Source organism: Bradyrhizobium sp. CCBAU 11434, assembly GCF_028128895.1.
Lineage (GTDB): Bacteria > Pseudomonadota > Alphaproteobacteria > Rhizobiales > Xanthobacteraceae > Bradyrhizobium > Bradyrhizobium zhengyangense.
On record NZ_LBJX01000090.1, the window covers coordinates 57,672 to 115,342 of the forward strand.

At 58.1% G+C, this 57,671-nt stretch carries 51 protein-coding genes and 1 pseudogene (1 of these 52 only partly in view); 23 read left to right on the forward strand and 29 right to left on the reverse strand.

Annotation, left to right across the window (positions count from 1 at the left end; genetic code table 11):
* The 5 genes from nifV to XI06_RS22010 all read left to right on the forward strand — a co-directional run.
* Positions 1-922 carry the 3' portion of a homocitrate synthase gene (gene nifV / locus XI06_RS21990; RefSeq protein WP_271606465.1) on the forward strand. It extends 269 nt beyond the left edge of the window, so the window shows 922 of its 1,191 coding nt (coding positions 270-1,191); its start codon lies off the left edge, out of view; the stop codon is at positions 920-922.
* A 343-nt stretch (positions 923-1,265) separates the two neighbouring features.
* Positions 1,266-1,607 (forward strand): nitrogenase stabilizing/protective protein NifW, encoded by a 342-nt coding sequence (gene nifW / locus XI06_RS21995; protein WP_092218295.1) that lies wholly within the window; start codon positions 1,266-1,268, stop codon positions 1,605-1,607.
* 983 nt (positions 1,608-2,590) lie between these two features.
* The gene (locus tag XI06_RS22000) at positions 2,591-3,700 is read left to right on the forward strand and encodes an electron transfer flavoprotein subunit alpha/FixB family protein (protein ID WP_271606466.1); all 1,110 of its coding nucleotides are present in this window, start codon (positions 2,591-2,593) and stop codon (positions 3,698-3,700) included.
* Between the two features lie 11 nt (positions 3,701-3,711).
* On the forward strand, positions 3,712-5,019 hold the full coding sequence (locus tag XI06_RS22005; RefSeq protein WP_271606522.1) for an FAD-dependent oxidoreductase: 1,308 nt from the start codon (positions 3,712-3,714) through the stop codon (positions 5,017-5,019).
* Between the two features lie 39 nt (positions 5,020-5,058).
* Positions 5,059-5,355: a ferredoxin family protein gene (locus XI06_RS22010; RefSeq protein ID WP_271606467.1), complete on the forward strand. Its 297-nt coding sequence runs from the start codon at positions 5,059-5,061 to the stop codon at positions 5,353-5,355.
* Positions 5,356-5,584: 229 nt separating this feature from the next.
* On the opposite strand, the gene XI06_RS22015 is transcribed toward XI06_RS22010, so the two are convergent.
* Together XI06_RS22015 and XI06_RS22020 are read right to left on the reverse strand one after the other, a co-directional pair.
* Positions 5,585-6,133: a carboxymuconolactone decarboxylase family protein gene (locus tag XI06_RS22015; protein ID WP_271606468.1), complete on the reverse strand. Its 549-nt coding sequence runs from the start codon at positions 6,131-6,133 to the stop codon at positions 5,585-5,587.
* A gap of 6 nt (positions 6,134-6,139) precedes the next feature.
* Positions 6,140-6,694, reverse strand: coding sequence for a peroxiredoxin (locus XI06_RS22020; protein WP_271606469.1), 555 nt, complete (start codon positions 6,692-6,694; stop codon positions 6,140-6,142).
* 1,110 nt (positions 6,695-7,804) lie between these two features.
* On the opposite strand from XI06_RS22020, the gene XI06_RS22025 reads away from it, so the two are divergent.
* Entirely contained in the window at positions 7,805-8,239 is a 435-nt protein-coding gene (locus XI06_RS22025) for a hypothetical protein (RefSeq protein ID WP_271606470.1), read from the forward strand.
* A gap of 78 nt (positions 8,240-8,317) precedes the next feature.
* Here XI06_RS22025 and XI06_RS22030 read toward each other — a convergent pair whose 3' ends face one another.
* The 10 genes from XI06_RS22030 to XI06_RS22075 all read right to left on the reverse strand — a co-directional run bounded on the left by XI06_RS22030 (position 8,318) and on the right by XI06_RS22075 (position 21,009).
* Complete coding sequence (locus XI06_RS22030; protein WP_333909357.1) at positions 8,318-8,995, reverse strand: DUF2478 domain-containing protein; 678 nt, start codon at positions 8,993-8,995, stop codon at positions 8,318-8,320.
* Positions 8,996-9,049: 54 nt separating this feature from the next.
* On the reverse strand, positions 9,050-10,174 hold the full coding sequence (modC, locus tag XI06_RS22035) for a molybdenum ABC transporter ATP-binding protein (RefSeq protein WP_271606471.1): 1,125 nt from the start codon (positions 10,172-10,174) through the stop codon (positions 9,050-9,052).
* A 34-nt stretch (positions 10,175-10,208) separates the two neighbouring features.
* A complete protein-coding gene (locus XI06_RS22040) occupies positions 10,209-10,823 on the reverse strand; it encodes a hypothetical protein (protein ID WP_271606472.1) in 615 nt (204 codons plus the stop codon).
* Between the two features lie 502 nt (positions 10,824-11,325).
* Positions 11,326-12,396 carry a cytochrome-c peroxidase gene (locus XI06_RS22045; RefSeq protein ID WP_271606473.1) on the reverse strand — a complete coding sequence of 357 codons (1,071 nt, stop codon included), beginning with the start codon at positions 12,394-12,396 and terminating at the stop codon, positions 11,326-11,328.
* A 1,791-nt stretch (positions 12,397-14,187) separates the two neighbouring features.
* Positions 14,188-14,487: a hypothetical protein gene (locus XI06_RS22050; protein WP_271606474.1), complete on the reverse strand. Its 300-nt coding sequence runs from the start codon at positions 14,485-14,487 to the stop codon at positions 14,188-14,190.
* Between the two features lie 246 nt (positions 14,488-14,733).
* Positions 14,734-15,453, reverse strand: coding sequence for a hypothetical protein (locus XI06_RS22055; protein ID WP_271606475.1), 720 nt, complete (start codon positions 15,451-15,453; stop codon positions 14,734-14,736).
* Between the two features lie 58 nt (positions 15,454-15,511).
* Positions 15,512-16,261, reverse strand: a complete 750-nt coding sequence (locus tag XI06_RS22060) for a hypothetical protein (protein WP_271606476.1) — start codon at positions 16,259-16,261, stop codon at positions 15,512-15,514.
* An 811-nt stretch (positions 16,262-17,072) separates the two neighbouring features.
* Positions 17,073-18,506: a M16 family metallopeptidase gene (locus XI06_RS22065; RefSeq protein ID WP_442869467.1), complete on the reverse strand. Its 1,434-nt coding sequence runs from the start codon at positions 18,504-18,506 to the stop codon at positions 17,073-17,075.
* Positions 18,506-19,858 (reverse strand): M16 family metallopeptidase, encoded by a 1,353-nt coding sequence (locus XI06_RS22070; protein ID WP_271606524.1) that lies wholly within the window; start codon positions 19,856-19,858, stop codon positions 18,506-18,508. The genes XI06_RS22065 and XI06_RS22070 overlap by 1 nt, the downstream gene beginning before the upstream one ends.
* 440 nt (positions 19,859-20,298) lie before the next feature.
* Positions 20,299-21,009 carry a hypothetical protein gene (locus XI06_RS22075; protein WP_271606477.1) on the reverse strand — a complete coding sequence of 237 codons (711 nt, stop codon included), beginning with the start codon at positions 21,007-21,009 and terminating at the stop codon, positions 20,299-20,301.
* 1,189 nt (positions 21,010-22,198) lie between these two features.
* Here XI06_RS22075 and XI06_RS22080 point away from each other — a divergent pair.
* The 5 genes and pseudogenes from XI06_RS22080 (at position 22,199) to tnpC (ending at position 25,481) form a co-directional block, all read left to right on the forward strand.
* Positions 22,199-22,384: a hypothetical protein gene (locus XI06_RS22080; RefSeq protein ID WP_271606525.1), complete on the forward strand. Its 186-nt coding sequence runs from the start codon at positions 22,199-22,201 to the stop codon at positions 22,382-22,384.
* Positions 22,381-22,776 carry a hypothetical protein gene (locus XI06_RS22085; RefSeq protein WP_271606478.1) on the forward strand — a complete coding sequence of 132 codons (396 nt, stop codon included), beginning with the start codon at positions 22,381-22,383 and terminating at the stop codon, positions 22,774-22,776. The genes XI06_RS22080 and XI06_RS22085 overlap by 4 nt, the downstream gene beginning before the upstream one ends.
* Before the next feature lie 300 nt (positions 22,777-23,076).
* Complete coding sequence (tnpA, locus tag XI06_RS22090; protein ID WP_271606526.1) at positions 23,077-23,529, forward strand: IS66-like element accessory protein TnpA; 453 nt, start codon at positions 23,077-23,079, stop codon at positions 23,527-23,529.
* Positions 23,526-23,882 (forward strand): IS66 family insertion sequence element accessory protein TnpB, encoded by a 357-nt coding sequence (tnpB, locus tag XI06_RS22095; RefSeq protein WP_271606479.1) that lies wholly within the window; start codon positions 23,526-23,528, stop codon positions 23,880-23,882. Before tnpA ends, tnpB begins: the two co-directional genes overlap by 4 nt.
* A gap of 122 nt (positions 23,883-24,004) precedes the next feature.
* A pseudogene (gene tnpC / locus XI06_RS22100) lies at positions 24,005-25,481 on the forward strand (IS66 family transposase).
* An 817-nt stretch (positions 25,482-26,298) separates the two neighbouring features.
* On the opposite strand, the gene XI06_RS22105 reads toward tnpC, so the two are convergent.
* The 9 genes from XI06_RS22105 to XI06_RS22145 form a co-directional block, all read right to left on the reverse strand.
* Positions 26,299-26,844, reverse strand: coding sequence for a tetratricopeptide repeat protein (locus XI06_RS22105; RefSeq protein ID WP_271606480.1), 546 nt, complete (start codon positions 26,842-26,844; stop codon positions 26,299-26,301).
* Between the two features lie 106 nt (positions 26,845-26,950).
* The gene (gene sctV, locus XI06_RS22110; RefSeq protein ID WP_271606481.1) at positions 26,951-29,068 is read right to left on the reverse strand and encodes a type III secretion system export apparatus subunit SctV; all 2,118 of its coding nucleotides are present in this window, start codon (positions 29,066-29,068) and stop codon (positions 26,951-26,953) included.
* Positions 29,069-29,076: 8 nt separating this feature from the next.
* On the reverse strand, positions 29,077-29,499 hold the full coding sequence (locus XI06_RS22115; protein ID WP_271606482.1) for a histidine kinase: 423 nt from the start codon (positions 29,497-29,499) through the stop codon (positions 29,077-29,079).
* Positions 29,500-29,501: 2 nt separating this feature from the next.
* Positions 29,502-30,041, reverse strand: coding sequence for a hypothetical protein (locus XI06_RS22120; protein ID WP_271606483.1), 540 nt, complete (start codon positions 30,039-30,041; stop codon positions 29,502-29,504).
* Positions 30,042-30,074: 33 nt separating this feature from the next.
* On the reverse strand, positions 30,075-30,965 hold the full coding sequence (locus XI06_RS22125) for a SctD/MshK family protein (RefSeq protein ID WP_271606484.1): 891 nt from the start codon (positions 30,963-30,965) through the stop codon (positions 30,075-30,077).
* Between the two features lie 115 nt (positions 30,966-31,080).
* On the reverse strand, positions 31,081-31,347 hold the full coding sequence (locus XI06_RS22130; protein WP_265440826.1) for a nodulation protein NopA: 267 nt from the start codon (positions 31,345-31,347) through the stop codon (positions 31,081-31,083).
* A gap of 37 nt (positions 31,348-31,384) precedes the next feature.
* Complete coding sequence (locus XI06_RS22135; RefSeq protein ID WP_271606485.1) at positions 31,385-31,681, reverse strand: hypothetical protein; 297 nt, start codon at positions 31,679-31,681, stop codon at positions 31,385-31,387.
* Positions 31,682-32,550: 869 nt separating this feature from the next.
* The gene (locus tag XI06_RS22140) at positions 32,551-34,350 is read right to left on the reverse strand and encodes an HrpF/NolX family T3SS translocon protein (RefSeq protein ID WP_442868380.1); all 1,800 of its coding nucleotides are present in this window, start codon (positions 34,348-34,350) and stop codon (positions 32,551-32,553) included.
* A gap of 1,502 nt (positions 34,351-35,852) precedes the next feature.
* Positions 35,853-36,554 (reverse strand): secretin N-terminal domain-containing protein, encoded by a 702-nt coding sequence (locus tag XI06_RS22145; protein WP_271606486.1) that lies wholly within the window; start codon positions 36,552-36,554, stop codon positions 35,853-35,855.
* Positions 36,555-36,756: 202 nt separating this feature from the next.
* Here XI06_RS22145 and XI06_RS22150 point away from each other — a divergent pair, with 202 nt between their 5' ends.
* From XI06_RS22150 to XI06_RS22200, 11 genes are all read left to right on the forward strand, one after another.
* On the forward strand, positions 36,757-37,278 hold the full coding sequence (locus tag XI06_RS22150) for a nodulation protein NolB (protein WP_271606487.1): 522 nt from the start codon (positions 36,757-36,759) through the stop codon (positions 37,276-37,278).
* An 8-nt stretch (positions 37,279-37,286) separates the two neighbouring features.
* A complete protein-coding gene (gene sctJ / locus XI06_RS22155) occupies positions 37,287-38,150 on the forward strand; it encodes a type III secretion system inner membrane ring lipoprotein SctJ (protein WP_442868381.1) in 864 nt (287 codons plus the stop codon).
* Positions 38,151-38,169: 19 nt separating this feature from the next.
* Positions 38,170-38,790 (forward strand): nodulation protein NolU, encoded by a 621-nt coding sequence (locus XI06_RS22160; protein ID WP_271606488.1) that lies wholly within the window; start codon positions 38,170-38,172, stop codon positions 38,788-38,790.
* Positions 38,787-39,410 (forward strand): type III secretion system stator protein SctL, encoded by a 624-nt coding sequence (gene sctL / locus XI06_RS22165; protein ID WP_271606489.1) that lies wholly within the window; start codon positions 38,787-38,789, stop codon positions 39,408-39,410. Before XI06_RS22160 ends, sctL begins: the two co-directional genes overlap by 4 nt.
* Positions 39,407-40,762 (forward strand): type III secretion system ATPase SctN, encoded by a 1,356-nt coding sequence (sctN, locus tag XI06_RS22170; RefSeq protein ID WP_271606490.1) that lies wholly within the window; start codon positions 39,407-39,409, stop codon positions 40,760-40,762. The genes sctL and sctN overlap by 4 nt, the downstream gene beginning before the upstream one ends.
* Positions 40,738-41,274: a hypothetical protein gene (locus XI06_RS22175; RefSeq protein WP_271606491.1), complete on the forward strand. Its 537-nt coding sequence runs from the start codon at positions 40,738-40,740 to the stop codon at positions 41,272-41,274. Before sctN ends, XI06_RS22175 begins: the two co-directional genes overlap by 25 nt.
* A gap of 57 nt (positions 41,275-41,331) precedes the next feature.
* Positions 41,332-42,387 (forward strand): type III secretion system cytoplasmic ring protein SctQ, encoded by a 1,056-nt coding sequence (gene sctQ / locus XI06_RS22180; protein WP_271606492.1) that lies wholly within the window; start codon positions 41,332-41,334, stop codon positions 42,385-42,387.
* Entirely contained in the window at positions 42,380-43,045 is a 666-nt protein-coding gene (sctR, locus tag XI06_RS22185; protein ID WP_027563377.1) for a type III secretion system export apparatus subunit SctR, read from the forward strand. The genes sctQ and sctR overlap by 8 nt, the downstream gene beginning before the upstream one ends.
* 1 nt (position 43,046) lies before the next feature.
* Positions 43,047-43,322 carry an EscS/YscS/HrcS family type III secretion system export apparatus protein gene (locus XI06_RS22190; RefSeq protein ID WP_027563378.1) on the forward strand — a complete coding sequence of 92 codons (276 nt, stop codon included), beginning with the start codon at positions 43,047-43,049 and terminating at the stop codon, positions 43,320-43,322.
* Positions 43,323-44,020: 698 nt separating this feature from the next.
* Positions 44,021-44,836 (forward strand): type III secretion system export apparatus subunit SctT, encoded by an 816-nt coding sequence (gene sctT / locus XI06_RS22195; protein ID WP_271606493.1) that lies wholly within the window; start codon positions 44,021-44,023, stop codon positions 44,834-44,836.
* Complete coding sequence (locus XI06_RS22200) at positions 44,833-45,870, forward strand: EscU/YscU/HrcU family type III secretion system export apparatus switch protein (protein WP_271606494.1); 1,038 nt, start codon at positions 44,833-44,835, stop codon at positions 45,868-45,870. Before sctT ends, XI06_RS22200 begins: the two co-directional genes overlap by 4 nt.
* Before the next feature lie 193 nt (positions 45,871-46,063).
* Here the strand turns inward: XI06_RS22200 and XI06_RS22205 are convergent, their stop codons facing one another.
* The 4 genes from XI06_RS22205 to XI06_RS22220 form a co-directional block, all read right to left on the reverse strand.
* Positions 46,064-46,696 carry a CpaD family pilus assembly lipoprotein gene (locus tag XI06_RS22205; protein ID WP_271606495.1) on the reverse strand — a complete coding sequence of 211 codons (633 nt, stop codon included), beginning with the start codon at positions 46,694-46,696 and terminating at the stop codon, positions 46,064-46,066.
* 10 nt (positions 46,697-46,706) lie between these two features.
* Positions 46,707-48,152: a type II and III secretion system protein family protein gene (locus XI06_RS22210; protein WP_271606529.1), complete on the reverse strand. Its 1,446-nt coding sequence runs from the start codon at positions 48,150-48,152 to the stop codon at positions 46,707-46,709.
* Positions 48,153-48,188: 36 nt separating this feature from the next.
* The gene (locus XI06_RS22215) at positions 48,189-48,878 is read right to left on the reverse strand and encodes a response regulator (protein WP_271606496.1); all 690 of its coding nucleotides are present in this window, start codon (positions 48,876-48,878) and stop codon (positions 48,189-48,191) included.
* A gap of 2,054 nt (positions 48,879-50,932) precedes the next feature.
* Positions 50,933-51,898, reverse strand: coding sequence for a hypothetical protein (locus tag XI06_RS22220; RefSeq protein ID WP_271606497.1), 966 nt, complete (start codon positions 51,896-51,898; stop codon positions 50,933-50,935).
* Positions 51,899-52,501: 603 nt separating this feature from the next.
* Here XI06_RS22220 and XI06_RS22225 point away from each other — a divergent pair.
* The gene (locus tag XI06_RS22225) at positions 52,502-52,942 is read left to right on the forward strand and encodes a VirK family protein (protein ID WP_271606498.1); all 441 of its coding nucleotides are present in this window, start codon (positions 52,502-52,504) and stop codon (positions 52,940-52,942) included.
* 622 nt (positions 52,943-53,564) lie between these two features.
* Here XI06_RS22225 and XI06_RS22230 read toward each other — a convergent pair.
* From XI06_RS22230 to XI06_RS22245, 4 genes are all read right to left on the reverse strand, one after another.
* Entirely contained in the window at positions 53,565-54,509 is a 945-nt protein-coding gene (locus XI06_RS22230; RefSeq protein WP_271606499.1) for a hypothetical protein, read from the reverse strand.
* 513 nt (positions 54,510-55,022) lie between these two features.
* Positions 55,023-55,295, reverse strand: coding sequence for a hypothetical protein (locus XI06_RS22235; protein WP_271606500.1), 273 nt, complete (start codon positions 55,293-55,295; stop codon positions 55,023-55,025).
* 113 nt (positions 55,296-55,408) lie between these two features.
* Positions 55,409-55,798, reverse strand: a complete 390-nt coding sequence (locus XI06_RS22240) for a hypothetical protein (RefSeq protein ID WP_271606501.1) — start codon at positions 55,796-55,798, stop codon at positions 55,409-55,411.
* Positions 55,799-56,095: 297 nt separating this feature from the next.
* The gene (locus XI06_RS22245) at positions 56,096-57,004 is read right to left on the reverse strand and encodes a hypothetical protein (protein WP_271606502.1); all 909 of its coding nucleotides are present in this window, start codon (positions 57,002-57,004) and stop codon (positions 56,096-56,098) included.
* Positions 57,005-57,671: the final 667 nt, after the last annotated feature.

Below are 57,671 nucleotides of genomic sequence, written 5' to 3' on the forward strand. Positions count from 1 at the left end.
CCGGATGCGGGAATCGGATGTCGACGCGGCAATCGAAGCAAGGGTGTCCATGATCAATATGTCGGTACCGACCTCCGACGTCCAGATCGCGGCCAAGCTAGGTGGTCACCGCGACCTGGCGCTGGAACGGGTGAAGCGATTGGTAGGCTATGCCTGTGCGCGCGGACTTGAGGTCGCCGTCGGTGGTGAGGACTCCTCTCGCGCCGACATCGATTTTCTCATCAGACTGATGGCAACTGCAAAAGCCGCCGGCGCGCGTCGCTTTCGTATTGCAGACACGCTCAGTGTGCTCGATCCCGACGCAACCTACGTGTTGGTCAGGAATTTGCGTGCGACCACCGATCTCGAACTCGAATTTCACGGTCACGATGATCTCGGACTCGCAACCGCCAACACGCTCTCCGCTATCAAGGCCGGCGTGAGCCACGCCTCAGTGACCGTCATCGGGCTGGGCGAGCGGGCCGGAAATGCCCCGCTCGAGGAAATCGCGGTCGCACTCAAGCAGCTCTACGGGCGCGAGACTGGCATCATACTCCCGGAGCTCGAGAACGTCGCCGCGGTGGTAGCAGCCGCGGCCGCACGCGCGATTCCTGTGAACAAGGCCATCGTCGGAGAGCATGTATTTACGCACGAATCCGGCATTCATGTCGATGGCCTTTTGAAGGATCAACGCACCTATCAATCGCTTGATCCCGTTTTGTTTGGCCGCTGCAACCGCTTTGTGATCGGCAAGCATTCCGGACTTGGGGCGATCACCGCGTTACTCGATGAACTGCAGCTCGTCGCCAGCGCCGATCAAGCCAGACAGATTCTGTCGCGAGTCCGCAAATATGCCATCGAGCACAAGCGCTCGGTCGAGCGCGAAACTGTGGCCGCGATCTGGCGCGACGTGTGCGGATGCCTGGCAACCCACCCCGCGTGAAAAGCCGTGTCTAGCAGCGTTTGCGTAAACAGACGCGCCGCAAGGATGGCGTCCGATATCGCTGATGGGCCCGAACGGCGTCCAGCTTTCGCACGTCAGATTCCCTGGCGCGATCTCATCTCCAGATCTTACTTCCCGTTCCGCCATATATGCTGTGATCTCCTACCCAATGGCGAGCCGCCCCGCACTGCCAATCGGCGTCTTCTCGCGCTGAGTTCCGGTCCGGCGACCTTCCTGACGAGCGTCAGCCTCGATCGTGGTTTGGCCATTGATCCCGCCAGCAGTCAACAGGCGCCACCCCATCTCATTCACCGTCCAGAGCTAATCTGAAGGAGAAGTTTTCATGATCAACTCATCCCCGGCAGCCGGTATCCTGGATCGGCTCAGCAAGGCCTCATCGGCGGAGGATTTTTTTTCGCTACTTGGCGTCGATTACGACCCTAAAATCGTGAATGTCGCGCGCCTTCACATCTTAAAGCGCATGGGACAATACTTTGCAAAAGAGCAATTTGCTGGTGCCGCAGAGCCGGAAATCAGAGCTCGGTGCAAGGCGATGCTGGAGAGGGCCTATGCCGATTTCGTGGCATCGTCACCGATCGACCAGCGAGTGTTCAAGGTTTTGAAGGAGGGGGCCGCAGACCCTAAGAAGGCGGCGGCCTTTGTCCCATTGAGCGAGCTGAAGTGATCTGGCGTTCCACTGCAAGGTGCGCCTGGCGGGGCACCGTGGCAACCCGATGTGGGGCCTTCGTCTTTATCCGGGTCAACTCTGCAGCTATCACCCGAGCGGCGGCTGTCGTATTCCCGACCCATGTCTGGACTGGTGTCCAGATATCAGCGGATTTCAAGTGTCTGCCAAACCATTACTTTCGGCTGACTTTCACTGTTTTTTGCAACTGGTACGACACTTGCTGCTGTCCTGCCGACCCGATCATCGATGCCGATGGATGGTAGTCGTCCGAGATGAGATTGAAGGAAGACCCATGATGCTGCTTTTAGTGCCTGCCGAGCTCTGCGCCATCATCTCGTGGCCTACGATCGCGCCAGGTCCGTTCGAAACGGTCTTTGACGCGATCAAGGTTCCATACGGACGGTGAGATGGTGGTCAATGGATCAGTCGCCCGTTCGCACTACACCTGGAGAGGGTATGCACAGCGTCGTCCGCATCAAATCGGCCCCGGATTTCCCTCAGATTTGTATTCATCTCATGGCGGATAGCAACATGCGTCAGGAAGAGGGCCAACGTCGGCCCATACGGGCTGTCCGCGCTGGAGGCTCGGCATGGATGGCGTGATAGGTACGTTGCGGGTATCGCGCTCGTCGTCGCAGTCAATGTGGAGCTGGTGGGCCGAAACTGAGGCGCAGGTATTGAGCAGCGAACGGAATCGCCAACTCAGGCATGGAAGCGAACGGTCAGAATCACCGCGGCGCCCTCGCCACCGCGGTGGCGCTCGTCAAACGCGGCGCGCAAGCGTTCAGTGTAGAAGACCTCGCCAAATCCGGCCGGACCGCTGCGTCTATCGCGATGACGCGTCTTGTTGTGAGGCCGGTCGGACCAAGCAGACGGGGCAGAGCAGCCGGCCACTTGCTGACCAAAAGTGATCTTCAGTTAAGGAAGCTAAAAAGCAACCTGTGGCGCGGGCGCGCCTATCTTTGAGGGGAATTTAGAGTATGAGCAATGTCACCAGAACGGTCATGCCGGCGCCGGCCGGGCGCGCAGCAGCCAAAAAAGAACTGCCGGAGCACTTCAAGGCGTACAAGCACGTCTGGGTTTTCGTCGAGCTGGAGCGTGGCCAGGTGCATCCGGTTTCATGGGAGCTCATGGGTGCGGGCCGCAGGCTGGCCGACAGGCTAAAGGTGAATCTTGCCGCTGTCGTTATCGGACCGGAAGGGCAGCACACACGTAACGCCGCGCTTGACGCCTTTTGCTATGGCGCCGATCTGGCCTACCTCGTGAGCGACAACGTTTTGTCGGATTACCGAAACGAATCCTATACCAAAGCGCTAACCGAACTCGTCAACACCTACAAGCCCGAGATCCTGCTGTTGGGGGCGACGACGCTCGGTCGCGATCTCGCAGGTTCCGTGGCGACGACTCTGTCGACGGGGCTCACTGCCGACTGCACCGCGCTCGACGTCGACGCCGATGGTTCGCTCGCGGCGACGCGTCCGACCTTTGGCGGCTCGCTGCTCTGCACGATCTATACCTTGAATTATCGTCCGCAGATGGCAACCGTCCGCCCGCGGGTCATGCCGATGCCTGAGCGCGTCGTACGCGATGCCGCACATATCATCGTCCATCCGCTCGGTCTTCTCGAAGATGATATTGCCACAAAGGTATTGTCGTTCCTACCCGACCGCGATGCAGAAACCTCCAATCTAGCCTATGCCGATGTCGTGGTTGCGGGCGGCCTGGGACTGGGATCGCCTGAGAACTTTCGGTTAGTGCGCGAGCTCGCAACTCTACTTGGCGCTGAATATGGCTGCTCGCGTCCTCTGGTACAAAAAGGGTGGGTTACGTCTGACCGGCAAATCGGCCAGACGGGGAAAACCATCCGGCCAAAGCTCTATATTGCCGCCGGCATTTCCGGAGCGATCCAGCACCGCGTTGGCGTGGAGGGCGCGGATCTCATCGTCGCCGTCAATACTGACAAGAATGCTCCGATCTTCGACTTTGCCCATCTCGCGATCGTCAGCGACGCCATCCAACTGCTACCCGCGCTGACGGCCGCATTTCGTGCCCGCCTTTTGCCGAACTCGCGCGCCCGGATCGCGGTCTAGAGGAGATGATGATGATTGAAGAGAGATTCGATGCGATCGTGGTCGGAGCCGGTATGGCCGGCAACGCGGCGGCAATGACCATGGCCAAGCGCGGCATGAAGGTGCTGCAGCTCGAGCGGGGCGAATATCCAGGATCGAAGAATGTGCAGGGCGCCATCCTCTATGCCGACATGATGGAAAAGCTGATCCCCGAGTTTCGAGAGGAGGCGCCGCTCGAACGTCACCTGATTGAGCAGCGGTTCTGGATGATGGACGATCGTTCCCATGTCGGCATGCATTACCGTTCAGACGACTTCAACGAGGAACGACCGAACCGGTACACGATTATACGCGCCCAGTTTGACAAATGGTTCTCTTCCAAGGTGCGGGAGGCTGGCGCGACCTTGCTGTGCGAGACGACCGTCACCGAGCTCATACGGGACGAGCGTGAAAGAATCGTCGGTGTTCGTACAGATCGCCGAGACGGCGAAATACATGCCGATGTCGTCGTGCTGGCCGAGGGGGTCAATGGCCTGCTCGGGACGCGCGCGGGCCTGCGCGCGCGGCCGAGACCCGACAACGTTGCGCTCGCGGTGAAAGAGATGCACTTCTTGCCCCGCGAGACTATCGAGGCGCGCTTCAATCTCAAAGGCGATGAAGGCGTCGTGATCGAGGCGGCCGGTACCATTTCCCGCGGCATGACCGGAATGGGTTTCATCTATGCCAACAAAGAGTGCATTTCGCTGGGCATCGGTTGTCTCGTCGCCGACTTCCAGCGCACGGGCCAGACGCCATACGGCCTGCTCGATCAATTCAAGAGCCACCCCTCCGTGGCACCCCTGGTAGCAGGGTCCGAAGTCAAGGAGTATTCGGCCCATCTCATTCCTGAAGGCGGGTACAAGTCGATCCCGCAGCTTTATGGGGAAGGCTGGGTCGTAGTGGGCGATGCGGCCCAACTCAACAATGCCATTCATCGTGAGGGGTCTAATCTCGCGATGACTTCCGGCCGCATCGCCGCCGAAGCGATAGGTCTGGTGAAATCGCGCGGCGAGCCGATGAGTGCAGCAAATCTGTCGATCTACAAGAAGATGCTAGACGATTCCTTCGTCATCAAAGATCTAAAGAAGTACAAGGATTTGCCGCCCCTAATGCATACCCAGTCACAAAACTTCTTTCTCACCTATCCGCAGCTCATCTCCAAGGCGATGCAAAACTTTGTGCGCGTCGATGGTACGCCGAAGGCTGAGAAGGAGAAGGCGACCCTGAAATCCTTTGTCAAGGCGCGGTCATGGGCGGGTCTGTTCGGTGATGCTTGTCGTTTTGCCCGGGCCTGGCGCTAACCGCGACAGTTGTGAAGCCCAACAATGGAAGGTCAAAGCATGAATGTCGAATCCCCAGTCCGCGTCGAAGACAAGCTGTATTATAATCGTTATCTCGTCGACATCGGTCACCCTCACGTCAAGGTCCGTGCGCACACGACGCCATCGCCGCAGCTCCTTGCACTTTTGAAAGCATGCCCCGCGCGATGCTACGAGCTAGACGACAACGGCCAGGTCGAGATAACAGTTGACGGCTGCATCGAGTGCGGTACCTGCCGGGTGATCGCCGAGCCCACCGGCGACATCGAATGGAGCCATCCGCGCGGCGGATATGGAGTGCAGTTCAAGTTTGGGTGATGGTGGAACAGGGCCGTGGTGCGACCGAGTTAGGCGATAGGGCTTCACCGCATCATTGGCGCATTCCGCTCCACTTGCGCGGCGCCTGAACGTCGAGCAAGACGCTTTTCGGGGGGCGCTGCACAAGCCATAGCGTGCAGATGTGCCGCTCGTTCGGGAGCCGCGAAGGACTGGTTGTGACCTCACTGAGTGGCGCCACAACGCAGTCGATCGGATGGCAGAGGAAGGATCAGCCCCTCGCCTGAGAGGGGTCGGGCCCAGCGGCCTCGATTGCGATTGCCACTGACTGCATGATCGCGGCAAAGCGCACGGCGGTCTGGATCGCTTCCGAATTGACGCCCGCGGCTCTCAGTGTCTTCTCATGGGCATCGATGCAGGCACCGCAGCCGTTTATGGCGGAGACCGCAAGCGACCACAGCTCGAAATCGGACTTGTCCACGCCGGGATTGCCGATCACGTTCATACGCAGCCGTGGCGGCATCGTTTTGTATTCCGGGTTGGAAACAAGGTGAACGAACCGGTAGTAAACGTTGTTCATTGCCATCAGGCTGGCTGCGGCTTTCGCTGCGGCGATCGCCACAGATGTCATCACAGCGGACGCAGCCGTTTCCATCGCGGCAATCAGGGCTGCATTGCGGGTGGCAATCGCGCTCGCCAGCAGCAGCCCGTATTTTCGTTGCGGCGAAAGCGTCTCATCGGCCACCAAAGAGGTCAAGTTAAGCCTGACATCCTTCGCGAAATCGGGAATCCTGTCGCTTAGTTGTTGGATCGAAGACATGCTGCCTCACGCGACCTTCAAGGTTTCGCCGCCGATTTCGCGGTTGCAGGGACAGAGCTCGTCGGTTTGCAGCGCGTCCAGAACGCGGAGCGTGTCCTTAGGACTGCGCCCGACGCTGAGATTGGTCGCATAGACGTGCTGGATCGTATTTTGGGGGTCAACAATAAAGGTGTAACGATAGGCAACCCCTTCGGGTGAACGCACGCCAAGACCGTCGACGAGCGTTCCCTTTGTGTCAGCAAACTGCCAGATTGGAAGTTTGTGCAGGTCGACATGTGAGCGCCGCCAAGCGAGCTTGCAGAACTCATTGTCAGTCGAACCACCCAGTACCACCGCGTCGCGGTCGGCGAATTCCTTGGAAAGCCGGGCAAACTCCGCGATCTCTGTCGGGCAGACGAAGGTAAAATCCTTGGGATAGAAGAAGATGATCTTCCATTTTCCTGGAAAGCTCGCTTCGGTCAGCGTCTCGAACGCAGTCTGTCCTCCTTCTTCCTGCGCTTGAAAACCGGGCTTCACGCCTGTGATTTCGAACGGCGGCAACTGACTTCCAATTCCGAGCATGCTGTCCTCACAATTCGCTCTCTGTAGAAGGTGGCTTCACTGTTGAAGCAAGCTATGTGCCATGCGTTCTCAGGAGTGGAGTCCAGCGGCTTTGATACAGGCATACCCGGGCGCTTGGAGCGTCGATCCGAGAAAAATCTGTAGCCAAGCGCTTCCTTACCAAGCTCATGAAAACAGTCTTGCTTTGCGCGGCCGCCTGAGATGTTCGCGCTGCAAGCGTATGGTCAAAGACCGTTCTGCGTCCCTTAGAGCAAACTTCCTCATCTCGCCATCAATGTGATAAATGATTGGCGGCCTGCCGAGATCTAATGGAAATATGGAACCTGACGAAGCACGAGGTTCGTTGCATCTAGCGCAAACAAGAGCGGCTGTATCGCCGCGACAACAGATTGCGCCAGTAAGGCCAGATGCTCGCGGCTGCCAAACAAGGTGCGAGTAACCATAGGCTACGGCGCTTCGCGCATTGAGGCGCTTCAAGCGGCGCTAGATCGCCAGGCTCGAGGGTTTGCCGGATCCTGAAACGCTTCAAAGCCAACCGGGCTCGCCTTCGGCGGGGATTGGGGCTTGAACTCTACGTGGCGTCAGGTTGTACAGTCTGGATCATACATGCGGCGATCACTCTGAAGCTCCTTTATGAGAAGGAGAGACCTCAATGTCTCAAGATCTTAAGTGCGTTAGGCATGTGGCTGTGCAGGCACGACCCGATTTGTCGCGGATGTGAGGGCATTGGCGTGAAGAATGCGAAGCGGGACGTTCCGTTGCAAATATCAAATCCCGGTAGGTCTTCCAACGGCAATTGATCAGCCCAATTTCGATCCAGATGTGCGGCATGCGACCTTGCCGGGGGGAGTAGTGCGCGAACGCCGTTGCTCTTGGGATGAGGCAAGTTGGCTTTAGTTTATCTTGGACTATTTTCGGCTTTAAGGATGCCACTCAGGGGCAGGCGCTCTGCTGCAGAAGGTTGGGCAGGTGTGAGTAGTGCACGAGCTCGGAGCGGCGTGTGATGGAGGTCTCTTGTGTCCAGGCATCGATCTCGTCGGTCGGTTTTTTGAGCTGGAGTCTACATGATCGGTGCACCGGAGTGTGACTCTGGGTCGGCTATGAAGACTTATGTCATCTAGAGAGAGTGGTATCGAGCCGGGTTATAACGATCCGAACTATTGGATGCGCTGGTACGCCGAGCAACATGAGCTGCAGCGTGCGCGGCAAGAGGCCGATGCCGAGCCTGCAAATCAAGCTGGTTTCGAGCAGCAGTTGGACGAGCTGCAACTCCGCTCTTCTGAGCAGAGTGCGCCTGAGGCGAGTTCTCCCGAGGCTCCAGCGGCCCGGTCGCATGAAAGTATCCGCCGTACGGATATTGGTGGTTCGATGCCGATGCCGCCAAGGTCCAACCTGCGGGCCAGTTCCTTCAGTAGCACGCGCTATAGCGTCGATGTTCCGCACGCTCATCTTGGCTCGACCGCAACCGATTACCAATCTGACTTGCGGGACAAAGCCGTTCAGCAGCATGCGCTACACAACGCCGCTGAACGGGCAGCTGGTTGAACTCTCGCCATAGAAGGTCCGCAATCGGCACGTTCGCAAGGCATCGCGGGACGCAGAGCGTGGGAGCGGACGCAAGAGCTAAGGCTGTTTTCGGAGGCGGCGAAAGAGCCCGATGGGCGATTTCGGGGACGAAGTGGTCGACAGTCTCATTGTCGTCATCAAGCGATCCGGTATCATCGTCCCCAAATAACCGGAGCTGGGGCTGATGACCCCGCCGCGCGCCCGGCGCGTTGAGATCTCGCGCCACCACTGCTCCAAGGATTGACGATCACAAGGCAGCAGCGTGCTAATGCCCGCGGTGAAGGTTCGCCAGTCGGCAAGGCATTTTTTCGGAACGGCTGTCAGGACTGGTACGCCTTGGGTGATCGCGTCAACGAATTCGGCGCGCAGGCCCCGGCCAGCGGCTTCTTGTTTGGCGAATTTGTTGATCACGAGAAGATCGATCTTTTTGCGAAGTGCCTGGGAAACGACAGCTGCGGCCTCGGCAAGCCCATTTGTATCGAGATTACAGGACATAGCTCCGCTGCCGAGTGGCTGGGAAATCGAGATCTCTTGTCCTGTCGCAATGTCGATTGCGAGCATGACGTGCGTGCCATTTGCGCATCTCGCGTGTCGCTGCACGATGCCGCCGATGCGTACGCCTTGCTGCGCGATATCCTGCGCGAAATCGGCGAGTAGCCTATCCACATCGTCTTTTGGACGGTAGAGAATAGCCCCCACACTATTCAAATCTATCTGATCCAGGTTATCGATCACGGCCGGTTCCTGTTGATGTGTTTTCTCGTATCGGGGCAACGCTGTCGAACGCTCTCATGCGGATCGTGGCAGGCGTTGCAAGCACCGCTCGGCAGCCGCCAGCGGAACGGCGCGCGCGACCTCCGCAAAAACGTTCGCCCCATTGCTGAGCCGTAGCGCATCAAAGGAGCGGCGCGTGATGCGCGCCAAAAGCGGCACGCCGGAACGGCCAGTTTCAAGAGCCAGAACCAAGGTGACCTCCGCCTCGTTGAACGGCAGAAAGGCTTTGATGCGTGCCGGAAATACATTGAGGATAGAGCTTGCACGTGGGGGCTCGCACGCGATGCTGACATCGCCGGCTGCGATGCGCAGCCGCAGCTGCGCGCCCGGTCTAAGCGGCACTCCAGGTATCAGAAGGCGCGCCCCGTTGAGGCGAAGCATGATCAGCCCATAGCGCCCGTCATAACCGCCGACCAAGGTATCAAGACAGACTGCCGCTTCGCCGCGCCCGGCTAGCGCCGGATCGCTCTGAACGACGTTGAGCGGCCCGGCCGCAGTCACGACGCCATCTTTCATCATGACAAGATGATCGGCAAAACGCTCGATATCAGCGTAATCTTGGGTGATGTAGATCATCGGCAATGGGAGCTTTTCCCGCATGCGCTCGAGAAATGGCAGGATCTCGCATTTGGCGGCGCGATCGAGCACAATGAGTGGATCGTCCAGCAAAAGTAGCTGGGGCTGGCCCAACAGCGCGCTGCCAAGGGCAAGTCGCTGTCGCTCGGCCGCGGAAAGATGTGACGGCGAACGCTCGAGCAGCGGTGACAAGGCGAGCAATTCGACCACTCCATCAAAATCGATTAGTGTTGGTGTCGATGTCGACGCCTTGTATAGGAGGGTGCGCCGTACAGACCAATGAGAAAGAGGAATTGGTGGTCGGAATACATATGCGACGGGACGCAGATGAGGCGGTCGAAAGGTCGTCTCATCCTGCCAAATCTCTCCATCGACCGCACAAAATCCAGTCGGCACATGCTGCACGCCAGCGATGCAGCGCGCGAGTGTGGTCTTGCCGCACCCGGGCGGACCAAAAATTGCCGTGACGCCTTTGGCCGGCAGCCTGAATTGCGCATCTAACGGAATGTTCGCGAGAGAGCCGTTGAACGCAACCTCAATATAGCCCGTTTTTGCTTCTCTCATGAACCTGCGCCTGTGCTGTGTCTTCCCATCCAAGTCACGAGCACAATCGCTGCAATAGAGATGATCGCCATGCCTCAGATAATCCGGCCGGTGCCGCTCCAGCACGGCGTCTCTGCTCGCCTGAGGGCATAAGCTGCGGCGGCGGACTGCAGATCTGTGTTAAGATCAGAGGCTTCTTGAGCATCTCCGCGCGGCGACGATCGTGACAGTCGGACGCTGCCCAGTGCGCTTGCCAATGAGAGGCAAAGCGGCTGTCCCTTAGCGCGAGGTTTTCAGCCTGCTTCGCCGGTCCGGCGGCTTCTGCTGAATGTCCAAATTGCGCGGCTTGAGAGGTTTGGCGGTAAAAATGTCGGCTCAGGCCAGAGCCGAATACTGGCTCGGAGCCGGAAATCCGCATCAAGGATCCCACGGCTTTGCTAGCCGATTTGAAGTTTGCGCCGGGAGCCACGGTCATGGCTTCTGCATTCTCGGGTGCGAGCACATCAAAGCCAGATCGATCAGGATGAATCGGATAAATCTCATTGAAACTCCGGCTCCCCGCGCTCCTTCCTTGGCGGCGACTGGTTGATTCCCACCCCAGCAATCCGCGTGCCGTTTCAAGGAATTTCTGCGCGTCTTGCGGCAAGCGAGGTTTTGTATCGGTCTTCACCCGACGTCTTAAGTCGCCGCATCTTATTGTAGGACTGTGGACGCTCGCGTCAGCATGCGCACATGTAGGAGCTACCACATGGAAGCTGAGGATGATCCGTCGCCTTTTGGATTGGGGATGATGCTTTGGCGAACATGAGCGTTAAAACGCGTCAATGAGGGACAAGTGCATGCCATCCGATCTAGCGTACGTTCCGATCTGTGTGGAGGAGAAGGTCGGCGGCCGGGCGCTTGGAAAAAGGGCTGATGTGAGATGATATGCGGGCCCGCGAGCTACGGCAGAACGTCTTGCTAGCAGCACGGGTTACGGACGTATTTCAGGGCGCGCGGGCCTTCGTTGACTCGCGAGTCGACGCGGGATTGAGCTGCCCAAGATGGGATGATTTGACCGGCCCCTAAGGAACTCTGGCGTCGGCGACGAACGTGTTGGGGCTCGAGGCCCGCGATTTGAGCCTGATGAATGCTCCAGCTTGGACCGCATAGCGTGTCGCTATCGTGAAGGCCTATTTGTCTAAGGAGGGCTTTGGCGTTGCAATGGTGCGCGTGGGCAGTATCGGGTACTCGATCTTCGGCAGCTGTCCGGTGAGCGAATTCAGAAACGCGACAATTTCGTCAGTTTCTTCATCGCTGAGCTCTGCTCCAAGCTGAACCTCACTCATCACGCCGACCGCTTGCTTAAGACTCCAAACCTGACCAGAATGGAAGTAGGGCGGACGCAATGCGACATTGCGCAACGGCGCCGAGCGGAAAACATACTCGTCGCCGAGGTCCTTGGTGACGGCAAAACGACCCTTGTCCTCCTTTGGAAGCAGGCTTTCGGCTGGCCTTTTAATGATGCCGAAGCGAAAATAATCCTGTCCGCCGACGTTGATTCCGTTGTGACAAGAGGAGCATCCCTTTTCGATGAATAGCTTTAGCCCGGCTTTCTGCTGATCGTTGAGAGCATACTCATCGCCCTCGAGGTACTTATCGAAGGGGGCGTCGGGAGTAATCAAGGTCGCCTCGAAAGCCTCGATGGCCTTGGCGAAGTTTTCAAACGTAAGGGGCACCGCTTCGTTGGGAAAAGCCTTACTGAACATAACGACATAATCGGTCATTGAATTCAATGTGCTGAGTACGCGATCGGCCGTCGCATTCATTTCGACGCTGGCCTGGACAGGGCCTGCTGCCTGCGCCTTGAGATCCGCCGCTCGCCCATCCCAGAACTGCGCCACGTTGAAGACTGCGTTATAGACTGTTGGCGCACGACGAGACCCCAACTGCCAGCGATGACCAATCGATCTAGGGCCGGCATCTACCCCGCCCGTCCCAAGGTTATGACACGTGTTGCAGCTGATAACTCCGCTTGCAGATAGCCTCGAATCGAAAAACAAGGATTTGCCAAGTGTGACCTTTTCATGGGTGATAGGATTGTCCTTCACCGCTGGAACGACTGAGGGAATCGGCTTGAAAATCCGCTTGGCGGCGCGCATCAGATCCTCATTGGCGCCGGCTGCTGGGGAAACCAGAATGGCTGACGCAACAACACTGAACCTGCAGGCCCTGGAAAGCTCGCTTAACACTATTTTCCTCATGTGATGTCTCGCTTTTCTCCTAGATCCTGGAATCGCAAACATAGCGCTCGGTCCGCGTCCGCCCGCAGAACGACGTGCAGCAGTCAACGATGGTGTCTTCCGTATGCTGGGCTAGGCTGCACCCAGGCCGACGCTCCGCCGGTGCCATAGCAACCGGCGTGCCAGGGGGCCCAAGGGCGAAGCCTGCCGAGCTGGTTTCATGCAATTGCGGACTGTGAATTGCAGCAAGCGGCTTGAGGCTGTCGTACGTGACGGGTGCGACAAATCATCATCCAGCCACAGGAATCCCGGCCTTTCGGTTCCAAGCCTCCGTGCTTCTCGGAAGCTCACCGGTACGGCACTACTTGACTCTGCAGGTCAGCTGGCTGAAACCGCGAACAAAGCGAGCTGCGCCGGCGCAGCTTGTCGCTGCTCGCCTCGATGCGTGCGCTTTGAGCCTTCCACCCCCACACTAAGCTGATCGCCACCAACATCGGTGACGTTCCTACCTGCGGGCCGTCGGTCAGGCGTGCTGTTGTCGGGAGTTCGTCCTACTGCCACCAATGTGGGTATGCCCTTCTCAGCACGTATTCACACGTGCCGGACGCTCAAAGTGCTTGAATCGACCGTGGCGTCAGGTTGTAGGCATTGCGAAGCAGAACGCCACCGGGGAGACAGCATCGCCACACATGCTCTAAACGGCCGATCTTGTCGTACCTCCGTCTTCGCAATGAGCGCGTTGCGCGTGGCGGGACGATGATTCGGAGGCCGTAATCATTGCGGCTGCCCCGCAACAGGCGCGATCATGGCTGCCGAGGCGCCCAATCCGGCAAACAGATTACGCTCGCGGGGCAAAGAATAATAGTGAAGGATATGCGGCTTAAGACAGGTTTGGTGAATCAAGAGCGACGAATGAGCTGGATTTGCAATGCGCATTGCTGTGCATCCGCCCTCGCTGCGATCGTGATCGCGATCGCAGCCACGTGGTGCACAGAACAAGCTCGTGCGCGAGATCGTGGGGCCGAGCAAGTCTTAATGTCATGCAGACTAGACGTGATGCGCTTCTGTGACCGCTTTAGAGGGCCTAGCGATGTGGAGGTAGCCATCTTTTGCCTTAGGGACAATTTCAAGAATTTACGCGGCGAATGCCGCCGCATGATGCCAATTGCGGCGGAGAGAAACGAAGGACCAAAACGGCGTCTCAATAGGCTTCCGGTCGTCCTCCATCGAGAGTGAGGCGTCCGAGTGGCAGTTGCAGAAACTGAGCGACAGTGAGGTGTTCAGACCTACGGGCCAGAGTTTGGCCAGCGTGGCCGAAAGTCGATCGGGCTGAAGCATCAGCCGGCGGCGCCGCAGTTCATCTATCCGGGGGCTGAGCTCCGTGAATCGATCAGCCCCGATCAGCGATCGATGTGCGCCCACGCGTGATACGAGATTACAATGCGCTCTGAACTTCAATTTCGTACTGAAGCAGTTGCGCTCTTCAGCGCTGCAGCGATCCGCCGACTTTGGGCCCGCCGTGAGATTGCCATCGGCTTGGTCATAGGAGGTCGGAAAGACAATCTGCGTAACTGCGGTGGTTACGGCAGGACATCTGCAGGAATTCGTGCTGCCCACCAATCTATGGCGTTGTGGTCGGCAGCCAAGTATTTTCCGGCAGGTGGCTAAGTCGGCTATAACTGGCAAAAGATCGCCGGAACGTTAGCGTTGGAGGTTGTTCCGTCGTGGTCTTCGTCAGGTTTCTCAGCTGGAGAATAGCCTGGTTTTGACTGCCGGGCTCAAGATAAAGATAGAGCCAGGAAACCTCTTTTGTTATCCGCCCATCGACTTCCCGAAGGAACCGCTTGATGCCATTGCGGCGTTGTCGATGGGTGCTTCAAGGGAATCAGTTTGCCCGATCGTGATGCTCTTGGCCGAATACCGTTTCGGGCCCAAGGTCAAAGGAAACGCCGTCGACAAGAGCCGTTCAAAGGCAGAAAGTTGTTCAACCAGACGATTCTCAAGGGCCTTGCGCTCCGCGCCAGGTAGGTCCGTTTTAAGGAGTCGACGGCACCGCCAGATTTCGCTCCGCAGCGATCTGATCTCACTTAATGCATCATCAATTGAAGTCATCACAGATGCTTCGTCCCTGGAGTATCAAGCATAGCGGTGGTCATAGAGCTGCCATTCCTTGGCTCCGCATTTCTGCCGAATAATTGCATCCGAAGACTCGCGACTTTCCCGCCCGTTCGTTCGGTGAGCAAAGATGCGCAGTCCACTGAACGGTCGTAGATCGCAATTCATGCGTGCGAGACCGTTGAGAGCGCCCTCGAAGACGACCCATAGGCCGGACGAATAGATGGTAGGCAGATCGGAATCTCAAGTGGCCCTTGTGCAACGTAGGCTGTCGATATCCGTGCTCCGAGATCGATAGACCTTTCGCAGCATCACACTCGAATCCAGATCGCGAAACATGCTGTAGTTCCGCCGGATCCATTGATGCAGCTCGGTGGACCAGTCATTCTCGTTGCGTAGATATCCAGTGAAGGAAAAGCCAAGCCGGTCTATATATCTCTTGAGGAACAGCGGAAGCGCGGGAATCCGAAGCACCCGCTCGCCATCCATCGCTTCAGGTAATTCGCCACGAAGCACGAATTCATTGTGGACGGTGACCAGCGATGCCGCCGGAATTCGCCGCCGCAGCATTTCATAACCGCGAAAGGAGATGCGGTCAGCGCCCGCGATGAAGAGGATGATGGGGGCGACATAGCAGCGCGCCGTCTCCTTCATGAAGCCGATCTCTTCGCACATCCTGAAGAATTCGTCGAAGGCGTGAAAGCCGAGATCGATTACCTTGGCTACCCGGTCGTGGATGATAAGAGGGTCCATCAGCTGCATCTTGCCATAAGTGTCCATCACATCCGCGGTCTCCGTGATGTTGGGGAGGTAGTCGAGCAACGACGGCTCTTTCAAGTTGGCATCAAACGACAGTGCTGTGCCGTTTTTCAGCAGCAAGAACTCGCTCATGGCCCGAGCGATGAGAGTTTTACCGACCTGCGGGCTAGGAGAGCAAATGATGTAGATGGGGGTCGCTAACATAGCCGGCAGATCAATTTCGTTTCGTACGTGGGCCCGACCGGAACTCGCCGATATGCGACTACTTCTCGCCGGCCCGGGTGGGGGACTTGGCGCCGGCCAATTCCGTCAAGTTGATGCGATCAAATTCGCTCCAGACATTGGCCAGCCAGTGACGGACATAGCCGCGCAGCACGAAGGAGTTGTTCGCGGGTTCATCGTTCCGCCCCTTGTTAGCGACGAAGTCTATGAATGGGACGGATGCGACTTCCACCTGCTCATAAGCCATCGCGTTAAGCTTCGGTATGACCAACTCAGTCGCATGTTTGATGCGGTGAAAATAGGAATTATAGGTCGCTTGATCCCACTGGAAGAATTGAGTGTCGTTGATGAAGTTCTTGACCAGGTAGTACTTTGCGCCGCTCATGAAGGTCGCGGTCTCCGCGATCTCGTCCAGCGAAGCGATGGATGATCCTAGAATATGGAACACGGCGAATGTTATCTGGCCAGACCGCGCCGAGTCCAGAAATCCGATGTCGCGCAAGGAAGCCAGCGCAGAGGACAGTAAGCCTGCGCGAGCATCAATGACCGTGACGGACAGCCCTGAGTTCAGGGTATCGAAGATCTTCATCTGGTCCGCTGTCGTCGTCATGTCAACGATCTCGGTGATCTCGGGATAAAAGCGCTTCAGCGTTCCCCGCGGCGACTCCGTGTCGAATGCGCGTGTTTGCACGTTGTTGACGCTGAAGTAGTCCAGTAGCGTTCGTGATACGGTCGTTTTGCCGACTCCTCCCTTGTCCGCACCTACCACAATTACAACTGGCTTCACCATGGAAATCTCCTGAGACACTTGCTATTGCCGCGCGCAAATTGCGCAACCGGCGCGTCTCTGCTTTGGGTGCGAACATGGCAGAAAGAAGGGGCAATGACCCTTCGGACGCGAGAGCTCTTCAACCGATGAACATTGTCAACATCAAGCGAGTGACGTCCGTAGATGGCAACGACGACGCACGCCGCGAATGGGGAGTGAATCACTTGTGGGGGTGATCTACGTGAGGTTTGTAAGCGGCTGAAATGCGCGCCAAGAACCAACGGTAGGTCTGTGGTCGTCGCATCGCCATAGGTTATCTATCGACGCCGCTATCTAGATCGGCATAAAGCAACCGAATCTTACGTAGCGTCAGATTGCGAACTCAGGGAAGAGTAAAGGCGGTGTCACGCGGTACGAGTATGGCTTGGAAAATCATCAAAGGGTCTTCTGGATCAGATCGTCGTCTTTTCGGCAGACAAGTACTGAGAGATGATCCTGAAGATCCGGCCATCGCTGGTTGGGCTGGAAATGAAAAGAATTAGGGCAAGCCATTTGGTAAGCGGTTATCTCCACGTCCGAGCTATTGCCCAATGGCAGGACGACAGTGCCTCAACTTAGTCTTCGCGGAGGCCTGTTTTCTATCTTGCATTTGGTTGCCCTGAAGACTTCAACCCGGACTGCTTGTTTGGCAACGCGCTTGAGCAAAAACGGTGCTTGAGCGGCCGCATGGTAACTGTCCACGAGCGAATATCTCTGCAGGCTGAAGCCGGTGGTTAGACCCAGTCTACGCGCAACATCCGGGGGCTTGCCAAGCGCCTGGGTTGCTAGAACGTCAATTCGGTGGAGCCGTCGGGGCGGCGTCTAGTTGCTGGGCGCCTGGCGGAGGTGTGGTCGCCGATGGCATGGTGGTCGGCTGCGCTGCGTCCCTGGGGGGGCGGCCGACGATAATTGTGAGCAGACCATCGCCCCACAAGCGCCGTGCTGCTCTCTTGGCGTCCGCCAACGTCACCCCATCGACCACAGCGTTGTGCTTTTCGAAATAGTCGATGGGCAGCTTGTCAAGCTGCTGCTGCTGCAGCGTCCGCGCAAGCTTTGATGATGTGTTGAGAGCCAGTATTTGCGACCCTTTCAGGTAGGACTTTGCATCATCGAGTTCCTGCTGAGTGGGTCCCTCCTCGGCGATGTGGCGGACCTGCTTCTCGAGTTCTTCGACCGTTTCGTCGGCACGATCGGCGCAGGTGCCACTATTCCCGAGAAACATGGCTGAATGATCCAGCCAGACCAGGTTCTCACGAACCGAATAGGCTAGTCCGCGTTTCTCGCGGACTTCGCGGAACAGACGCGACGTCAGGCCGGCGCCGCCAAGGATGTGGTTGACGACATAGGCTGCCATGAAATCCGGCTCGCTGCGACGGAAGGCTGGACCACCAAAAGTCACAACTGTCTGCGGCACGTCGAGCGGAATAAAGAGCCGCCGCGGCGGCTTTGCTGCAACGACTTCAGGAACCGGCGCCGCTTCCGCTTCGGTCGGCAGGTTACCAAAGGTCTTGTCGAGCAGTTTGCAGAGGACCTCTGGACGGACGTCGCCGACCACCGCAAGTTTGAGCGTGTCTTTTGCGATCACGCGCCGGACATAGCCCTTGAGATCCGCGATCTCGATTTTCGGCACGCTTTCCAGCGAGCCCCCGGCTGGGCGAGCATAAGGATGATCGCTAAAGGCGACTTCGAGGAACTTGAGATGGGCCAGAGACGAAGGATCGGTCGAGTCGTGCCGAAGGCGCGCAAGCACAGTGGCACGAATCCGTTCGACGTCGGTCGCGTCGAAACGGGGCGAGGTTAGCGCCATCCGTAAAAGGTCGAAGGCTTCGTCTGCGTTGTCCTTGAGCGTGCGCAAGGAACCGCGGAAGTGATCATGGGTCGAGTGAAAATGCAGATCAATGGCACGATGGTCGAGCCGCTCATGGAAGGTCTTGAAGTCAAGCCCGGCGGAACCTTCCTTGAGCAGGCCAGCGACCATGTGGCTCACGCCAGGTTTTTGTTCGGGGTCCTGAGTCGCGCCGCCGGTGAAGGCAAATTCCATCGCGATCAACGGGACAGTGGAATCCTGCACGAACCAGGCTTCTATACCGCAAGACGAAACCAGGCGCTTGATCCCGGTCCGGGCAATTGTCCTCGTGGCGGCAAGCGAATTGGGCGAAGCGAGCATCGCGATTGAGAGCGAGGCTCCCCCGAGGAGGATCTCACGTCGTGTGCAAGGATGGATCATTAGAGCTTCTCCCCCTGTTTTGGGGTGGACTCTTTGATGAGATAGCCGGTCACCGATCGTTTCTTGTCGAGCCATTTCGGCGCGGCCTTGTGCACCTGCTGTGCACCGACCGCGCGGATGCCGTCGGCCCATCCCCGAATATGGTCGACGGATAGTCCCGTTGTCAGGCCGCGGCCATACCAGCGGGCTAGCATTTCCTGATTGTCCTGGACATAGGTTACCTGCGCGATCAGCCGCGTCTTGACCCTCTCGAGATCTTCGGTGCTCGCGGGATTACCCGCAATGTCGGCTATTACCTCGTCGATGGCGCGCTCGATCTGGCTGAGTTTGACGCCGGGTTTTGGTAGGGCAAAAATCGCGAACAGCGAGGGATCGAGCGCGGTAGAGTGGTAACTCGCTCCGGCAGTGACGGCGAGCTGCTTTTCGACCACCAGCGAGCGATAGAGGTATGAGTTGACGCCGCCGCCCATCAACTGCTCGAGCACGTCAAGCACTGGACCCTCGCCCGCGGCCGCGGTGTGAGCCGATGGTACAAGATAATAACGGTGCAGGGCTGGCTGCTCGACGCGGGCATCGGCCAACGTCACTGTGCGCGGCGCTGCCGGCGTCGGCTCTTGCGGCCGCAGGCGTTCCAGGGGAATTAATGCTTGCGGGGGGAGGCCGCCAAATGTCTCCGTCACCATCGAGCGGATTTCCTTGGGGGCGACGTCGCCAGCGACAATCAGGATCGCGTTGTTCGGTGCATAGAAGCGCTTGTAGAAGGTAAGCGCATCCTCTCGGGTAAGATTTTCGATTTCATGGCGCCACCCGATAATGGAGCGACCGTAGGGGTGGTTGAGGTAAAGCGCCGCCATCATCTGCTCGGCGAGACGTTCACGTGGATTGTTGGCGACCCTCATATTGAATTCCTCCAGTACGACGTCGCGCTCACAAAGCACGTCCTCATCTTTGAGAATGAGACCGGTCATGCGATCGGCTTCAAATTCCATCATCTTGCCGAGGTGCTCGCGCGGCACGTGCTGGAAATAGCTGGTGTAGTCGAGCCCGGTGAAGGCGTTCTGATTGCCGCCGGCGCGCAGGACGGCCTTGGAGAAGGCATCCGCCGGATGTTTGGAGGTGCCCTTGAACATCAGGTGCTCGAGGAAATGCGCAAGCCCCGATTTGCCAGGCGGCTCGTCGGCGGAGCCGACCTTATACCAGATCATCTGAGTCACAACCGGTGTACGATGATCCGGGATCACGAGCACCTGGAGGCCGTTCTGAAGCGTGAAGCTAGCGGGTCGATCCGATCTCACCCTGTCGGCAAGGACGCTCTCCTCTTCAGGTGGATATAAGTCAGTGCTGTCATCCATCCTGTGCTCGACCGCCGGCGCGGTGGGCGTCGTCGAGCCGGAAGTATTAGCGGCGGTACCTCCTGCCTCGGCGGTGACCGAAATCAGATTCTTCATGGTAGCGCCTTTCATTCCATGCTGATCCACGTTCACGGCGGACAAATCCGACAAAGCGCGGAGCCGCTCGTTGTCTGCCAAACAGCAGAGCAAAGACCGGACCAGTTGCTGGAGTGGTGTACTCACGGCCGCGCGCACGCCAAGTGGATACAAAACAGAACTGGCACCTACCATCCTGGCAAAAGGTGAACCGTCGACATGTCGTGAACACGACATCTAGAGAAAACGCGTCAAGGATAACGTGGCGTCAACTGGCACAATGGAAAACTTGCAGAAGAGGTGGATTGAGCTGGCGGTATGACGTCCGAGCAATTGTCCGTAGGCTCGCGGTTACAGATCTCGCTCTACACGATGAGTGGCTTGGCAATATTTCTCATGGTAGCGAGGCGGGAGTCTGCCAGCAGCTCCTTGGAGTACACTGCGCCGAAGTAGTCCAGGACGAAGGTGCCAGAATAGCATAGGTTATCCGCCGCGCGGATTAGGTTGTCGAGAATTGTGCCGACTTGGCTAATGCGGTCGCGATAGCGCGAGCGGATAACATTAACGGCGTTCATCGAGTGGACCGCCTCGTCAGCAATCACCTGCCGCAGCCAATGATGGAACGTGGTGTTCCCAAGGGCGTCATAAAACGGCTTTTCTGCTGCATAGGCGCGGCAAGTGCACATTTCATCAAATGCGATCATAACCATCACGGAAAACTCGTCCTTCAGGTGTTCAACGATCGGCCCAAAATCATGAGATCGAGCCTCCAATCTCTCCCGAAGAGTCCTCTCGGATCCATTGGCGACAAGTTCAATGATCCGGATGAATCCATCGGTGTGGCGCTCTTCGTCAATCGCCCAGGCGTTAAAGAATGCAGCAGCTTCATCGGAAGCGATAAGATTTCTCGCGACTAATTCTTGTTTCAAGTACCGGGCGTCATATTCGGTGTACAGATCAGGCCACAATTTGTCCCAACGTGCGCGGATAGCCGGCGGCTCGGCGGCGAACATCGCTGGCGTAAGAGTATTGAATAATTCTTTTGGACTCCAGTTCCGTCGAAACGGCGTGATCATCCAAGTGCCCCTAAACCCGTAGGATGCGAGCGCGTCGGCGCACAATTGCTGTCGTCCGTACGCTCCCAGAGCATATGCAATAAACAAGAGCCAGTCGCCTCCTTGTTTTGATAGGCTGATGGCCAGAGGTCTTTCGGCTGGCTGAAGCGTCCCCTTGAATGGCGCATTAGCCTTTTGTGATCCACGCGGCCGCAAAACCAGGGACACTTGTCATTGCTAGTTCCGGGTCTAAAACGGCCTCAGTTGACCTCGCGAGGGGGCTCTGGCGGGCCGCCATGCTGACAGGCACGATAGTTTCACCAGATCGACGGTGCCGCATATTGAGGGGTAGTACTGCGGCACGTTTTGAAGCAATTTGCGGCACACGTGGCATCCGGTGGGAGGCCCGGCATCAATCGGGTGTGGACCAATTGTGGTAGTCCGCGTCCCAGTGGATCCCGAACGCTAGTCTCGTTCCCATAGCCCTTTAATTTCGGGATTGCGGCGATACTACTTCCCATGAGTATCGATGAGTATCTCTGGCCTTCTTCGATTCTGCTAAATTCTCAGTGAAATCCCTATGCACTCCCGCCGCGCAAGCGTACCGCTAATCAAGTAAACGGAGCTACGGAAGAGACTCGGAAGGTTATTCGATAAGCTTACGCTACCTGGTAGATTGCCGAGGGTTGCGCGATTGAGAGGATCCGTCGCTAAGCAGCATTTCGGTTGTCGACCGGCGAGATAAACAGCTGCTCAATCTCGCTAGCTTCGATGAGACGGAGGAAGTCACAGTTGCGTGCCGTTTGCTGTTTATGGAGGAAAAAGGATGGCGACAAAGCACCGGCTCTCTGTCTTTCAAATCACCAATAACCGGATTGCTCGAATTAGTTAGTGAGGAATCCAAAGACAGGCCAGTTCACAGTTATCCTGATTGAGATTGCAAGCCGAAACGTGCCTCGCTCGCGCTAGCTGCTGCTAACTCCGCCATGCAACCAATAAACTGAGCCAACCAGGTGCAGAACCGCCCGGATGGAGCACTGCCGAGCCGGGTTTTATGCGGATGTGCTCCTTGTGGAAGACATTCATTATCGGCCTCCGTGATACCGGCAAGGTTGTGCCAACCATACACAGCCCCACTCCGACCGCTAACGAATCGAAAACGGTTTTCGAGCAAGTTCTTGCCCGGGATAGCAGGGGAGTAGATCCACACATGACCGGACCGGCCGTTATGGAAAACGTGCGCCGCTATCGCGCGATAGCTTCGTTGTGTCGTCAGTCCGCCGCATTTCGGCCAATCCAAGGGGACTCATTGCTAGCGCAAGCTGCAGAGTGGGAGGAACGTGCGATCGCGGAGATCGAGAGATACTTCAGCTGTTCTGCTGCACGTCCTGCTTGATTGCGCTCGATGCCGTGCAAACATTAAGCCCGAAAGACGACCGTAAGAGGGGCATGCTGAGTAAATCTGCTAGCCGCCGGGAGCTCAGATGTGTTCAATGGATGAAAAGAACCCACCGTTTGGCCAATAGGTCGGATCATGAAAGGCAATGCTGGCCAAACGATCCAGTCGCGCAAGCGGCCGCGCTGGGAATTCATCGGCGGGAGCTTCGAATAAAACGCGATCGCCTGATGAATGTCGGCGCGCGCTGGACAGCCGGAAGATCTGATGTTGCGCCGCGCAAGGAAAACGGAAACTCCGGCTTGTCAAAAGCGCGATTCCGCGATCCCCAGCGGATGCAGAAATCATTGATCAAGAGTTATATGGCCAAGGGCATGAGATGCGAGGGCTGACCTCGCCAAAGTCGATCTGGCCAATGACGTCGGTTATCTTCGTGCAGAGCCTGTACGCTCTAATAAAATATATCATCGTACGGATCGCTCGCGGGCTTTGCCGCACTCTCGATACGCCTGGCATTGCAGTTGCGGCAAGTACAAGGGCGGTTTAGTCGCTCGTTGCCATTTGCATCCTTGGTTTTCCGTTTGTCCTCTGCTTGGTTGGGATCAAGTGTAAGCGTCGTTCCGCTCCCACCTTCTCGTGGCACGTGGGATAGGCGAGTCTCACGATGTCTTTGAAGGGATCGGCTTGTGTCTATGCTTGACCATACGCTTAAGTCGGACGTGACGGCGCGCCGGCTGGAAGTGATCACGGAGACGGGACGCCGTCGTTGGTTCTCCAAGGACGACAAGGCCCGGATCGTCGAGGAGACGCTGGTACCAGGCGCGGTCGTTTCCGAGATTGCGCGACGACACGGGTTGATGCCGCAACAAGTGTTCACTTGGCGTCGGCAGGCGCGCCGGTTGCCGACGCCGATGGCTGACGATCCGCCGTTCGTACCGGCAGTGGTGGACGCCACGGCACCAGTCGCGGTTGCTGGCCAAGAGCGCAAGATGGTGCAACGCAAGGCCAAGCAGGATGTCCGGGCTCGCCGTTGCGATGCCGGCGGCATCGAGATCGAAGCCGAAGGCGTCACTATCCGGGTCGGCCGAGGCGCGGACGTGGCGATGATTGCGGCCATCGTACATGCGCTGAAGGCAAGCCGGTGATCGGCCCGTCCGGAACTGTCCGGGTGATGGTGGCAACCAAGCCGGTCGACTTCCGCAAGGGAATGGAGGGGCTTGCCATGTTGGTACGCGAGCACATGAAGGCCGATCCGTTCTCGGGTGCTGTTTATGTGTTCCGAGCCAAGCGTGCGGACCGGATCAAGCTGATCTTCTGGGACGGTACGGGTTTGTGCCTGTTCGCCAAGCGGCTCGAGGAAGGCGTCTTCCGCTGGCCGAAGATCGAGGATGGCGTGATGCGTTTGTCGGCGGCAGAATTGTCGGCGCTGCTCGAAGGGCTCGATTGGCGGCGTGTCCACGCGGCAGGGGAGACGGTCGTCCCGACGCAAGCCGGATAATTGTGGGTCGCGCTGCGGCGAAGTGAATCAGGGGCATCGAGCGCGTCGTCAGGCGGGCGCGAATATGCTCTGATTTGCCTGTGGGCGATAACCTTCCTGATGATCCCGAGACGCTGAAGGCGATGCTGCTGGCCGCGCTCCATGAGAGCGATCGGCTGCGCCAGATCATCAAGGAGTTGCAGCGTCATCGCTTTGGCCGGAAGGCCGAGACGCTTCCCGAAGAGCAGATGCTGCTCGGTCTCGAAGATGTCCAACAGGTCGAAGCCTGTACCGATGCCGGCCAAGACGCAGCGGTGCCGGAAGGCCGGGCGGAGCGGGCACGCAAGCGTCGCAACAATCGCGGAGCGCTGCCGGCGCATCTGCCGCGGATCGAGGTTGTCATCGACCTCGACGACAAGACCTGCCCCTGCTGCCAGGGCGAACTGCATCGGATCGGTGAAGACAAGAGCGAGCGGTTGGACATGGTGCCGGCGCAGTTCCGCGTTGTGGTGACCCGGCGGCCTAAATATGCCTGTCGTGCCTGCGAAGATGGCGTCCTGCAGGCCGAGGCTCCGGCCCGACTGATCGAGGGCGGCCTGCCGACAGAAGCCACCGTCGCTCAAGTTCTGGTGTCCAAATATGCCGATCATGCCGCTCTACCGGCAGGCCCAGATCTATGCCCGCCAGGGCATCCATCTCGACCGGTCGACGCTGGCAGACTGGGTGGGGCCTGCGGCCTTCCATCTGCGCCCGCTGCATGAGCGCCTTCTCACGGTGCTTCGAGCGAGGTCCAAGCTGTTCGCCGACGAGACGACGGTGCCGGTGCTCGATCCCGGTCGCGGGCGCACCAAGACCGGCCAGCTCTGGGCTTATGCCGCCGACGACAGGCCCTGGGCCAGCCTCGATCCGCCCGGCATCGCCTATGTCTATGCACCCGACCGCAAAGCCGAGCGGCTGTTCAACCATCTTGCCGGCTTCAAGGGCGTCCTGCAGGTCGATGGCTACAACGCCTACCCAAAGCTTGCCGATCGCGGAGAGGTTGAGCTCGCCTTCTGCTGGGTGCATATGCGGCGCAACTTCTACGAACTCGCGACAGCCGGCCCCGCTCCGATCGCGAGCGAGGCGCTGAAGCACATCGCCGCATTCTATGCGATCGAGAAGGAGATCCGCGGCCGTAGCGCAGAGGAGCGTCGCCTCGTGCGGCAGCAGAAGAGCCGACCACTGGCCGATGCCTTCGAGGTATGGCTGCGCGCCAAGTTGGCTCTCATCAGCCAGAAGATCAAGCTCGCCGAGGCCATCCGCTACGCCCTCTCGCGCCGGCAAGCCCTAACGCGCTTCATCGATGACGGCCGCATCGAACTCGACAACAATACGGTCGAACGATCAATCCGTGGTATCAAGCTCAGTCGCAAGAACGCGCTGTTTGCTGGATCCGACGGGGGCGCCGAACACTGGGCCGTCGTCGCAACTTTGGTCGAGACTTGCAAGATCAACGACGTCGATCCGCTCGCCTATCTCACCGACGTCCTGACAAGGATCGTCAACGCGCATCCAAACCGCGACATCGACCAGCTACTGCCCTGGGCCTACCACGCTCACGTCCTCAAAGCCGTGGCCTGAGAACGATGCTTACGATCAAGTACCATCATCGAGTCACTTACCTCAACAAGCCAAACGCTGCTGCGCGAGCTTCGCTTACGGATTGAAAGGGTGAGAGAGGACGAGGGTTCGTTTCCGTCGATCCGGAGTTGATGTTCAAGCAAGATATCGCCCGCGTTATCGACAAGCGGATGAGTAGCCCTGAAATCCATTATTGAGGTGAGTTCATCTCACCCAGCAAATTGTTCGCGCCAATCATTTTTGCGCTTGAGCAGCTCACTCGGGCGACCTCCGGCTTCGGTTCTTAGGAACCCGGCGCTCTTGTTCCCGAGCTGATGGCTGAAATATCGCGCTTTCTTTGAACCAGACTTCGTGCGGAAACAAAACGCAACGTCCGCTGTGCGTCGAGCCTTTCGGGCACCCGAGCTAGAGTATCGCTGCGGATGCGCAGCAATATGCTCTATGTCTCCGCCATAAACTCTGCCAGCTTGCTCTGGAAAGAAGATCTTGAGATCTCAACCACCGGTGGCTCGTCAACCAGGGCGTATGGCGGGACTGCAGTCGAAAATGAATCAGAGGAGAAACTCGATGGCGCCGAATTCAGGAAGGAGAGTATATCCGGCGAACCTTTGGCGATGCGCGTAGTACCGGCCATTAGTCGCGCTCGTTCTCATTTCATCGGCCTTGGAAGCGCATTTTGTATTGGATAAATTGCTGGTGCGCTGAAACATGAAGTCTCCCATTTGTATCGACGAGGTCGCGGGGGCTGCCGCCGATTGAGTGTTCCGCGTTGATGGTAAGCCTAACTGTGCGCATGCTGACACTTGGCATCAAGACGTCACCATTCCGAGCCGCTCCCGCATGGGCTCGTTCGAGATAGCGCCGCGAAGTGCGGGCCGTCCGCCTGCGGTGCTGGGTTGGCGCCGCCGGTCTCCGTCTTACTTTCAAGGGCGAGGGACAGTTTGAAGTTATTGCGCAGCATCGGGTTTGCGGGTTCCGCTGCGAGAGCTTGGCGGTAGAGTTCTTGGGCCTCTCGATGCCGGCCCTCCTGATCGAGAACAACTGCTTTGGCATTCAATGCGCGCAGGTCGCCAGGCGCTGCCAATAAGATCCCGTCGAGCACCTCAAGCGCATCATTCGGGCATTTGCGTGCCAGCAAAGCCCGCGCAAGAGGAATCGCGGCATCAACATTGTCCGGTCGTTGTTTCAGCGCATCGCGCAAAGCCTTTTCGTCAGCATCCCGGCCGAGGGCGAGAGCGATGCGCTCGCGCATAGCTGGATCGACCTCCTTGGCCCCCACCAGCTCTGCCGCAGACGTCGGCTGCTGTGACAGACCCGACTTGCGCGAGTTAACGCAACCTGCGAGCAGCACGATGGCAAGCATGGGGAGAAAGGCTGAGCACGAATGGCGGCGAAAGTTACGCCTGCGCCGCAGAACGTTAATCTTACATGAATTCATAAGCGACCTCACGACCCAAAACCTGTGCTCGTCAGCCGGCCGCAGGGAGGAGGTCACGATGCCCGCCTGTAGGAGTCTTGTCCTTGCCAGGCGCAAGTTTGACGGAGCCAATCGGCTGGACGGTGAAATCCGAGGCGAGATCCTGATAGGAGAGAACAGGTAGGTCTATTCCATTGCGGGTGAGAAAGCCGCGGACGAAGCGCCGAATATCCATCGATCCCAGGATAACTGGCTGGTTCTGACTGCGTGCGATGCTCGAATGGATCTGGCGAAATTGTGAAAGCAGCATCTCGCTTTGCCGATCCTCCAAAACGAGATAGGGACCGACAGCGGTCTCGCGCACCGCACTGCGCACGATATCCTCGGTCTCGCGCTCGACGATAAAAGCCGCCACAATACGATGGGCGTTGGCGTAGCGGTGACAGATCTGGCGCTTCAGAGCGGAGCGCACATATTCGGTGAGCAGTACGGCATTGTGTTCCCGTTCGCTCCATTCTGCAAGCGCCTCCAAAACCAAGCGGGTGTTCCGGATCGGGATGCCCTCGTCCAGCAAGCGACGTAGGACATCCGCGATGCGAGGGATCGGTGTCGTGCGCAGCACCTCTTTCACCAGATCGGCATATTCCTGCTCCATCCGGCCAAGCAACTGACGCGTTTCCTGAATGCCCACCAGGCGCTGTGCATAGCGTGTCAACGTTGACTGGACGCGCAAGGCGATGATTTCGCTCGGACGGTGGTGCCCTATTCCGGCAGCTTTGAGAGCAGGCGCATGGACTTGTTTGATCCAGATCCGATTCGTGTCTGGGTCGTGCCAAAAGGGGATCCCGCTCAAATCAATGTTCGCCACGTCGTCATTAAGTAAGAGTTGTGTAGGGTCAATGGCGCCCTCTTCCACGGGCACTCCTTCGACATCCACCCGGAATTGCGATTGGGCCAGGTGCTTTGCTATTTGGGCCGGAATGCGTGGAATTGTGATGCCAAGATCAGCTGAAACCAGTGCCGAAACCCGAGCGACGCACTGCTCGAGTTCCCCTACGTCGATTGCCTGCATCAGGCTCGGCGCTAACAACAGCGTAATTGGAAGTGCCTCCGCGGGCACGGCTTGCTTCTGACCCTGTGTGGAAGCGGGAGCCGGACCGGTGGGACCGGCGCCGGCTTTGGGAGCGGTCATGCCCTCTGGCACGCCAACCTTGAGAAAGCTGGCGGCGGAGAAGAGCGCGGCCAGTATGACAAAGGGAGGCAAAGGGAAGCCAGGAACGAGCCCCATCACAAGCAAGACACAGGAGGCCAAGCGTAGCGCTTGTGTGCTGGCCGTAAGTTGGTTGACGATATCGGCGCCGAGATTGAGTTTGGAAGGACCGTTGACACGAGTAACAATGGTTGCTGCGGTAATTGACAGCAGCAGGGCCGGAATCTGCGAAATGAGCGCATCACCGATCGTCAGGATGGTGTATTGATGCATCGCCTCCTCGAGGGACATGCCCTTGGAGAGAGATCCGATCGTGATGCCACCCAGCATGTTGATGCAGATGACTATGAGTCCGGCTATGGCATCGCCCTTTACGAATTTCATAGCGCCGTCCATCGCGCCGTGCAGTTGGCTTTCTCGCTCCAGCGCGCCGCGCCGGCTGCGGGCTTCGTGCTGATCGATATGGCCGTTGCGCAGCTCCGCGTCGATCGCCATCTGCTTGCCCGGCAGCGCATCGAGCGTGAAGCGCGCCGATACCTCCGCCACCCGTTCGGCGCCCTTGGCGAGAACCATGAACTGCACCATGGTCACGATCAGGAATATGACAATGCCGACGGCGATGTTGCCGGATATGACGAAATCGCCGAACGTATGGATGATGCTGCCGGCATCGCCCTCGGCTAGGATCAGTCGCGTCGTTGCAACGGTAAGAGCGAGACGAAACACGGTGGAGATCAGGATGACGCCCGGTAGGGACGAAAAGTCGAGCGGCGTGTTGAGATACAGGGCTACCATCAACAGCAATATGGCAAACCCCAGATTGAAGCCGATCAGCATATCGATCACGATGATCGGGATCGGCATGATCATCATTCCGATCGCCAGAAGAAGCATCAACGCGACCATAAAATCCGGGTGAGCCGGCGCGCGCGTGATGAGATTTCGTAGAAGGTTGGCCATGAGAAGCCTTATTTTTGTTCAATTGCAGCTGTGCTGCCCCGCAACAAAACATAGCGTTTGAAGACGGCTTGCGCTTCGGTCATGTGGCCAGCGTGACGCAGCGCGTGGCTGCGCATCAGCATCAAGGGTAGACACGAAGACGGCTCGTCATCCAGCTTGTCAAGCTTGTCCAATACCGACAGTGCTTCGTCACCGCAACGCTCCGAGATGAGAGCGTAGGCCAGGATGCGGAGCAGGCCGATATCTTGGGACTGTTCGTGAGCGACCAGACGCAACAGAGCCAGGCTCTTTGCGCTCTGTCCGCACGCAAGGTAGACATAGGAAAGCACGCAGAGCAAATCTCGCTCCGGCCCGGAGATCAGCTCGACAGCGCCGGCTTCAGAAGCGCGCTGTGTAGATGTGAAGTGTTGCACTTTGTCTGGCCCGGCCATCGCTAGCCTTTGATCAAGCCGTTGTGACTCTGCCGGAGCAGGATTAATCGCTGCAGCTCCAGCTGCAGAAGCGCGGCCCCTTCACGTGATACCAAATCCTCTGGCGCGGCTGATAGCGTATTAGCCAAACGCTCCAGAAGAAGGCCGTGTTGCTCTGGACCCAGAACATGCGAATGACGTAAGCGCGGCGTCACGAAGGAGAGCAGACCGTGCGCGAGATTTGGCTCATTAAGCCAAGCGAGTTCCGAGCCTGGCTCGACCTGACCTGGCAGGGCGCGCGCCTCGTCGAGATTGACGCGCGAAACTGCATCGATCGAACTGAGCTCGAGCGCGCTCTCGATCGTGGCGTCCACCAACGGATCCAGCACGTCGCTGTGACGAGAAATTGAGGTGTGGCTCTTGTTATCATTGCCACGCGTCCGATCAATCCCGATGGACTTGCCTCGAGAACGAACCGGCGTGTTGGCAGATGCATGATGATCGACGTTTGGCTCCTGAAAAGAGGTGCCAGGCTTGACGGGATTCGGGGGCAGCCTAGTCATGGCACTTTGCTTCCTTACCTGCGGCCTAAAACGCTAATAGGGTAGGCTGGCAAGCCGACCATCCCGGCTCAGCAGAACACGCCCTTCCTCAATCCCGCAGACGGTCCATCCATTGCTCAAGAGCGCGCCGACGAAATACTTTTGACCCGCAACGACAATATAGGGTTCGCTCCCGCGCCAAACAGCTTGGACCTCAATTGCTGGGGGCGTCTTCTCAACCTTGATGGCGACCGCATTGACGAGCGTATAAGCGCCATTGCTGTTTTGATCAAACCGCTGCTGGACGTCTCGCCATGTGGCGAGCGAGGCGGGCGTAACGGTGCCATCGGCGGTTACAACGCCCGCCCCAGAGCCGACCTTGATGCCGACAAGGCCCGCTCTGTCAACTTCCTCTTGCAGCCGCTCGGCAGCTGCATCGGTGGCCAGAGCATCAGGAGCGCTGAGCGCCAGCGTGGGTGCAATGGCCGTAGCAGGGGACGACCGACTTGACGCCACGGTGGTGTCGGTCTGGACAAAACTGGATGAGACTGCGCCAACCGCGGCAGAGCTGATCAGGACAAAAGTGAGAACGGCGAGCGATATACGCCGGCGGTTGATGGAGCCAGCGTGTTTGTAGTCCTCGCTCGTCCAGCGAATGGACATCGCCCCGGCATGCAAAACGAGAGGAAGAGGGACAACAATGGGCTCATTCGCTAAAACAGTCTCGTGCCCCTCGATCCTGACGTCCCTAGCAAGGGCCTCGATCTCGATTGAATTAGAATGCGGGGTGACACGGAGATGGTGCGGTTCGAGGCCTTGTTCGACGAAGATTAAGTCTGCATCGAGGCTGCTGCCAATCAGACACGATCCGATCCCCGCTTTACTTGTCAGCCCGGAATAACACCCCGACAGCACTTCGAAATGCAAGCAATTTGGTTCATTCACGGTCAGTTTCCTGAATAGCGAACGGGACCGTACGGCAAAACCGTACGGCCCGTTGCGACTTCACAGACTAAGCAGCCGGGGAAAGTGGGGCGGCGACGCCGCCCCATCTCATCCCTTACTGCACCCGCTCATCGGCCGCTTTTTTGATAGTCGAAAGCTCAGTCGAGACAACGCGAAGTTCCACATCCCTCTCAGCAGCCTTTGTGCTGGTCGCAGTCAGAGCGGCGATTTGCTTTTGGAATGCCGCCTCTCCAGCAACTTCAGCACCCGCGGAAGCGGCTGCAGCAGTAGCGGTGCCGGCTGCCCCACCTGCAGTCGAGGTACCAGACGCACCAACTCCTTTACCCATACTATTCTCCTGTTTGCTCGATTTCGCCGCCACGTGCGGCTCCTATATCCTAAGGTCGCAACATGCGACGTCAGGAATCCTCCTCCGTCTCGGCCATGACATCGTCGAAACGGCTCATTGCACTATTCGCAAATTGGAGAGCAATGGCTCCCACAGCGACGTTGAACGCTTGTTGCATAGCGGCTTCATGCGAGTTACCGCCCGGATTGGACGCGCCGCCGTTTGCTGGAATGTTGGCATCGGGTGACCGGCCATGATCGTCGCGCTCGCCAGGCTTGTGAGATCCGTTTTTGCCGCCGCCTTTGCCGCCAGCCGCATGGAGGTCAGCATCAACGTGCCCAGCGCCGCTGGAGCTCGTAACGCGCATCGGATTCTCCTATGTCAATTCGATCGTGCCAATGGAGGCAGTTTCCGCCCTCCACCATGCAAGTATTAGCTTTCGACAAGCTGACGAGTTGTAGAAAATGCAATAAGCCGATGGTCGATCATCATTATACGTCTTCATCAGCGGACCGTATTTGATCAAGTGGCCCGCGAAAGCTGGAGATCAGATGGTTAAGACAAACAAAGCTTGATCGGGTGAGCACGTTGCTCATCGTTTCGAAAGCCTCAATAGCGAAATATCAAAGCCCAAAAGCGTTTTGAGGTCGACGTGCTGCAATCTCGGGCTCACGTCCCTTGCAATGCCTCCGAGATCTTTCGACAATTTGCTTGCAGTCAGGTGAAGCGGCATGGAGCTTGACCTGGTCGGAGCCGAGGCGGAAAGCTAGAGTGACGGCCGATTGAGCGGCCAAGAGCGGTCCCTCGGTCCTGGCGGGCCCATAGCAGATCCGTCAATCGCCACCTACTTTGAGACCGAGCAGAAGCCGCCACTGGAGAAAGAGCCCTTTGGGACTTCTACCGCTCCGGACCAATGTGCTCTCGATCCTTGCGCAACCGGCAGGCTCCGCGGCTCGGCCGGTCCGTCGCGTAGTGTTAATGCATCGCGGTCTCGACAGGTGGCGTATGCAGTCGATCGAACTTCACAGCGGCAGACTGGGTTTGAGGTCGGATTCGAACGATCGAGTGCGGCCAACATAGTTTGTACGCAGTGAAGAGCCGAAATAGGGGGCGGTCTCAAGTTTGCTGGTAGAGCTTGCGCGGCCTATTGCTCGGCAGAGAGGGCCAACCGCGCGGAGTCCGCGCAAGCTCGATTAGGGTTTCCAGTGTGATCCTGAGAAGATAGCGTCGCTCCGACTAGGCGTTAGCGCCTGCAGCTTGCAAGCGCTCGGATTCGATGCGCGCCTTTAGGTTATTCAGATAATCCTCCGCGTAGGACTGGGCCACCGAAACCGGCAGGTTGATGCCGGCCGTCGCGGCTTCTTGAATGGCCTGCTTCACTAAGCCTTCTCGCATTGCTACTTTGACCTCAGGTCCGGCGATGCAGCCCACCGCCTGTGCCGCAAGGCTCAGCCCGGCTTCTTCCAGCGCTTGCTTTATGTTGCCGCCACTGATGGCAGTGTGAAGAAGATTTGCGGCTTGCGCCTCGGCTTCGAGCACCATTGACGCCAGATCGGCCAATTCACCCAAGCCTGGAATGAAGCCAAGTACACCGACTGCTGTTGCGGCCCAGTCGAATACCTTAGAGCCAACTTTGAGCACGTCGTTAAGTGCGTGCATGAAGGCGCCACCGTTCGTTTTGGGAGACTTGATGTCGGGCTGGTCTGCCATGCCCGTCGTCATGTCCGCGACCGCGGCCTGCTCGGCAGGCGTTCGGACGGCATGCGTCTTCACTTGGTGAACGGTGCGGTTCGCACCCGACATGGTGTTGAAGAACTGGGCGAAGTCGCTGTTGCTGATGTTGCCGGAATCGACCGTATGTCCGCCGCCGAAGTCGAAGAACTTGTGGTGGGTTTTGTAGCCCGTAATCGCGTTGTTCATCAACCCGAACAACACAGGATCGGAGAGCAGCTGGGAGGCCGCCTTTCGCACCTCGGGCGCGAGGCTCTTATCATCGACCATGCTCGCCAGCTTTTCCCGGGTCAGGTCACCCTTCCCGAAGAAAGCGTTTTGGTTCTTGCTGATCGTATTGAGCGTATCGAGCTCGGCTTGCGTGAGACTGATCGATGATGAAGCAACCTGCAGGAAGTCCTCTTTGTGGACCTTGTCTATCGAGCCACCGTACAACTGCTTCCATTCATCCGGGTGGTCGAGGAAGTATTGAGCGGCAGCGAGGACCTGTGGCGGGCATTTGCCGGTTTTGGCTTCGCCGTCGACGATACGCTTGAAATCCGCAAGGCTCAGGTTCTTAGGCAGGTTGTCGGCATAGCGATAGAGCTCGCGCAATGCATCGGTCTGAGTCATAACCGATGGCTCGTCATTCCGGGTGCCGTCGGAAGGGATGTAGTTTTGCGTATAGCTCTCTGCCCGCTGCTCCTGGAAAGCAGCAACCTGAGGGTGGTGATCGGAGAAGCCGGAGAGATCACCTGCTTTGATCTTCCCGCCACAGCGGCCGTCACCTTGCGAGCCTATCGCATAGAAGAGCTCTGGGTCCTGTTGCAACGCCTCGATCGCCGCCTTTAGATCCGGCGGTGTGGAGGGATCGTTGGCCAAATCTCCGAGAGATTTCCAATCCAGCGGGCATTTGTCTTTGTGTCGGTTCAGCACCGACACAATCTCCAGCTCGGCATCAGTCAGCGTGCCGCTGTTCCACGTGATCCTGGAGCTTTGTACGGGTGCCTCTGCAATCTTTGGCGCGCTCGCAGCGGAGGAGGACTCCGCGGAGGATGGCTCTGGGGCCTGCTGACATGCGTCCAGTGCGGCCTTGATCTCCGGCGAGAGGATGCTCCGCACCTCCTGCGTGAGTTCCTCCGTCAGCCGCTTGGCTGAGTCTGCAGCCGGCGGACTCTGTAGAGTGGAATGGTCATCGGCATTGTCTTTCAATGAGAAACTAGCCAGCATCGCCTCGAAGTTTGAAAGATCCCGCGCCGATGAGGGCCCGGGGGCCAGTCCGGACAAGCTCGAGCTGGCGGTTAGCGATAGGTTGTTGACTGACATTATACGTCCTCTGATTTGAGATCGCACCACAAGCCGGTCATGTGGCACAGCCGGAGAATCGCAACGAACAAAAGCAAGAAATGTCGATAGGCTTCGATAGCTCCTACCACTTGCTTCCGATTGCTCGGCGTGCCCCCAGGGCTCAGTTCCGCTACAATCTATAGGCACATCGCCGTCTAGATATTCACGCCGTATGGTAGGTTCGATTAGCTTTCCAAAAGCTGACGGCATTCGTAGGTTTCATAACGAGGCGCGAAATTACAGTGTGAAAGGCGGTGATGGTTCTTGATGTCGGAATCGGCTCGCCTGTTTTGTTTCGATCGCTCGCCTCCACGCCAGTTGGGTCGAATTGATGAACCCGAGTCTGCCGCTCTGCGGATGGTTACGTGCGCTGAGTCCTGCAACAACGTCGCAGGTCTCCGCAGCATCTGATGGTGAAATCACCCACGCCTAGCGATCTCGCGCCTGCGCCCAACGAGAGTATTGGCGTCTGCCCGATGAGCCAGATACGGAAATGATCGTATCAGAGTGACGGCGTAGATGCTCGAAAGAGTCCGACAGTTATTGTGCCGACCATGTTGCCCCGAGCGGATCGAAGCTCAGCTGCGCCTGGCATTGTTCATGTCATCATGCTTATCCGCTTGGCGAGTGTTCGCTCGAACCTACAGGCCAAGGGGAAGAGTCTAGCGATGGTTTGAGACGAATAAAACCTTCTTTTCGCCATTCCGCCCTGTGAGGCACACCCAGGTTGGTGAACGTGGTTCGGGGCAGCCCTGGTCGGTATGAGGTCGCGGCCTCTTAGCATTTCGATCTGAGCGGGCGTAGCAGTCTGGCCAGTGAAGACCCACTCGTCCTTGGCGGGACGGCCGTTCGCCATGGTGAAATCTCCAAGTTCCGGCGGAGCAACCCGTGCGGGCAACGCGAGCTCCGCTTGAGACGGTCCAGCGTGAGGTCACCCGGATATTGCCAAATAAGGTCGTTGCCGAAATCGGAGGCGTCCACGCGGTGCTGAGCGATCGGATGTTGGGAATTTGTCCGCTCGCCGCCGCTCAATGATGGCGCGAAACGCGATGATCTGCCTCCGAGTTCTTGCCAAATTAGGTCCTGGCTGTATTCGGGTATTTTATGCAATGCGAGTCTCTCGGACCGGCGGGCGACGAGGACGAGTGGGACACTGGGCTGTTGTCCGCCGGGCTTAGCGCGTTGAAGTCCATCCTGTTCCTCCTTTGGGACACGACGAAGCTCATTTGCATGGCAGAGTTCGTAGAGTTGTTCAAAAGCTCGCACGAGGCGCTAAAGCGGCAAAGCACGGTCGCCGATGCTGCTGGCCAGGACTCTGGTTCGCATCCGTGGCTCCGGCCTGGACGTTTATTGCGCCGCCCTGCGCCATCGGCCATCTACATATCGGCGCTCTGACAATGGCAGCAGCAGCTTTCGAAAAGCTGACAGGGGGCATAAACAGACGCATTGCACCTCTTCGTAGGCGATCTGTTGTCATCAGGTCATTTCTTACCTGCATCGGGTATGTGGACCATGCCGTCTTGATGTGGTGCCTCCGGCGAAGCAGCGTCGTTCGGTCGTCCTTCGCGAATGACCACGCTGGAGGATCCCCGAAACAGCATCAAAACCGACTCGTGCGGTGGCTTTTCGCCACCGCTCGGGTTTCGCCGTGCCTGTGCCTCCGCCGCAAGTCCTTTGAGTGTTTGCTCCACAAGCGCGACAAAGCGGGGCGGACCAGAGGCGAAGACGAGGCCATCTCCCGGTACGGCTCTCACGATGTAACGCTCGTCGGAGATGTTGAGCGCATCGAGTGCCGCCTTGAGCGCATCAAAGCTGATTGGACTCAAGACCAAAAGGCGGCTTTGCGCCTCATGCGCGTCGGATACATAGAGCACCAGCCCATCGTAGTACCATTGAAGATTGTAGAGATTGATCAACCGTTCGAGGAACTCTCGCGGTGGGAGATCCGGCAGCCGCCCGCGGATCCGCCCCTTCACCCCGGTGCTGACATTGACTTTGATATTTAGGTTGTTGCCGAATTCCTGCAGTGCGGCCGCGAGGTCCTGATCCAGAACTGTGTAACTATAAGGCGTCGATGGCAGCGCCAGGGGAGCGCCGAGCGCCTCGGCGACGCCCAAGCAAATGAAAACACCAGCATAGAGAAGTTTCTTCAAGATGTTCCGCCTTGTGGATGGAATGAGCATTCCTGCTATTTTTACGCTTGAGAACAAGCACCGGAATTCGTCCTAAAATTTGGGAGAAATTTGGAAGCCGCTGCTTCGCCGAAAATTGGAAGTTGACCGTGATCATTAGATTACAGCTGCTCGTCAGTTTTTGGTCAGCTTGCTTCTCTAGGGTGCCGGCCCGTTCGTGTGAACTGACGGCCCACCTCACTACGTGACAGAAATGATTTCCTCCATGTTGTTTTGCATTACGTCGACTCCTATCAACTCCGTCGAGTGTGCCTCCAACGGCTGTTCGCCGGCACACGCCCGGTTTGATGAGAGTCTTGCGCAGGCGGCCTCGAACCAAGGTGCCGCCTCTTCTGTGACCGAGCGCGCGCCAGCTCTATTGCTGCCGGAAGTGCAGCGCGCGGTCATGTCGGTGAGCCCGCTCGGCGATCGCGTCCTTCAGAGCATTTCTGCTATCCATCAGGGCAAACCATTTCCGTCGGATGCAGTTTCGCCGACGCTCGTCGGTGAGCCTGATCCTACCAAGGGTCTCCAGCTTGGGCCGGCAGCGCAACCAGTCTTGCGTGTAGAGCAAGTCGAGGTGCATCCAGCGGGCAAACCGGAAGGTGCGGATCATTTCGACTCGGCGCTGGCGAATCTGCGCGATGTTTACAACGGCGTCATCCAGGTTTCGCTCCTCTCCAAAGGGACAGGTGCTGTCAGTTCATCTCTGAACAAGCTTCTATCGGCAGGCTGAGCGGGCCGTTGGCTGTCTCGACGAAAGACAAGATCGGTAACGGCTGTCCCGCAAGAAAGCGGCTTCATGCTCTCGTCCTGTTGCCGCTTTTGCTGACCCTCGCCGGTTGCAAGGCTGATCTGTATACCAAAGTTCAAGAGCGCGAAGCCAACGAGATGCTTGGGCTGCTCCTGAGCAAGGGCGTCGATGCCATCCGTGTTGTCGGTAAGGATGGGACCAGCACAATTCAGGTGGAAGAAAAGCAGCTCGCCTACTCAATCGAGCTTCTGAATGACCAGGGCTTGCCGCGCCAACCCTTCAAGAGCCTTGGTGAGGTGTTCAAGGGGGCGGGCCTCGTTGCCTCTCCGGTTGAGGAGCGAGCCCGCTACGTCTATGCCCTCAGTGAAGAATTGTCGCGCACGATCAACGATATCGATGGGGTTCTCTCCGCCCGTGTTCATGTCGTTCTGCCGAAGAACGATCTTTTGCGACAGGATGCAACCCCGTCTTCGGCGTCGGTGTTCATTCGATACGCCTCGAACGCGAAGCTCTCGGCGTTGCTGCCGCAGATCAAGATGCTCGTCGCCAACAGCATCGAAGGTCTATCATACGACAAGGTGGCGGTCGTGTTCGTGCCGGTTGAGCGGGCTCAGCATGAGGTCTCCGTTGTGCCAGCGGCAGCTTCCGCCGAACCAACCAAGTTCATCGCAACCCACATTGTGATCGGTGCAGGAGGTGGGCTCGCCGCGTTGGGCATTCTATCTTACGTGCTGCTGAGCACACGTGGGCGACAGCTTCGTCAATCCTGGCGAAAAGCGACAAGTTTCGGCAGAGATGCCAGCAAGCCAGCGGTCCAGTCCGCCGGCAAAAAGCCCTCCACCGATCTGAAATAGCGGCAGCAGGTCCGTATCGATGGCATCCACTAACCCAAGTTATTCACTCAACCCGCATTCCGATCGCCTGCGCGAGCTTGCCGCTTTGATCCATCCCAGTCGGTTTGCCGGCCATCTTGATGGGCTCCTGTCGGCCGCCACAGTGCTGAAGTTGCAGAACTCTCCGAGACTGCAGCGAAGGCTGGTCGAATTGCTGCTAGGTAGTGAGCTGGTTTCGAACGGAACCGACTGGGGTAGGGACGTTCTGCTCGGGCATGATCCGCGTCGGGCGGGGCTGCTCGCTGGCGGTATCTGGCATGCCCGTTCGGTGCTGAAGCTTGTGTCAAGGCATGACGTAGCGATTCTGATCGAAAATATTGGTGCGGAAGCACATGCTTTCGCAATCCGACATTTATCCAGCGCCGTCGCAACCACATCGATTGACGATCCGCAGAAGCTGGCGAGCCAGATTGAACATGACGGATGTGCCTGCCTTGGAACTTGGCTCAAGGACGCATCAGAACTTGACCGTGTGCGCGTTCTTTTCCGCTTACCTGTGGGGACCGCCGCCGACTCCCCAGCAGCCGAACACCACAACTCAGCGGGTCAGTTAATGTCTTTGGTGGTGGCCCACTTGGCCACGGAGGAGCCAGCGGCATGACCGCCGATGAAACAGTCTTGCCAGATAGCCCGCGGATACGGCCGCTTGGTCCGCTCATACCAGCCGCGGAACTTGGCATCTGGTACGATGCGGTGCAGACGCGCGCGCTAGCCGAGCGATACCTGCGGCAGGTTCGCAGTTGGGCAAGGAAGGCCTATCAGCAGGAGCGGGAGCGCGGGCACTGCGAGGGTCTAAGGTCAGGCTCGGACGAAATGGCACGGCTGATTGCCGGAGCTGCTTCCGATGTGGCCCGGCGAAAAGCCGTTCTGCACCAGGAGTTACCACAGCTCGTCATTGAGATATTGACCGATTTGTTGGGCTCCTTTGATCCGGGTGAGATGTTGGTAAGAACCGTTCGTCACGCCGTCGAGAAAAGATATGGCAGCGCAGAAGTATGCCTTCACGTGTCTCCTGTGAACGCTGAGGCACTAAGACATGAATTCTTGGCGTTCGATGGAACGAATGGTCGGCCGAGAGTCACAATTGATCCGGACCCCGCCGTGGGGCCGGACCAGTGCGTTCTGTGGAGTGAGTTCGGCAGTGTCGATTTAGGACTTGCCGCGCAGCTCCGCACATTGCGTCTCGGCCTTAATCCATCTTCTCAGGAAAGCTACCCGTGACGACGCAACGATCAGGCCAAGATCAAGCCGGCGGAGAAGGAGATGTGCATGCGGCGATAGCATCTCTGCGATTCGCAGCAAAGGATGTCGATACGCGTGCCGTGCGGGGACGGATCACGCGTGCCATCGGCACCTTGCTCCATGCCGTGTTGCCAGGGGCCCGTGTTGGAGAACTTTGCCTGTTGCAGGATCACGCTGCCGGATGGTCACTTGAGGCGGAAGTCATCGGTTTGCTGCCGGACGGAGTGTTGCTGACGCCCATTGGCGATATGGTAGGCTTGTCCCACCGCGTGGAAGTGCTCCCGACCGGGCGCATGCAGGAAGTGTCAGTCGGGCCCGACCTGCTCGGCCGCGTGATCGATAGCTTCGGCCGTCCACTCGATGACAAGGGCCCGATAAAAACGGTCCACACTTGTCCGCTCCGCGGCAAGGCGCCCAACCCGATGAGGCGGCGTGGCATCGAGCAGCCGTTTCCGCTCGGCGTTCGCGTTCTGGACGGACTTCTGACGTGTGGCGAAGGTCAGCGGATCGGAATCTATGGAGATGCCGGTTGCGGTAAGTCGACGCTGATGTCGCAAATTGTAAAAGGCGCGGCCGCCGATGTCACCGTGGTTGCGCTCATAGGGGAGCGTGGACGCGAGGTGCGTGAATTCATCGAACGTCATATTGGAGATGCCCTCGCTCGCACGATCGTTGTCGTTGAGACATCCGATCGATCGGCAATGGAGCGCGCGCAATGCGCTCATATGGCGACCGCACTCGCCGAGTATTTTCGTGATCAAGGGCTGCAGGTCGTTCTGATGATGGATTCGCTGACGCGCTTTAGCCGTGCGATGCGCGAAATCGGCCTTGCCGCCGGAGAACCTCCCACCCGGCGCGGCTTTCCTCCTTCCGTCTTTGCGCTGCTTCCTGGTCTGTTGGAGCGAGCCGGTATGGGCGAGCGGGGCTCGATCACGGCATTCTATACCGTGCTTGTCGAAGGTGACGGCACGGGCGATCCGATCGCCGAAGAGTCGCGCGGCATTCTCGATGGTCATATCATTCTTTCGCGCGCGCTGGCCTCGCGAGAGCATTTTCCCGCCATCGACGTGCTATCGAGCCGAAGTCGTGTCATGGACGCGGTCGCCTCTGGTCCACATCGCAAGGCGGCATCCGCATTCCGCGATCTGCTCTCGCGCTACAATGAGGCTGAGTTCCTGATCAAGGTCGGTGAATACAAGCCGGGCAACGATCCACTGACTGATCGCGCAATCGAGTCAATCGAGGAACTGCGCGCATTCTTGCGCCAGGGACAGAACGAGCCGTCTAGCTTTGAGGAGACCGTATCATGGATGTCGCGTCTGACGGCCTGAATCTCGTGCAAGCGTCGAAATTGCGGCTGGTGAAAGACATGAGAGAGCGAAGCGCGCTTCGTGAGTTGTCGAACATGGAAGCCAGGCGCCAAATTGCGGACGCAGCGCTGCAGCGAGCGTCTGAGAATCTTAAAGGCGCGGAGAAGCGTCGCGCCAAGGCCGAAGCTGAACTTTATCAGGAGCTGGCGTCGCTCGAGATGATGTCCGTGACCGAGCTCGATCGTCGCTGTCAACTCGTCCTTGGGCGGCTGGCAGCAGAGATCGAATCGGCACGCCAGGCGCGTGAGGAGGCGCGCATCGCGCATGAGCAGGCTCAGCGGGCGGTGAATGAGGCGCGGACCATATGGGCCAAGCGTTCGGCGGCGAGCCAGAAATGGGAGGAGATTGAGGGCGATGTCCAGCGCACTACCGCTGCCCGTTCGGAGTGTGCAGCCGAAATCGATGCCGACGACGAAGTCTTGCTCCGATATAAGGGTGATTCGCGCAGCCAAGCGGTCGATGGCTCGAACTAATGGCTGGTTCTCTTATCACGTCGCGAGCTGCGCCCGCGGAACCTGTCGATAAATGCCATGGGTGAACCCGCACTATTTCAGCCAGCGGCAAAGCTGTCGCATGAAGTGGTCTCCTGGCTCAACGAGACCGCCGCACCGCGCACGGTTCTGCAGAGCCGCATTGGCGATAATCCGCTATCGATCCGTATGAGCCGGCTTGTCTGGCAGGCCGAGCCATATGCCATGTCGGTGCTCGACTGCGTATTTTGCGCCGGAGGCGAGACCGCTGTGTTGTCCTTGCCCCGCCTTCTCGTCGAGGCACTGATTTCAACGGTCCAGCATGGCCTTACTTTACCTTCCGACCCAACCCGCTCGCTCCTTCTCGAACTTGCACTGGAACCTTGGCTCGCTCCATTAGAGATCGCGCTCGCGCGGAATTTGCAGCTGATCCGCGTCGAAGAGGCAACGGCCAAAGGCCCCTATTTGGAGTTCGACGTTACCTTCGGGGCGTTGGCGGCCAAGGCTCGCCTGTACTTGTTCGCGCCTCTTGACGGTCTGGTTCCGTCTGCGTTTCGTGTCCTAGGCGAGTTGATCGGCCAATTACCGCGAGATTTACGTAAGATTTCTTCGGAATTGCCGGTCGTAATTGCGAGAGAGATCGGCTCGCTGCGCGCGCCCATCAAGGTTCTTCGCCAGGCAGAGCCCGGCGACGCACTGCTGCCCGACGTCATTCCCTTTGCCCATGGCCAGCTCATCCTCGCTGCGGACAAGTTGTGGGCGCCGGCGCAGGTCGCGGGCGACAGACTTATAGTTCGGGGACCATTCCGCCCGCAGTCCCATCCTCTAAGGTATGCAAATATGACGATACGCCCCCAAGCTGAACAAGCAATCCCGCCCTCGGAAGCCGACATCGACAGTGTTGAGATCACGCTTGTGTTCGAATGCGGCCGCTGGCCCATCCCGCTGGGTACGTTGAGAAGCATCAACGAGGGGCACGTGTTCGAGCTTGGCCGGCCGGTGGACGGTCCGGTCGACATTGTTGCCAATGGTCAATTGATTGGCCGCGGCGACATCGTACGTGTCGGTGAAGCGTTGGGCATCCGGTTACTTAGCAAGTTGGCGGTCAATGGTTGACATTCAACCGAGCATCCTTGCGCTTGTTGCGGCGACCGCCGGCCTTGGTCTGCTGGCGTTCGCAGTTGTCACAACAACGGCGTTCATCAAGGTTTCCGTCGTTCTCTTCCTGATCCGCAACGCGCTCGGCACTCAGTCCATACCGCCGAACATCGTTCTGTATGGTGCTGCATTGATCCTTACCGTGTTCATAGGCGCCCCAGTATTCGAACAAACCTACAACCGCGTGACCGATACGCAACTTCGTTACCAAACCGCCGATGACTGGTTGACCGCCGCCAAGGAAGGTAGCGAGCCGCTGCGCGCCCATCTCAAAAAGTTCACCACTGAGGAGCAGCGCACGTTCTTCCTGTCGTCGACGGAACATATCTGGTCGGAGGAGATGCGTGCCAACGCAACCGCCGATGATTTTGCCATCCTCGTGCCGTCTTTTTTGATCTCGGAGCTTAAGCGTGCGTTTGAAATCGGTTTCCTTCTCTATCTTCCGTTCATCACGATCGACCTGATTGTGACGACAATTCTGATGGCCATGGGCATGTCAATGGTATCACCAACAATGATTTCCGTTCCTTTCAAGCTCTTTCTGTTCGTCACAATCGACGGCTGGTCGCGGCTCATGCACGGATTGGTTTTAAGCTACGCATCCCCGGGGGGGTAAGATGGACGAGGCCAGCATCCTCACCCACCTGAGCCGATCATTAGTCCTGTTCATGATCTGGGTTCTACCGCCGCTCCTGGCAGCCCTCGTGGCCGGATTGGGTATTGGCATCGTGCAGGCAGCGACCCAGCTCCAGGATCAAACCTTGCCGCTTACCGTGAAGCTTCTCGTCGTCGTCGCTGTGCTCGTTCTATTTGCTCCGGTGCTGAGCGCGCCGCTGATCGAGCAAGCCCAGCGTATCTTCACTGAGTTCCCCGCGCTCACAGCGAGATATTAGTACACGCGGAACGCAAGCCTGTCTAAGTTTCAGCTATAGCGTTGCGTTTGTTGGCCTTCATTGCGGGGCGAGTTCGTCAGCTTATCGAAAGCTCGCCTCACTATTATGAGACGAATAGACATCCGAACTGTCCTGTTCGGCTCTATGAGCCTGCCGTATTCGGAGGAAGAATGACCCCTTTGGAATTTCTATCCGTTCGATTCTGGTTTTGCTCGCGATGTGATGGAATTACCTACTGAGACTTGGTCCTCGTGCACAGCCTGGCGAGTTGCGACGCAAGTGAACGGGCGAACTGCTTTGATTGTAAGCGGCCCCACGATTCTGGCGTTCTGGTGAATGAGCCTGCGAATGAAGGTGCCGCTCGAGACCGATCTCCATAGACTGAGAAATTGATGGGAGCTTCGAGGCCCTCAAATCACCGAACCGCGCTGCGGCCGGTGAGAGCCGAAACAGCTTGGCTTGTGGGCCGCGCAGCGCCGCGATTTGGCCGGTGCTCTCATCGAATGGTTATACCTCTGCGACGGATGGCTCTAGCCATATGGATGGTTGACGCCGAAGTCATCTACCCTGTGGGATGCGTGTCGCTCTGCAACCGCTGGAACGGGAGGGCCGCTGATCTGCAGAGTTCTTGACGTCTCACATCATGTCGACGCGAGTGCGAGGGTTGCATGGCTGAAGCAACGACGAGCTGAGCTCAAATGGATGTCTTGTCACCCACCGAGACGCAAACGCTGGTTCAGACTGCTGTCGAGTTCGTCGTTGCGGCCGGGCTTGGCGCGGCCCGGGTCCTCGGCATTATGCTGGTTCTTCCGGTATTCACGCGACCGCACATTAGCGGGCTTATCCGCGCAAGCGCGACGGTTGTGATTGGATTGCCTTGCTTGGTGCAGATCAGGAACGGCTTGCAGACGCTAGATCCGGGCACCCGTATGATTGCGGTCTCGCTCCTCGGTTTGAAGGAGATATTTATCGGCCTGCTGTTCGGTTTTCTGCTTAGTATACCGCTTTGGAGCATCCAGGCCGTTGGTGACATCATTGATACCCAGCGCGGCATCTCCAGTCAGGTGGACGATCCTGCGACACGCAGTCAAACCGCCCCGATGGCGCTCTTTCTCGGGACTGCCGCGGTTACGATCTTCGTTGTATCAGGAGGTCTGCAGACCATGGTCAAATGCCTCTATGGAAGTTATCTGATCTGGCCCGTGTATCGGCTGCTACCGCCCCTAACCCAGCAAGGGGCAATGGAGTTTATCGGGCTCCTCGACCATATCATGCACACGACCCTCGTGGTTGCCGGGCCCGTGCTGGCTCTGCTGCTTCTGATTGACGTATCCCTCATGCTGCTGGGGCGCTTTGCGCCGCAAATCAAGCTGAACGATCTCTCTCCGACCATCAAGAATGCCGCTTTTGGCATCATCATGGTCAGCTACGCCGTCTTCCTGATCGAATATATGGGAGCAGAGATCATTCGGTTCAACGGCGTGCTGGAGTGGCTCGAGAAGTTCTTGAAATGAACGACACGAGCGAAGAGAAAAACCTTCCACCAAGTCACAAGAAGCTGAGGGACGCGCGTAAGAAAGGGCAGAGCCCGCGCAGCGCCGACTTTGTGACCGCGGCAAGCCTTTGCGCTGGTTTCGGTTGCCTGTGCTTCAGGGCCAGCTCGATCGAAGACGGATGGCGCGAAGCCGTGAGGCTCATCGACAAGCTGCAGGAACAGCCCTTCAACAATGCGTTCCGGCAGGCGTTGGTCGGATTGATGGACCTCTCTATAGCAGCCGCGGCCCCCATCCTAGGTGCGGCGGTGGTTGCGGCGATTCTGGCCGGTGTCTTGGCCGGCGGGGGCCTGACGATTTCGGTTGAGCCGCTTAAACCCAGCTTTGAGAAATTGGATCCCGTCAAAGGGCTGAAGCGGATTGTCTCCCAACGGTCGGCTGTCGAACTTGGAAAGTCTATCGTCAAAGTGTTGGTTCTTGGCGCTACGTTCGTTTTCACTGTGCTCGCAAGTTGGAGGGCACTGGTATACTTGCCCGTTTGCGATTTGAGCTGCTTTGGTTTTGTCTTTAAAGAGCTCAAGGTGCTGATCGCGATCGCTGCCGGCGCTCTTCTGATTGGCGGCTTGGCTGATCTGCTCATTCAGCGTTGGTTGTTCTTGCGCGACATGCGCATGACGCAGAGCGAAGCCAAGCGCGAGTCCAAGGAACAGGATGGTAATCCGCAGATCAAGGGTGAACACCGCAGGCTCCGCCGGGAGTCGGCGAACGAGTCTCCGCTTGGCGTCCACCGGGCGACAGTGATACTGACGGGGCGAGCGACGTTGATTGGGCTGCGCTACGTTCGGGGCGAGACCGGCGTCCCGGTATTGGTGTGCCGCGGTGAGGGCGAAACGGCTTCACAATTACTGGCGGAGGCGCGCGCCCAACGTCTGAGCATTGTCGAGGATCATGTGTTGGCGCGTCAGCTGATCCGAAAAGGTGCGATGGGCAAGGCCGTTCCGATGGAGTGTTTCGAGAGGGTTGCAAAGGCAGTCTTTGCCGCCGGCCTCGCTTAGCGTCGCGCAAACATCGGCGCGCTCAAACCACTGGTCAATGACCGAACTGTCCCAGAACCTGATCTGCGAGCTGTACGATCCCCAAAACAGGACCGAGCAAAGATTGGAGTCCAGGAGGCTCGTCGGCCGATTCCAAACTGATATGGACCAGAATGCCAACCGACGTTCATGCTGTTCGGGTCTTACGAGCAGCTTATTGGGTTTCTGGCGCAGCCCTGTTATGGGTTTCATCCTCAAAATTGCTTCTATTGCCCACCGTCGTCGCCCCACGTGAGGTGATGGGAAGCACTGCACGATCACCACTGGTCGGCATCACAGCGTGATTGCCTAACAAGTCGCCAGGATCATTGATCATGACCGCGAGGTTATTCCGGACTGAGCAGCCAAGGGTCGGATTGAACGAATTCTCGTTCACCGTAGGACCGACGATGGAGAGCGAGGGGCAGACCGGAGGATGAGCTTCGAAAGTGATCGCTTCGACCCTCACCCCGGAACGAGCCGGCAGATCCACACGAGAAGCGGACAGGAGGATGTTGTAGTTCGCAACACCCATGGCGCGAGCCTCGTCGGCCACCTGTGCGATGAGTCTGGGTGAGCCGATGACACTCACATGGAGGGCATCCCGCCGGCCGCGACTGGTCGCTGCAATAAAGCTTCGCAGTCGATGCCGTTCGGGGCCACGAAGGCTCCGCAGGAACAGCACGCTACTCTTCTGCTCGACCTGGATCTCTTGGTCAGCCGGCGCGGGCTGGATCGAGGCGGTATTTGCGCAGCCACCCATTGTTGCCGCAATAAAGATCGGGTAGCACAGATGTCGCAATGTCATTTGACGACCCTCATTCGATAATAAAGCCGGCGTTGCCGGTCAGTCCTGGTGCGCTGGCGCGAGGCGCATCGCGCTCTCGTGGCGGCCGGGCCACCGTGTTCGTCAAAATCCGCCCCGCGTCTGAGGGCGGCGAGATGCGGTCGCTTGGTGCACTGGTCTTGTTCGGGCTCGATGCGGGCCGCACGATGTAGGGCGTGACAATAATGACCAGTTCGGTTTCACGTTTTTGAAACGATGAGGAGCGAAAAAGCGCTCCGAGGATCGGCACATCGCCGAGCCAGGGAAACTCGCCGATATCAGTGTTGAAGTTGCGCCTGATGAGGCCGCCGATTGCAAAGCTCTGACCGCTGGCGAGCTCGACCACGGTGCTCGCCCGCCGAGTCGAGAGGGCAGGGACCGCCATGCCATTGATTTTGACTTCGCCTTCGCTCGACAGTTCGCTGACTTCGGGCTTCACACGGACATTGATCTGATTATTGTTGAGAACCGTCGGAACGAACTCGAGGCTCACGCCGAACTGGCGAAATTGGACCGAAACCTGCCGGTTATCCTGCATCACCGGAATAGGGAATTCGCCGCCGGCGAGGAAGCTTGCGGCTTCGCCGGACATTGCCGTCAGATTCGGCTCAGCCAGGATTGAGGCGAGGTGCTCGCTTGCGAGAGCGTCCAGAACAGCGCTCAAGTTGGTGTTGCCGGCGCTAAACCCAATCCCGATCGTGCCGCCGCCGCCGGCTGCGCCGGACCCTCCCCCTTTGCCGGTGACAAGGAAAGCGCCGTTTGGGCTCGAGGCAGTGAAGTTGATGTTGAGATCCTTGACCGCGCTGCGGGAGACCTCTGCCACCCGGACGCTGAGATTCACCTGTAATGAGCCGGCGACCTGGACCTTGTTGACAACCAGCGCGCCAGCCCCAAGAAACTGCTCAGTGACCTTCCTGGCGGTCTCGACGACCTCGGCATTAGGCGCCGTACCGCTAAGGATCGCGCCGCGCGGGGTATAGCTGACCTGAATCGGATAGTCGCCGACCTCGGCCTTCAGCGCGGCCCGCAGATCCTCGATCGGTTGGGTGACGACAACACGCAGCTCGGCGAGAGCCTCTCCGTTGTCGTTTAAGGCGAACAGGCTAGTCCGTCCCGACTTTTTGCCAAACACGAAAATCGTGGTGTTCGACGGCGCCTGATAATCCGCAATGGCCGGGTCGGCAATAAAAATGCTCGCAGCCGGTCCGGTCAGATGAACTGTCTTGCCCTGTGAGGAGGTAAGATTGAGCGTGCCGGTGGTGCTGCCAGGCGCGGCCCGTGGCGGTTCTCCTTTGCCATCTCGCTTTGCCTGCGCTGCGACAGCAAGCGGAAGTAGCAGAGCAACCGCGCACAGGGCGTAGCAGAGGCGGAGAAAAGCGGCATAATGCGAGCCGCTGGCGACTATCGACGGCCCAGCAGCGCCGGCGTCATTGTTCATGTAGTACAAGGAAGTGCTGCTCTCAAGTTCGATCGGCTAGGCAGCCGATGCTGCGCCAATGAGTTCAAGGGTGTAACCGACACCGCGCGCGGTCTTGATCCTGAGCGTTGCACCCGCCTGGCTCAAATGCGCGCGTAAGCGATAAATCCCGACTTCCAGCGCATTGGTCGAGACCTCGTCGTCAAATGCATACAAGCTATCTTCGAGCGAGGCGCGCGGCACGGTACGGCCAGCGCGGTTGAGCAGATGTTCAAGAATGCACACTTCGCGGCGCGCAATTCTTAGTATTCGACCACCGACAGAGACTTGTCTCGCGATTGGATCGAAATGCAGATTCCCGAATGTCACCACCGGCGCCGTCATTTGCGTTGACCGTCGCAAAATAGCTCGCATGCGAGCAATGAGTTCGTCGATAGACACGGGCTTTGGCAGAAAATCATCCGCGCCCGCATTGAAAATTGCGATCCGCCGGCTGAGATCATTGAGACTGCTCATCATCATGGCCGGCATTGATCGTCCCTCGCGCCGCAACTGCTTCAGCCAGTCCAATCCGTCTCCATCTGGCAAAACCGAGTCGAGCAGGACCATGTGGTAGTTCGCGCAATCGAGCGCGGCCGACGCTTCATCCAGCGTACGCGTCACGTCGACGGCGAACCCACAATTTATGAGCGTTTCCTTCACGGCGCGGCCAAAGTCCGCATGCTGATCAACCAGGAGAATTCGCATTCATCGCCTCTCGTCCATCCTCGCTAGGACTTAAGCGTGTCACGCTTGACCATGAGATTCGGCGGAACCCAGAGGCTGCCGCTTTGGCGTGAAATCGAAAAGCCGTAAACGACACGCAAGGGCTTGTTGGCAGGCGACCCATATCTGCGCGTCCATCGTCATGGGATAGGTGGAGGCCTGCGGCGGATCGCTTGCGCGGGCGGCGCGGATCAAAATCTGCCTTACGCCGGCAAGAGCTCCGCCATCTCTCACGAGGCTGAGAGTCCTGGCCGCGCGCTGATGCATCTGTAGGCCGAGCATAGCGGTTCCTGCATGGGCTACGCGAGCGCCTGCACTAGCGATAGCATCAAACCGCCCCACCGAACTGAAAGCGCAGGCGAGAGCGGCTGTATTCGCCGCCGAACAGACTTGCATTGGAAACTCCCCAATTCGTCTTCATCCGCGGTCAGTCCTGCAAGGCCGTTGAGCCCGTAGTGTCGCCCGGTCACGACAACGCAAGTTTTCCACGTTTGAAGACACTCCACCCGCTATGCATCGGTCAATGGGCTGGAAAAGGCCGAGATGCGCGACGAAATGATCAACACGCCTTATCGGCGGGATAGACATCCTCTTGCTAGCCGGTGATAGCCAAGCAAGATGTCAACTTCCCGAAGTTCGGTCGCTCCGGAAAAGTTATCCGCCGCTGTCGAGCAAATACTGCCAACGGAGGACAAATTAAGTCCGGCGTTGCCGTCGTGCATTGTCTGAGGTGGTTACGCCGGCTCCGTTTCGTCAGACGGGGTGAATGGCGCAAGAATGATCTAATCTCGAACCTGGACTCGGCCTGTGGTCGGCATAGACGAAAGAGCGATTGTCCGCGTTGTTCTCGCGCGCTGGATCCTAGTCTGGCTGCGAGGAGGGCGCGGCGTCCTGCGCTCACAGAGCAGATGGACGACGCAAGCTCTGAAGGGGAGCAGTCGAGTAGTGTGACGAGGCGGATCGGCCGAGCGTTGAGGCTTTGAGACGTTCGCAAGTGTTGCTACCTGTCAGGAAGAGTTCACGCGAGCGGATTCTGTCGCGAGACTGTCGGAAATCCTACAATCTGACGCTGGGTAAGATTCAAGTGCCTTTAAAGGCTACTTGTAGCGGTGCCCTCAAATCGGAATCGTTGTGGGCAAACGGCGACACAGTTCGGCCATGCCGTCGACCTGCGCGTGACGGTCGGTCTCGCTCTTTCCTACGTCGTGGGCATTTGTCCGCCCAGTTGAGAGTAGCGCCAGAAACCCCTTTGACCTGCGCGAAGAGGCAGTCGTTCTTATCAAGCTTTGCGTAAGCCATGACGCCAGGATCGGGCGATCCGATCCGCCTCATACGTGGCAATTTCGCGGGAAGACCATGGCGAGCCGCGGGATGCTTCCACGCGACGACGGGAGCTAACGGCCGAGATGCAGACGGCCGATCGTGCGAGCAAAGTTGTGCGGCAAGGGACTGAGGAGAGAATCGATTGCCAGACGTCATCGTGAATGCGGCCTCCATACATTGCGATCGACTATGGGGCTTTTAGGTGTGCTCGGCAAAATCGATTGTTTTGATGGAACGCATCCAGGGGGCGGATCGGCCGTACTGCAACAGCGCCGCTTGCTGCGGACGAGTGAATACCAGATGCGAACACGGCCGAAGCACCTGTTGACCGCGCGGCAGGCCGATCTAGCTAAGGCGGGGGATCGTTCAGCGGCTTACCTCATCAAAGCCGCCCGTCAGCCGGGAGGGGCGGCTAACAAATTGATGCCGGGCGGTGTCACAACGCATCCAAGATGCAAGAATGCTCCAACGAGCGGGCAGGGAGAGAGGATGATCCGGCGTCCTCCGGACCGTCGGAGGTGCGTCTTCCGTCGCAGCCTCAGCTGCTGTACCGCTCGATCGGCGAGTTGATCGTGCCATCGGTGATGTCGCCATTATGCTCAAGCTGTTATGCGTGAGGCGGAGCTGGTGCGCCGTTTTCCAGTTCCCCCTTGGGCGGTGTTTTGGTGCTTGAACGCCAGCGAACCCGCCAAATAGCGTAGTCGACAGACCGTCTACTCATTACTCTCGCGCTTGTAGGGATTTGCCTCGTTAGCGGTCCGGTAGCGTTCCAAATTGCCGCCCAGGAACAGGCGCTCGGTTTCTCGGGTTGGCGTTCTACCCACTGAGCACATTAAATCGACGTCCCCATCGATGTTGTCCTGATCTTCGGCATTCATTCCAAGCGCAATGCTACTCAGCACGTCGTCGGGCGTCCAGATAGTGGACTTCGGTACGGTGTAGGTGTGCAGCGCGTCCGCGTTGTTGGCGATCGCTCTTGCCCAAGGATCGCGAGAAACGACGAGTTTTGTCGGATCCTCGACCAACGATACGAAGGGCGATGCTGTCGTCTTCCCGCGCATATGCCAACCAGCTTGGCGGGCTCGGTCCATGGGATACCGCTCCAGAGGATCTCCAACGGAAGAATGATCCCGAGCCGTGTTGCGGACATGAGATATTGCACTCGTGTTTTCTTCCGAGTGCGGCTTGCAATCAGCGTCCTGATTTTGAAAACGCCGCAGTATGACATATGACGACCCCGCCACGTCGTCGAATACGCGATCTCGATCAATGGCCGCGTCGGTCGGCGATGACCAACGTGCTGCTTGTTGAGCGGCAAGTTCGATCTCGTTCCGAAGTGCTTCAAGAGTGGCACCTGTCAGTGTTGCGGCAAGCAGAGCGCGCGCACTGACGTATGATGAGGCTAGATAACGACTGGGTTCCGAGGTCGCCTCTTTTGGCACAGATGAGGGCGCGGCGCTCGCGGAATCTGCCGCTAAGGAGACTGACTCCGAGGTTGGGTAGAGCGAATCCAAGCCATCTAGCGCCACGTCATTCAGCTGCTGCTCAAAACTTGCTTGGTCTTCTGAACTTGTCGGTGCGCTGGTTTGGGCGCTAAGCTCGTCCTGCTGTCGACCGACGTGGTGCGGCGGCTGAACCTCAAAGGAATTGTCTGCGGCATTCCGTGGATCAACATTCATCTCTCTCTCTCCCTTCGAAGTGCCGGCTGTCGGAGTGGATTGTTGCAGGTGCAGCTTTCGAGAAGCTGACGGAGCAAAAACAGGCCATTTAAGTCTAATCGCTGCCTTGTCGCTTCTGGCACTGCTGATTCGATCAGGCTGAGATCGGGTTTCTCGACCACTCCGCCACGTTCGCCCCACCACCTCGTTGCGGACGCCTCGCTTTGAGCAGACAGTCCTTTGCCGACGAAGATGGACAAGCAAGCGCATGCGGCTGATTGATTCAGTCTTTCGAAGAGTATCTGCTTGTGCAGATGTGACGGCTGCATTTTCTCGCTCTTTAGGCCCCTAATGGACCAGCGCGAGCGCTCGTCGTTTTGTGGTCTCCAAGCGGCCGCCGCCAAACAAATCGTTCTAGTCGAGGCCCGCGAGGCGAACCTCTCTCCCAGAAACCTCACCTACGAGGTTGTGATGTCGGAATAGCCGTCACAACGACTTGCGCCTGATTGCGGCAGGCTGTTTTTGTAGAGGCGCGAGCGCGCTTGCTGAAAGTACGTCAAGCAACTTGCGAGCGCGACATCCTGAAAAACGTAAGCTGTGGGACTTATCGAGGGAGAAGAGCATATGAAGATTACCGGCAAAGGACTGACGATCCTGTTGTCCGTGCTTTCGGTCGCGAGCGTTAGCGCGCTGGCGAGAGCGGATGAGCCATCGCCGAAATACACCGACGTGCTCAATGCCCTGCAGGCGGGGAAGAATGTGAAGCTCATACTGGACATGAGCCACTGTAACCCCGCGGAGGGCGTCAAACCTGCATCGGCGACGCAGGCCGGTCTGGTTATCAATGCATTCAGGGTGACGGTCCAGAACGGAATCAGCTTCTCCAATGCTCACCAAACGGTCGACAGCTCTGGACATGCCGTGACCGAGTACATCCGCCATAGCCTTAGCCGCGAAGGCAAGCTGACGGTGCGAGCCTCGAAGCTTGTTGTCGGAACTACCGAGCTTGTGAACCAGGGCGAATTCATCTGCGAACTGCCGGATGGCGCAAAGTTCATCTGGTAACGAAGAGCACAGAGAAGAGGGGCGATCCGAAGAGTTGATCCGTTAATCGTGTAGAGACCTTCGCACTATGACACGATCCTTCAATCTCAGGAACGCTCAGAGTTGCTCTTGCCGTCTTTTCGTCTGGGAAGGATCGAGTTGCGCCAACTTGCTGCTGTTTGACCAGCGTAGGGCACGAGGGCCGTCGATCTCCATTCGTCTCAGCGATTGGAGATCGACGGTTCGGGCTATCGTCGTATGGGTGGAGCCCCGGCTTCTCAGTCGAACGCTCCAGATGAGCCCGGCAAGGTACGTCCCCACGCCCTCCGCGGTCCTGTTGGGCAGTGTATTTACAAGCCGGTCAAGCGGCGGCCTCGCGATGATTTCGCTCGACCCTCGGCAACCCCAGGATGAGTTGGTATCTCTCAGCTCGCGGCTTTTGGGGTTCTTTCACTTGAACCTTCCGTGCTGCCGAATGCAGCCGCGAAGTGATTGAACCATCCCCGCTTAAGATCATGCTGCGAATGGCCGCCACGGGGGGCTCACCGCCTCATTTGTTCTTCGACGCGGTTCGGATTTCCGAAAATATGCGACGTGGGTTACGGGAGCTTGAGGGGCGCCCAAGGTGCCGACAGCATATCGTTCAGCCAAATTGCGGCCAATGAAAGAGAAGAACGCGGCCACCGGGTAGGCTTTCAGCCGTGTAGGGCTCGCCATGGATCAAAAAGCGGGTCATGGGGACGCCCCGGCTCGGCAGAAGGCCAAGGTTTTGGAGCATGTCAATCACGAGAGGCGAAGCCTCTCGTGGGCCGTGCCTCCAATCGTGGCCGAAGAAATCTCCGAGTTCAGGCACTTGCGGGAGCGGGTGATGGCCCGAGACGGGCGCGGCGGACGGCAGTTGGAGGTTTGGCGCCTGCAATTCGAACCAGGAGGGCCGATCAAGCCCAGATGCGAGGCCGTCGTAGGTATGCGGGGGAGCCATCGGCTTCACCGACGCAGCTTCACTCCTCGAAGCGAACCTTGGGTGATGGATGAGTTGAACGTCATTGGATCCTCTTGGCCCCAGCACGGCCGTATAGCGTTCGCCCCCAATCTCATAGTTCATGAACGGATATTCCGCATTAGGCAAGAAGCCCCACTTGCCCAGCTCAGAAAGCATGATGTCGGGAGCTAGCTGGGTGCGATGGGAAAAATCGTTGGGCACTGCGAATGAATCGTCAAATGTATCGCCAACAGCAGGAGAGCGTAGATGGATGAGCTGAAGATCGGTACGCCCACGCGGTCCTAACACGCCCGTATAGCGTTCACCGTGAATGTCGTAGGTCTTTACCCGCTGTGCTGCATCCGGCATCTGACCCCAGCGGCTGAGCTTGGAGCGCATCATGTCCGGTGCGGGCTGGGTGCCATGGGAAAAACCTTCGGTAATGGCCAAGGAGGCGTCAAAGCTCTCGCCGGCTGTCTCCCCATCTTGATTCATCGTCCGTCCAAAGTCTTTTTCAGAGGCGGGGCCCTGCGGCCGTGAGCTGGGCTGCCAAATCACGGCATCGAAAGGATCCGCTCCGCCGGTGCTATAGGTTGTCGCCTCCATTGCCGCCCATAACTTCGATGCCTCCAGATCGAAAGCAGGCGCAAGTCTCGATTCGCGGCATCGAAAAGCTCTTCCTGGGCGACACTTTGCACGTGCGAATGGGTGACTGAACCAGCTGTTGGCCAACGCACCGGTGCATCGTAGAATGTCGTCGGTAAGCCCTCGCGATAAGCAGCGACATCTTGGACGGGCGGGTAGGCGACCGAACTCATGCTCGGCCAAAGCACCGGTGCATTAACTGGCGGCAGGCCCTCGCGATCGGCGGCATCAAAAAGCGCTCCTGGGCGAAACTCTGCAGGGGCGAGGGGGCGGTGGCACGCATTCCCTGCCAAAGTACCGGCGCATCGACGCTGGAAGGTGGAGGCACATCGTTTTGGCGCACAGCGTCTAAAAGCATATCCTGTGCAACACGCCGCGCGGGAGAACGAGTGGTCAAACCCGTTCCCTCCCAAAACTGCTGAGCATTGAAATCGCCCGCCGGCGATGAGTCGTCCGCGTTCCCCAAAAGGCCGCTCACGTTCGAGAAGCTGGACGGGCAAATCGGCGACCGGCTGCATTGACTGGCGCTGAGGCGCCCCCGTAAGTCGGCGAGTTGTCGCGCCCCGCGATACGACGGTAGTCATTCAGCCTGTTCAACGCGTAGATGAGTTTTTTGTCCTTCGGAAACAAAGCATCGGCATGGCCGAGCAGCGCTTTGTGGCTGAGCTTTGCAATGGACAAGGGGCGCAGTGCTGCGGCTAGCTTGCGAAGATTGCTAGCGTTACTTCCGGCGGTTTTTGCGTCCATTGCTCGACCAAAGCCCGCCTAGGTAGCCTCTCTGATGAGGTTGGCGTCTTCCTTCGAGGGACGATAATGTGTTCTAAGGGGCGGAGCGGTATCGGTTGGCTCCCGGTACCTACTCACCATTGATAACGCAGAGAAGATGACCTTGTCTTCTGGCAGTAGCTTCTTGGCGCGCTCGAGCAGCGTGTCGTTATCGAGCTCAGCAATCGATGACCAGACTGCTTCAGCAGCTCAGCCAATTTGCGAAGCCGACGGTCATACATTTCGATGGTAATCGCCTTTGGCGGTGGGCCTCGGTCAAGGGCAGCACCAGACGCTGCTTGGATGAGGCGATCGTCTTGTTCGGTGATGTCATAAAGCCCGCTATGGGAATATACCGGGCCGAGCTGCCGCACCTCTCGCAAGTGTTGCTCGAACACCGTTTGCGGTTCTTTGGGCTGTTCAACCGTGGTACCTGACGCAGCGGAATCTTTATGCGCTGGGTTGATAGCGTTGTATCGATCCATGCTGCAGTCCGCTGGCTTCGTTTCCTCGTTCTTTCGCTACTCACGTTAGCTTTCCAAAATCTGACCTGGCCGGGCGGCAAGTTAGAATGAATATTGGTAGACAAGTGCCGTTTCGAACCCCTCGACGAGCGCGGGCAAAGGTAAAGACGGTCCAGGCTTCGGCTGAAATTGTTCCAGGTGCGATACGCGGCCAGCTCCCCCCGATGGCCAGCTCGGGGGGAGCACTATAGACGGAGCGAAAGCTGCTTTCGATTTTCCGAGCATCGGAAACAGCCAAGTTACGTTGCTAAGCCACCCTCAATCTTCTTTCCCTAACTTTCTGTAGGGATTCGATGCGCTAGCGGTCCAATAGTCATCCAGATTCCCGCCCAAAAACAGTACCTCGCGCTCCTCAGTTGGGGTATCGCTCACCCAGGCCAGATTGGGTTCATCATCCTCAGTTCCGTCCTCAAGAATACTGACGATCTCCTCGGCCGTCCAAGCGGTGATCCTCGGCACCGTGTACGTGTGCAACCCATTCGCATTTTTCGCGATCACTTTGGCGCCATACTCGTTGTCGTCGTCCGGCGAGAGGAGCAGTCGTGAGGCCTCCTCCGAAAGCGACACGAAGGGCGAAGAACTGGTGTCGCCCCTCATGTGTTCTGCCGCTGCGCGACCCAGATCAAGTCGTTGGCCTCCCCAGATATTCCAGGGGGCGGCCTTGAAACGCGAAGCCGCCATGAAACGCAAATGGGCCATTGCGCTTTGATTGGCCAACCCGCGCGGCTTGCAATGGCTGGGGTGGTTTTGAAAGCGCTGCAGCTCCGCGTATGAGGATGCCAACACGTCGTCGTAAACGCGGCTACTATCCACGCCGCCGGCCGACGGTTCAGTCGCTCCTGACCACGGTCTTGATGTCTGCGCAGCGAATTCGATGTCTCTTCTGAGTTCCGCAATGTTCGCGCAGGTCAGCGTTGCGGCGAGTTGAGCGCGCGCTTTTACAAAGGATGCGGCTGTGCACCGTTCGTTCTGCGGGATAAGGTCCGCTCTCCTATTGCCATCCGTTGCAGTTCGGGTTGATCCAGCCCCGGATGAAGCTGGTGCTGGGAGGACTGGCCGATGCTCTCCAAGCCGCAGCTCAAAGTCTGATTGCGCAGTCTCTTCCTGTTGCGGCTCGACGTAACTGATGCGAGCCGCGGACGGGTTGACGTTGTCAAATGGGTCCATTCCCTTCTCCCATTGGTTGCCTTGTCAATGTCATTCGAGCAAAGTTGGGTCCGATAAGGGTCAGAGGCCGGGCCGGGCGCAAATCTCGATAAAATTGCAGCGGATATGGTGCTCGGGTCCGTATGTTGAGGGCGTACGGATCGGGCTGACTCAGGATCCAGGTCCTTCCCTTGCGGTCATGAGCCATCAAGTGGGCCTGCTAGTCCGGATAGAGATATTGCTATGATACAGGGCTTAGCTGTCGAATAGCTGACCAGGCACGTTGGTTGAAGTACATTTCGGGCCCTTGCCGCTGTGTGGGCGAGCCTGTTGTTCATTGCAGAGTTGAGTTTGGCGAGATGAACCCTTCGCCCCCGCCCAGCTCCACGGCAGCGCGATGTGAATGGTCCGGGAGAAGCAGTTCGCGAAAGCGCTGCAATCGGTGAGCTTGCGCTGCGTGGATAAATCTATCTGGGCTAGCTTGCATTGTGCGCGAGCTGATGTCGTTGGTTCGTCGAGATGCTAGCTCTGATCCGAGTAGCCGATGCCGCAGCCATTGGGCTCGTGATTGCGCCGGCGTGAAGCTCATTGTGCTCTGTTTGGACTGCTGATTGGGGCGAGGAGTCGCGCGGGCCTCCCGGAGGCTGGTCGCAAAACACCGGCATTAGGTAGCAAACTCACCAAGCCA

Bases quoted from the DNA above. Each gene is read 5' to 3' on its own strand.
- nifW (WP_092218295.1), top strand. From the start codon at position 1,266: ATGATCAACTCATCCCCGGCAGCCGGTATCCTGGATCGGCTCAGCAAG.
- XI06_RS22000 (WP_271606466.1), top strand. From the start codon at position 2,591: ATGAGCAATGTCACCAGAACGGTCATGCCGGCGCCGGCCGGGCGCGCA.
- XI06_RS22005 (WP_271606522.1), top strand. From the start codon at position 3,712: ATGATTGAAGAGAGATTCGATGCGATCGTGGTCGGAGCCGGTATGGCC.
- XI06_RS22010 (WP_271606467.1), top strand. From the start codon at position 5,059: ATGAATGTCGAATCCCCAGTCCGCGTCGAAGACAAGCTGTATTATAAT.
- XI06_RS22015 (WP_271606468.1), bottom strand. From the start codon at position 6,133: ATGTCTTCGATCCAACAACTAAGCGACAGGATTCCCGATTTCGCGAAG.
- XI06_RS22020 (WP_271606469.1), bottom strand. From the start codon at position 6,694: ATGCTCGGAATTGGAAGTCAGTTGCCGCCGTTCGAAATCACAGGCGTG.
- XI06_RS22025 (WP_271606470.1), top strand. From the start codon at position 7,805: ATGTCATCTAGAGAGAGTGGTATCGAGCCGGGTTATAACGATCCGAAC.
- modC (WP_271606471.1), bottom strand. From the start codon at position 10,174: ATGAGAGAAGCAAAAACGGGCTATATTGAGGTTGCGTTCAACGGCTCT.
- XI06_RS22045 (WP_271606473.1), bottom strand. From the start codon at position 12,396: ATGAGGAAAATAGTGTTAAGCGAGCTTTCCAGGGCCTGCAGGTTCAGT.
- XI06_RS22050 (WP_271606474.1), bottom strand. From the start codon at position 14,487: ATGACTTCAATTGATGATGCATTAAGTGAGATCAGATCGCTGCGGAGC.
- XI06_RS22055 (WP_271606475.1), bottom strand. From the start codon at position 15,453: ATGTTAGCGACCCCCATCTACATCATTTGCTCTCCTAGCCCGCAGGTC.
- XI06_RS22060 (WP_271606476.1), bottom strand. From the start codon at position 16,261: ATGGTGAAGCCAGTTGTAATTGTGGTAGGTGCGGACAAGGGAGGAGTC.
- XI06_RS22065 (WP_442869467.1), bottom strand. From the start codon at position 18,506: ATGATCCATCCTTGCACACGACGTGAGATCCTCCTCGGGGGAGCCTCG.
- XI06_RS22070 (WP_271606524.1), bottom strand. From the start codon at position 19,858: ATGGATGACAGCACTGACTTATATCCACCTGAAGAGGAGAGCGTCCTT.
- XI06_RS22075 (WP_271606477.1), bottom strand. From the start codon at position 21,009: ATGATCACGCCGTTTCGACGGAACTGGAGTCCAAAAGAATTATTCAAT.
- XI06_RS22080 (WP_271606525.1), top strand. From the start codon at position 22,199: ATGACCGGACCGGCCGTTATGGAAAACGTGCGCCGCTATCGCGCGATA.
- tnpA (WP_271606526.1), top strand. From the start codon at position 23,077: ATGCTTGACCATACGCTTAAGTCGGACGTGACGGCGCGCCGGCTGGAA.
- XI06_RS22105 (WP_271606480.1), bottom strand. From the start codon at position 26,844: ATGCTTGCCATCGTGCTGCTCGCAGGTTGCGTTAACTCGCGCAAGTCG.
- sctV (WP_271606481.1), bottom strand. From the start codon at position 29,068: ATGGCCAACCTTCTACGAAATCTCATCACGCGCGCGCCGGCTCACCCG.
- XI06_RS22115 (WP_271606482.1), bottom strand. From the start codon at position 29,499: ATGGCCGGGCCAGACAAAGTGCAACACTTCACATCTACACAGCGCGCT.
- XI06_RS22120 (WP_271606483.1), bottom strand. From the start codon at position 30,041: ATGACTAGGCTGCCCCCGAATCCCGTCAAGCCTGGCACCTCTTTTCAG.
- XI06_RS22135 (WP_271606485.1), bottom strand. From the start codon at position 31,681: ATGCGCGTTACGAGCTCCAGCGGCGCTGGGCACGTTGATGCTGACCTC.
- XI06_RS22140 (WP_442868380.1), bottom strand. From the start codon at position 34,350: ATGTCAGTCAACAACCTATCGCTAACCGCCAGCTCGAGCTTGTCCGGA.
- XI06_RS22145 (WP_271606486.1), bottom strand. From the start codon at position 36,554: ATGCTCATTCCATCCACAAGGCGGAACATCTTGAAGAAACTTCTCTAT.
- XI06_RS22150 (WP_271606487.1), top strand. From the start codon at position 36,757: ATGATTTCCTCCATGTTGTTTTGCATTACGTCGACTCCTATCAACTCC.
- XI06_RS22160 (WP_271606488.1), top strand. From the start codon at position 38,170: ATGGCATCCACTAACCCAAGTTATTCACTCAACCCGCATTCCGATCGC.
- sctL (WP_271606489.1), top strand. From the start codon at position 38,787: ATGACCGCCGATGAAACAGTCTTGCCAGATAGCCCGCGGATACGGCCG.
- XI06_RS22175 (WP_271606491.1), top strand. From the start codon at position 40,738: ATGGATGTCGCGTCTGACGGCCTGAATCTCGTGCAAGCGTCGAAATTG.
- sctQ (WP_271606492.1), top strand. From the start codon at position 41,332: ATGGGTGAACCCGCACTATTTCAGCCAGCGGCAAAGCTGTCGCATGAA.
- sctR (WP_027563377.1), top strand. From the start codon at position 42,380: ATGGTTGACATTCAACCGAGCATCCTTGCGCTTGTTGCGGCGACCGCC.
- XI06_RS22190 (WP_027563378.1), top strand. From the start codon at position 43,047: ATGGACGAGGCCAGCATCCTCACCCACCTGAGCCGATCATTAGTCCTG.
- sctT (WP_271606493.1), top strand. From the start codon at position 44,021: ATGGATGTCTTGTCACCCACCGAGACGCAAACGCTGGTTCAGACTGCT.
- XI06_RS22200 (WP_271606494.1), top strand. From the start codon at position 44,833: ATGAACGACACGAGCGAAGAGAAAAACCTTCCACCAAGTCACAAGAAG.
- XI06_RS22205 (WP_271606495.1), bottom strand. From the start codon at position 46,696: ATGACATTGCGACATCTGTGCTACCCGATCTTTATTGCGGCAACAATG.
- XI06_RS22210 (WP_271606529.1), bottom strand. From the start codon at position 48,152: ATGAACAATGACGCCGGCGCTGCTGGGCCGTCGATAGTCGCCAGCGGC.
- XI06_RS22215 (WP_271606496.1), bottom strand. From the start codon at position 48,878: ATGCGAATTCTCCTGGTTGATCAGCATGCGGACTTTGGCCGCGCCGTG.
- XI06_RS22220 (WP_271606497.1), bottom strand. From the start codon at position 51,898: ATGAATGTTGATCCACGGAATGCCGCAGACAATTCCTTTGAGGTTCAG.
- XI06_RS22225 (WP_271606498.1), top strand. From the start codon at position 52,502: ATGAAGATTACCGGCAAAGGACTGACGATCCTGTTGTCCGTGCTTTCG.
- XI06_RS22230 (WP_271606499.1), bottom strand. From the start codon at position 54,509: ATGGAGGCGACAACCTATAGCACCGGCGGAGCGGATCCTTTCGATGCC.
- XI06_RS22235 (WP_271606500.1), bottom strand. From the start codon at position 55,295: ATGGACGCAAAAACCGCCGGAAGTAACGCTAGCAATCTTCGCAAGCTA.
- XI06_RS22240 (WP_271606501.1), bottom strand. From the start codon at position 55,798: ATGGATCGATACAACGCTATCAACCCAGCGCATAAAGATTCCGCTGCG.
- XI06_RS22245 (WP_271606502.1), bottom strand. From the start codon at position 57,004: ATGGACCCATTTGACAACGTCAACCCGTCCGCGGCTCGCATCAGTTAC.